This window comes from Nocardioides hankookensis (assembly GCF_042658885.1).
Classification (GTDB): Bacteria; Actinomycetota; Actinomycetes; order Propionibacteriales; family Nocardioidaceae; genus Nocardioides; species Nocardioides hankookensis.
Window position 1 is genome coordinate 227,769 of sequence record NZ_JBHSRJ010000004.1, and the last position, 56,155, is coordinate 283,923.

54 protein-coding genes and 1 other annotated feature (2 of these 55 only partly in view) are annotated in these 56,155 nt (G+C 72.2%); of the genes, 25 read left to right on the plus strand and 29 right to left on the minus strand.

The annotated features are described in order from the left end of the window. Together ACFPYL_RS07465 and ACFPYL_RS07470 are read left to right on the plus strand one after the other, a co-directional pair. Positions 1-93 carry the 3' portion of a cytochrome P450 gene (locus ACFPYL_RS07465; RefSeq protein ID WP_379152468.1) on the plus strand. Its footprint begins 1,071 nt before the window's first position, so 93 of the gene's 1,164 nt are visible here — the last part of the coding sequence; the start codon falls outside the window, past its left edge; its stop codon occupies positions 91-93. Then, a complete protein-coding gene (locus tag ACFPYL_RS07470; RefSeq protein ID WP_379152471.1) occupies positions 86-1,384 on the plus strand; it encodes a thymidine phosphorylase in 1,299 nt (432 codons plus the stop codon). Before ACFPYL_RS07465 ends, ACFPYL_RS07470 begins: the two co-directional genes overlap by 8 nt. Here ACFPYL_RS07470 and ACFPYL_RS07475 read toward each other — a convergent pair. Then, entirely contained in the window at positions 1,381-1,833 is a 453-nt protein-coding gene (locus tag ACFPYL_RS07475) for a MaoC family dehydratase (protein ID WP_379152473.1), read from the minus strand. The two genes, ACFPYL_RS07470 and ACFPYL_RS07475, sit on opposite strands and share 4 nt — an antisense overlap. Before the next feature lie 34 nt (positions 1,834-1,867). On the opposite strand from ACFPYL_RS07475, the gene ACFPYL_RS07480 reads away from it, so the two are divergent. Genes ACFPYL_RS07480 through ACFPYL_RS07495 form a run of 4 tightly spaced genes read left to right on the plus strand, consistent with a single transcriptional unit; the run spans position 1,868 to position 5,087 of the window. Beyond that, complete coding sequence (locus ACFPYL_RS07480; protein ID WP_379152476.1) at positions 1,868-2,962, plus strand: adenosine deaminase; 1,095 nt, start codon at positions 1,868-1,870, stop codon at positions 2,960-2,962. After that, on the plus strand, positions 2,959-3,435 hold the full coding sequence (locus ACFPYL_RS07485; RefSeq protein WP_379152479.1) for a DUF3592 domain-containing protein: 477 nt from the start codon (positions 2,959-2,961) through the stop codon (positions 3,433-3,435). Before ACFPYL_RS07480 ends, ACFPYL_RS07485 begins: the two co-directional genes overlap by 4 nt. Then, positions 3,435-4,652 carry a cation:proton antiporter gene (locus ACFPYL_RS07490; RefSeq protein WP_379152482.1) on the plus strand — a complete coding sequence of 406 codons (1,218 nt, stop codon included), beginning with the start codon at positions 3,435-3,437 and terminating at the stop codon, positions 4,650-4,652. Before ACFPYL_RS07485 ends, ACFPYL_RS07490 begins: the two co-directional genes overlap by 1 nt. Before the next feature lie 54 nt (positions 4,653-4,706). Further along, positions 4,707-5,087, plus strand: coding sequence for an SHOCT domain-containing protein (locus ACFPYL_RS07495; protein ID WP_379152484.1), 381 nt, complete (start codon positions 4,707-4,709; stop codon positions 5,085-5,087). A gap of 18 nt (positions 5,088-5,105) precedes the next feature. On the opposite strand, the gene ACFPYL_RS07500 is transcribed toward ACFPYL_RS07495, so the two are convergent. Genes ACFPYL_RS07500 through ACFPYL_RS07520 form a run of 5 tightly spaced genes read right to left on the minus strand, consistent with a single transcriptional unit; the run spans position 5,106 to position 9,008 of the window. Next, the gene (locus ACFPYL_RS07500; RefSeq protein ID WP_379152487.1) at positions 5,106-5,537 is read right to left on the minus strand and encodes a hypothetical protein; all 432 of its coding nucleotides are present in this window, start codon (positions 5,535-5,537) and stop codon (positions 5,106-5,108) included. After that, positions 5,537-6,133 (minus strand): ATP-binding protein, encoded by a 597-nt coding sequence (locus ACFPYL_RS07505; protein WP_379152490.1) that lies wholly within the window; start codon positions 6,131-6,133, stop codon positions 5,537-5,539. The genes ACFPYL_RS07500 and ACFPYL_RS07505 overlap by 1 nt, the downstream gene beginning before the upstream one ends. A gap of 4 nt (positions 6,134-6,137) precedes the next feature. Further along, on the minus strand, positions 6,138-7,223 hold the full coding sequence (locus tag ACFPYL_RS07510; protein WP_379152493.1) for a hypothetical protein: 1,086 nt from the start codon (positions 7,221-7,223) through the stop codon (positions 6,138-6,140). Further along, positions 7,220-8,740: a WXG100 family type VII secretion target gene (locus ACFPYL_RS07515; protein ID WP_379152496.1), complete on the minus strand. Its 1,521-nt coding sequence runs from the start codon at positions 8,738-8,740 to the stop codon at positions 7,220-7,222. The genes ACFPYL_RS07510 and ACFPYL_RS07515 overlap by 4 nt, the downstream gene beginning before the upstream one ends. After that, a complete protein-coding gene (locus ACFPYL_RS07520) occupies positions 8,727-9,008 on the minus strand; it encodes a hypothetical protein (protein WP_379152499.1) in 282 nt (93 codons plus the stop codon). The genes ACFPYL_RS07515 and ACFPYL_RS07520 overlap by 14 nt, the downstream gene beginning before the upstream one ends. Before the next feature lie 138 nt (positions 9,009-9,146). Between ACFPYL_RS07520 and ACFPYL_RS07525 the strand changes: the two genes are divergently transcribed. Beyond that, positions 9,147-10,721 (plus strand): substrate-binding domain-containing protein, encoded by a 1,575-nt coding sequence (locus ACFPYL_RS07525; RefSeq protein ID WP_379152502.1) that lies wholly within the window; start codon positions 9,147-9,149, stop codon positions 10,719-10,721. 6 nt (positions 10,722-10,727) lie between these two features. Here ACFPYL_RS07525 and ACFPYL_RS07530 read toward each other — a convergent pair whose 3' ends face one another. From ACFPYL_RS07530 to deoC, 3 genes are read right to left on the minus strand one after another with little or no spacing between them, the layout of a single operon-like run. Further along, positions 10,728-11,600 carry an aldehyde dehydrogenase family protein gene (locus ACFPYL_RS07530; RefSeq protein ID WP_379152504.1) on the minus strand — a complete coding sequence of 291 codons (873 nt, stop codon included), beginning with the start codon at positions 11,598-11,600 and terminating at the stop codon, positions 10,728-10,730. Next, entirely contained in the window at positions 11,597-13,039 is a 1,443-nt protein-coding gene (locus ACFPYL_RS07535; protein ID WP_379152507.1) for an aldehyde dehydrogenase family protein, read from the minus strand. Before ACFPYL_RS07535 ends, ACFPYL_RS07530 begins: the two co-directional genes overlap by 4 nt. Positions 13,040-13,043: 4 nt before the next feature. Then, positions 13,044-14,018: a deoxyribose-phosphate aldolase gene (deoC, locus tag ACFPYL_RS07540; protein ID WP_379152510.1), complete on the minus strand. Its 975-nt coding sequence runs from the start codon at positions 14,016-14,018 to the stop codon at positions 13,044-13,046. A 23-nt stretch (positions 14,019-14,041) separates the two neighbouring features. Between deoC and ACFPYL_RS07545 the strand changes: the two genes are divergently transcribed. Next, positions 14,042-14,665 (plus strand): hypothetical protein, encoded by a 624-nt coding sequence (locus ACFPYL_RS07545; protein ID WP_379152513.1) that lies wholly within the window; start codon positions 14,042-14,044, stop codon positions 14,663-14,665. Here ACFPYL_RS07545 and ACFPYL_RS07550 read toward each other — a convergent pair. The 3 genes from ACFPYL_RS07550 to ACFPYL_RS07560 form a co-directional block, all read right to left on the minus strand. Next, on the minus strand, positions 14,662-15,246 hold the full coding sequence (locus ACFPYL_RS07550; RefSeq protein ID WP_379152516.1) for a hypothetical protein: 585 nt from the start codon (positions 15,244-15,246) through the stop codon (positions 14,662-14,664). The two genes, ACFPYL_RS07545 and ACFPYL_RS07550, sit on opposite strands and share 4 nt — an antisense overlap. Beyond that, positions 15,243-15,809 (minus strand): RNA polymerase sigma factor, encoded by a 567-nt coding sequence (locus ACFPYL_RS07555; RefSeq protein WP_379152519.1) that lies wholly within the window; start codon positions 15,807-15,809, stop codon positions 15,243-15,245. The genes ACFPYL_RS07550 and ACFPYL_RS07555 overlap by 4 nt, the downstream gene beginning before the upstream one ends. 62 nt (positions 15,810-15,871) lie before the next feature. Continuing rightward, complete coding sequence (locus tag ACFPYL_RS07560) at positions 15,872-17,521, minus strand: phospho-sugar mutase (RefSeq protein ID WP_379152522.1); 1,650 nt, start codon at positions 17,519-17,521, stop codon at positions 15,872-15,874. An 18-nt stretch (positions 17,522-17,539) separates the two neighbouring features. Here ACFPYL_RS07560 and ACFPYL_RS07565 point away from each other — a divergent pair, with 18 nt between their 5' ends. Beyond that, positions 17,540-17,971 (plus strand): SRPBCC family protein, encoded by a 432-nt coding sequence (locus ACFPYL_RS07565; RefSeq protein ID WP_379152525.1) that lies wholly within the window; start codon positions 17,540-17,542, stop codon positions 17,969-17,971. On the opposite strand, the gene ACFPYL_RS07570 is transcribed toward ACFPYL_RS07565, so the two are convergent. The 6 genes from ACFPYL_RS07570 to ACFPYL_RS07595 form a co-directional block, all read right to left on the minus strand. Beyond that, positions 17,961-18,458 carry a GNAT family N-acetyltransferase gene (locus tag ACFPYL_RS07570; RefSeq protein ID WP_379152528.1) on the minus strand — a complete coding sequence of 166 codons (498 nt, stop codon included), beginning with the start codon at positions 18,456-18,458 and terminating at the stop codon, positions 17,961-17,963. The two genes, ACFPYL_RS07565 and ACFPYL_RS07570, sit on opposite strands and share 11 nt — an antisense overlap. 173 nt (positions 18,459-18,631) lie before the next feature. Next, positions 18,632-19,876, minus strand: a complete 1,245-nt coding sequence (locus tag ACFPYL_RS07575; RefSeq protein WP_379152531.1) for an HNH endonuclease signature motif containing protein — start codon at positions 19,874-19,876, stop codon at positions 18,632-18,634. A gap of 273 nt (positions 19,877-20,149) precedes the next feature. Next, positions 20,150-21,393, minus strand: a protein-coding gene (locus ACFPYL_RS07580) for an IS3 family transposase (RefSeq protein WP_379152534.1) whose coding sequence is annotated in 2 segments (ribosomal slippage) — positions 20,150-21,105 and positions 21,105-21,393 — 1,245 coding nt in all. Because the reading frame shifts where the segments join, the coding sequence is not laid out codon by codon here. Next, positions 20,978-21,106 (minus strand) — a sequence feature (AL1L pseudoknot). It overlaps the preceding gene by 129 nt. Positions 21,394-21,568: 175 nt before the next feature. After that, a complete protein-coding gene (locus tag ACFPYL_RS07585; RefSeq protein ID WP_379152537.1) occupies positions 21,569-22,573 on the minus strand; it encodes an aldo/keto reductase in 1,005 nt (334 codons plus the stop codon). A 9-nt stretch (positions 22,574-22,582) separates the two neighbouring features. Continuing rightward, positions 22,583-22,975: a MerR family transcriptional regulator gene (locus tag ACFPYL_RS07590; RefSeq protein WP_379152540.1), complete on the minus strand. Its 393-nt coding sequence runs from the start codon at positions 22,973-22,975 to the stop codon at positions 22,583-22,585. Positions 22,976-23,017: 42 nt separating this feature from the next. Then, positions 23,018-23,686, minus strand: a complete 669-nt coding sequence (locus ACFPYL_RS07595; protein WP_379152543.1) for a biliverdin-producing heme oxygenase — start codon at positions 23,684-23,686, stop codon at positions 23,018-23,020. Between the two features lie 119 nt (positions 23,687-23,805). Between ACFPYL_RS07595 and ACFPYL_RS07600 the strand changes: the two genes are divergently transcribed. From ACFPYL_RS07600 to ACFPYL_RS07625, 6 genes are read left to right on the plus strand one after another with little or no spacing between them, the layout of a single operon-like run. Further along, entirely contained in the window at positions 23,806-24,927 is a 1,122-nt protein-coding gene (locus tag ACFPYL_RS07600; RefSeq protein ID WP_379152546.1) for a heme/hemin ABC transporter substrate-binding protein, read from the plus strand. Beyond that, on the plus strand, positions 24,924-26,000 hold the full coding sequence (locus tag ACFPYL_RS07605) for a FecCD family ABC transporter permease (RefSeq protein WP_379152549.1): 1,077 nt from the start codon (positions 24,924-24,926) through the stop codon (positions 25,998-26,000). Before ACFPYL_RS07600 ends, ACFPYL_RS07605 begins: the two co-directional genes overlap by 4 nt. After that, positions 25,997-26,788 carry a heme ABC transporter ATP-binding protein gene (locus ACFPYL_RS07610; protein ID WP_449289704.1) on the plus strand — a complete coding sequence of 264 codons (792 nt, stop codon included), beginning with the start codon at positions 25,997-25,999 and terminating at the stop codon, positions 26,786-26,788. Before ACFPYL_RS07605 ends, ACFPYL_RS07610 begins: the two co-directional genes overlap by 4 nt. Continuing rightward, positions 26,773-27,840: a hypothetical protein gene (locus ACFPYL_RS07615; RefSeq protein WP_379152552.1), complete on the plus strand. Its 1,068-nt coding sequence runs from the start codon at positions 26,773-26,775 to the stop codon at positions 27,838-27,840. Before ACFPYL_RS07610 ends, ACFPYL_RS07615 begins: the two co-directional genes overlap by 16 nt. After that, complete coding sequence (locus ACFPYL_RS07620) at positions 27,830-29,074, plus strand: hypothetical protein (protein ID WP_379152555.1); 1,245 nt, start codon at positions 27,830-27,832, stop codon at positions 29,072-29,074. Before ACFPYL_RS07615 ends, ACFPYL_RS07620 begins: the two co-directional genes overlap by 11 nt. Positions 29,075-29,106: 32 nt before the next feature. Beyond that, the gene (locus tag ACFPYL_RS07625) at positions 29,107-30,792 is read left to right on the plus strand and encodes a hypothetical protein (RefSeq protein ID WP_379152558.1); all 1,686 of its coding nucleotides are present in this window, start codon (positions 29,107-29,109) and stop codon (positions 30,790-30,792) included. 1 nt (position 30,793) lies between these two features. On the opposite strand, the gene ACFPYL_RS07630 is transcribed toward ACFPYL_RS07625, so the two are convergent. Genes ACFPYL_RS07630 through ACFPYL_RS07650 form a run of 5 tightly spaced genes read right to left on the minus strand, consistent with a single transcriptional unit; the run spans position 30,794 to position 35,096 of the window. After that, positions 30,794-31,366 (minus strand): TetR/AcrR family transcriptional regulator, encoded by a 573-nt coding sequence (locus ACFPYL_RS07630; protein WP_379152561.1) that lies wholly within the window; start codon positions 31,364-31,366, stop codon positions 30,794-30,796. Between the two features lie 10 nt (positions 31,367-31,376). After that, positions 31,377-32,540 carry a sulfotransferase family protein gene (locus ACFPYL_RS07635; protein ID WP_379152564.1) on the minus strand — a complete coding sequence of 388 codons (1,164 nt, stop codon included), beginning with the start codon at positions 32,538-32,540 and terminating at the stop codon, positions 31,377-31,379. Further along, the gene (locus tag ACFPYL_RS07640) at positions 32,537-33,586 is read right to left on the minus strand and encodes a zinc-binding dehydrogenase (protein ID WP_379152567.1); all 1,050 of its coding nucleotides are present in this window, start codon (positions 33,584-33,586) and stop codon (positions 32,537-32,539) included. The genes ACFPYL_RS07635 and ACFPYL_RS07640 overlap by 4 nt, the downstream gene beginning before the upstream one ends. A 47-nt stretch (positions 33,587-33,633) precedes the next feature. Continuing rightward, entirely contained in the window at positions 33,634-34,260 is a 627-nt protein-coding gene (locus ACFPYL_RS07645) for a TetR family transcriptional regulator (protein ID WP_379152570.1), read from the minus strand. 23 nt (positions 34,261-34,283) lie between these two features. Beyond that, positions 34,284-35,096, minus strand: coding sequence for a purine-nucleoside phosphorylase (locus tag ACFPYL_RS07650; RefSeq protein WP_379152574.1), 813 nt, complete (start codon positions 35,094-35,096; stop codon positions 34,284-34,286). A 196-nt stretch (positions 35,097-35,292) separates the two neighbouring features. Here ACFPYL_RS07650 and ACFPYL_RS07655 point away from each other — a divergent pair, with 196 nt between their 5' ends. Then, a complete protein-coding gene (locus tag ACFPYL_RS07655; RefSeq protein ID WP_379152577.1) occupies positions 35,293-36,246 on the plus strand; it encodes a type IV toxin-antitoxin system AbiEi family antitoxin domain-containing protein in 954 nt (317 codons plus the stop codon). Between the two features lie 104 nt (positions 36,247-36,350). Here the strand turns inward: ACFPYL_RS07655 and ACFPYL_RS07660 are convergent, their stop codons facing one another. Beyond that, the gene (locus tag ACFPYL_RS07660) at positions 36,351-36,803 is read right to left on the minus strand and encodes a gamma-glutamylcyclotransferase family protein (RefSeq protein ID WP_379152579.1); all 453 of its coding nucleotides are present in this window, start codon (positions 36,801-36,803) and stop codon (positions 36,351-36,353) included. A 59-nt stretch (positions 36,804-36,862) separates the two neighbouring features. On the opposite strand from ACFPYL_RS07660, the gene lpdA reads away from it, so the two are divergent. From lpdA to ACFPYL_RS07680, 4 genes are all read left to right on the plus strand, one after another. Beyond that, positions 36,863-38,254, plus strand: a complete 1,392-nt coding sequence (gene lpdA, locus ACFPYL_RS07665) for a dihydrolipoyl dehydrogenase (protein ID WP_379152582.1) — start codon at positions 36,863-36,865, stop codon at positions 38,252-38,254. 2 nt (positions 38,255-38,256) lie between these two features. Continuing rightward, positions 38,257-39,654 (plus strand): NAD(P)H-quinone dehydrogenase, encoded by a 1,398-nt coding sequence (locus ACFPYL_RS07670; protein WP_379152585.1) that lies wholly within the window; start codon positions 38,257-38,259, stop codon positions 39,652-39,654. Positions 39,655-39,688: 34 nt separating this feature from the next. Next, the gene (locus ACFPYL_RS07675) at positions 39,689-40,888 is read left to right on the plus strand and encodes a SpoIID/LytB domain-containing protein (RefSeq protein ID WP_379152588.1); all 1,200 of its coding nucleotides are present in this window, start codon (positions 39,689-39,691) and stop codon (positions 40,886-40,888) included. Between the two features lie 81 nt (positions 40,889-40,969). Beyond that, a complete protein-coding gene (locus ACFPYL_RS07680; RefSeq protein ID WP_379152590.1) occupies positions 40,970-42,157 on the plus strand; it encodes a SpoIID/LytB domain-containing protein in 1,188 nt (395 codons plus the stop codon). Here ACFPYL_RS07680 and ACFPYL_RS07685 read toward each other — a convergent pair. Then, positions 42,144-43,370 (minus strand): benzoate/H(+) symporter BenE family transporter, encoded by a 1,227-nt coding sequence (locus ACFPYL_RS07685; RefSeq protein ID WP_379152593.1) that lies wholly within the window; start codon positions 43,368-43,370, stop codon positions 42,144-42,146. The two genes, ACFPYL_RS07680 and ACFPYL_RS07685, sit on opposite strands and share 14 nt — an antisense overlap. Between ACFPYL_RS07685 and ACFPYL_RS07690 the strand changes: the two genes are divergently transcribed. From ACFPYL_RS07690 to ACFPYL_RS07705, 4 genes are all read left to right on the plus strand, one after another. Continuing rightward, positions 43,362-43,883: a helix-turn-helix domain-containing protein gene (locus ACFPYL_RS07690; protein WP_379152596.1), complete on the plus strand. Its 522-nt coding sequence runs from the start codon at positions 43,362-43,364 to the stop codon at positions 43,881-43,883. The two genes, ACFPYL_RS07685 and ACFPYL_RS07690, sit on opposite strands and share 9 nt — an antisense overlap. Before the next feature lie 31 nt (positions 43,884-43,914). After that, a complete protein-coding gene (locus ACFPYL_RS07695; protein WP_379152599.1) occupies positions 43,915-45,081 on the plus strand; it encodes a hypothetical protein in 1,167 nt (388 codons plus the stop codon). A 25-nt stretch (positions 45,082-45,106) separates the two neighbouring features. Further along, a complete protein-coding gene (locus ACFPYL_RS07700; RefSeq protein ID WP_379152602.1) occupies positions 45,107-46,237 on the plus strand; it encodes a hypothetical protein in 1,131 nt (376 codons plus the stop codon). A 93-nt stretch (positions 46,238-46,330) separates the two neighbouring features. Beyond that, positions 46,331-47,431 (plus strand): hypothetical protein, encoded by a 1,101-nt coding sequence (locus ACFPYL_RS07705; RefSeq protein ID WP_379152604.1) that lies wholly within the window; start codon positions 46,331-46,333, stop codon positions 47,429-47,431. Here the strand turns inward: ACFPYL_RS07705 and ACFPYL_RS07710 are convergent. From ACFPYL_RS07710 to ACFPYL_RS07725, 4 genes are read right to left on the minus strand one after another with little or no spacing between them, the layout of a single operon-like run. Next, the gene (locus ACFPYL_RS07710; RefSeq protein WP_379152607.1) at positions 47,428-50,814 is read right to left on the minus strand and encodes a pyruvate carboxylase; all 3,387 of its coding nucleotides are present in this window, start codon (positions 50,812-50,814) and stop codon (positions 47,428-47,430) included. The two genes, ACFPYL_RS07705 and ACFPYL_RS07710, sit on opposite strands and share 4 nt — an antisense overlap. A 9-nt stretch (positions 50,815-50,823) precedes the next feature. After that, the gene (locus ACFPYL_RS07715; RefSeq protein WP_379152610.1) at positions 50,824-52,329 is read right to left on the minus strand and encodes a PH domain-containing protein; all 1,506 of its coding nucleotides are present in this window, start codon (positions 52,327-52,329) and stop codon (positions 50,824-50,826) included. Next, positions 52,326-52,805: a PH domain-containing protein gene (locus tag ACFPYL_RS07720; protein WP_379152613.1), complete on the minus strand. Its 480-nt coding sequence runs from the start codon at positions 52,803-52,805 to the stop codon at positions 52,326-52,328. The genes ACFPYL_RS07715 and ACFPYL_RS07720 overlap by 4 nt, the downstream gene beginning before the upstream one ends. 24 nt (positions 52,806-52,829) lie before the next feature. Continuing rightward, positions 52,830-54,614 (minus strand): acetyl/propionyl/methylcrotonyl-CoA carboxylase subunit alpha, encoded by a 1,785-nt coding sequence (locus ACFPYL_RS07725; protein WP_379152616.1) that lies wholly within the window; start codon positions 54,612-54,614, stop codon positions 52,830-52,832. A gap of 239 nt (positions 54,615-54,853) precedes the next feature. On the opposite strand from ACFPYL_RS07725, the gene ACFPYL_RS07730 reads away from it, so the two are divergent. Next, positions 54,854-56,155, plus strand: partial view of a methyl-accepting chemotaxis protein gene (locus ACFPYL_RS07730; protein ID WP_379152619.1) — the 5' portion only. 417 nt of this gene lie beyond the right edge of the window; 1,302 of the gene's 1,719 nt are visible here — the first part of the coding sequence; the start codon lies at positions 54,854-54,856; its stop codon lies off the right edge, out of view.

Here is a 56,155-nt window from a genome sequence, read left to right on the forward strand (position 1 = left end):
CCCGACCTGACCCTGGCCGACGAGCCGGTCAGTCGCGGGACCTTCGTGCTGCGGGGCTACCGCAGCGTCCCTGTGAGAGGAACCCATGCCTGAGCCGACCCCGGTCCACGATGCCGTCGAGGTCATCTCCGCCAAGCGCGACCGGCACGAGCTGAGCGACAGCCAGATCGACTGGGTCGTCGACGCCTACACCCGTGGGGTCGTCGCCGACGAGCAGATGTCCGCGCTCGCGATGGCGATCCTGCTCAACGGGATGGACCGGCGCGAGATCGCCCGCTGGACCGCCGCGATGATCGCGTCGGGGGAGCGGATGGACTTCTCGGGGCTCTCGCGCCCGACCGCCGACAAGCACTCGACCGGTGGCGTCGGCGACAAGATCACGTTGCCGCTGGCCCCGCTGGTGGCGGCGTGCGGCGTCGCCGTACCCCAGCTGTCCGGGCGCGGCCTCGGCCACACGGGCGGCACGCTCGACAAGCTCGAGTCGATCCCCGGCTGGCGCGCGGCGCTGTCGAACGACGAGATGTTCGCGCAGCTCGAGTCGCTCGGTGCCGTGATCTGCGCGGCCGGCGACGGCCTGGCGCCCGCCGACAAGAAGCTCTACGCCCTGCGTGACGTCACCGGCACCGTCGAGGCGATCCCGCTGATCGCGTCGTCGATCATGTCGAAGAAGATCGCCGAGGGCACCGGCGCGCTGGTGCTCGACGTGAAGGTCGGCACCGGCGCGTTCATGAAGGACGTCGACGCGGCCCGCGAGCTCGCGGAGACGATGGTCACGCTCGGCCAGGACGCCGGCGTCCACACCGTCGCGCTGCTCACCGACATGTCCACGCCGCTCGGGCTGACCGCCGGCAACGCGATCGAGGTCCAGGAGTCGGTCGACGTGCTGGCCGGCGGCGGTCCCGCCGACGTCGTCGAGCTGACCCTCGCCCTGGCCCGCGAGATGCTCGCCGGCGCCGGGCGCGGCGACGTCGACCCCGCCGACAAGCTGGCCGACGGCTCCGCGATGGACGCCTGGCACCGGATGATCCAGGCCCAGGGCGGCGACTCGAACGCTGCGCTCCCGACCGCGCGCGAGCAGCACGTCGTGGCCGCGCCGACGTCCGGCGTGCTGACCCGGCTGGACGCGATGGCCGTCGGCCTCGCCGCGTGGCGTCTCGGCGCCGGCAGGGCCCGCAAGGAGGACCCGGTGCAGGCCGGAGCCGGCGTCGTGTGGCACGCCCGGCCGGGCGACGCCGTCACCGCCGGGCAGCCGTTGTTCACGCTGCTCACCGACGACGAGCACCGCTTCGAGCGCGCGCTCGCCTCGCTCGAGGGCGGCTACGACATCGGCACCGAGGGCTCGTCGTACGACGCGACGCCGCTCGTGATCGACCGGATCGGCTAGGGGAGCAGCAGGACGACGGTCTCGGCGACGCAGGCCGGCTTGGCCTCGTCCTCGATCTCGATCGTGTAGCGGATCGTCGCCTGCTTGCCCTTCGGCAGGTCGGCGACGTCGGCGATCGCGACGTGGGCGCGGATCCGCTTGCCGACCAGGACGGGGTTCGGGAAGCGGACCTTGTTGGTGCCGTAGTTGAGCTTCGCGCCGGGCGTCTCGAAGCTGAGCACCTGGCTTCCGAGGAACGGCACCAGCGACAGCGTGAGGTAGCCGTGCGCGATGGTCCCGCCGAAGGGGCCGTCCTTCGCACGGTCGACGTCGACGTGGATCCACTGGTGATCGCCGGTCGCCTCGGCGAACCGGTCCACCCGCTCCTGGTCGATCGTCAGCCACTCGGAGGTGCCGAGCTCCTCGCCGACCGCCGCGGACACTTCATCGAGAGTCGTGAACGTGCGCATGCATGGAACCTATCCGGTCTGCTTGGATCGACACATGACGCCCACCCCTGACCAGGTCCGGAGGGCACCGAAGGTGCTGCTGCACGATCACCTCGACGGCGGGCTCCGTCCGCAGACGATCATCGAGCTGGCCGCGGACTGCGGGCACCAGCTCCCCGACGTAGGTGGCGAGATGTCGGCGGAGTCGCTGGGGCGCTGGTTCGCCGAGGCCTCGGACTCCGGCTCGCTGGAGCGCTACCTCGAGACCTTCGACCACACCGTCGGCGTGATGCAGACGGGCCCGGCGATCACCCGGGTCGCGCGGGAGTGCGTCGAGGACCTGGCCGCCGACGGCGTCGTCTACGCCGAGATCCGCTACGCCCCCGAGCAGCACGTCGAGACCGGCCTGACGCTCGACGAGGTCGTCGCGGCCGTCCAGGAGGGCTTCGACGAGGGGGTCGCTGCGGCGGGTGGGCGGATCGTCGTACGCCAGCTGCTGACGGCGATGCGGCACCAGGCCCGGTCGATGGAGATCGCCGAGCTCGCCGTCGCGTGGCGCGACCGCGGGGTTGCCGGGTTCGACATCGCGGGCGCCGAGGCGGGCTACCCGCCCACCCGCCACCTGGACGCGTTCGAGTACCTCCAGCGCGAGAACTTCCACTTCACGATCCACGCCGGCGAGGCGTTCGGGCTCCCGTCGATCTGGCAGGCGATCCAGTGGTGCGGCGCCGACCGGCTCGGCCACGGCGTCCGGATCATCGACGACATCACCGTGCGCGACGACGGCTCGGTCGAGCTCGGCCTGCTGGCGGCGTACGTCCGCGACAAGCGCATCCCGCTCGAGATGTGCCCGTGGTCCAACGTGCAGACGGGCGCGGCCGCGTCGATCGCCGAGCACCCGATCGGGCTGCTGAAGAAGCTGCGCTTCCGGGTCACGGTCAACACCGACAACCGGCTGATGAGCAAGACCTCGATGACGCACGAGATGACCTCGCTCGTCGAGTCGTTCGGCTACGGCCTGAGCGACCTCGAGTGGTTCACGATCAACGCGATGAAGTCGGCGTTCCTGCCCTTCGACGAGAGGTTCGCGCTGATCTCGGACGTGATCAAGCCGGCGTACGCCGCCCTGCGCGAGGAGGTCGCCTCATGAAGATCCACTACGTCCCGACCGTGCTGCTGCTCGGGTCGGCGGTGCTGATCCTGCTGGTCGGCGCGGGCTTCCTGCTCAAGGGCCGCGCCGTACGCCGCTCCGCCCTCACCTTCCGCAGCCGCGCCGTCGCGGCGACCGGCACCGTGGTGGCCCTGGAGGCCAAGGACCTCAGCTTCGGCGCGGAGCCGGACACCCGCTACTTCCCGCGCGTCAGCTACCTCCCCACCGGGTCCGACGAGCCGATCGAGGCGCAGACGCTCACCGACGTGCCCTCCCCGCCGCCACGGGTGGGCGACCAGATCGAGGTCGCCTACGACCCCGAGCACCCCGACCGCGTGGACGTCGCGGCGACCGAGGGTGACGCGGAGGGCGCGGGCCGCACCTGGTTCGTGCTCGCCGCGCTGACCAGCCTGGTCGCGGTCGGCGTCGCGGCCGCGTGGCTGCTCCTCGTGTTCGTCGTCTGGACGTCCTGATGCCCTCTGCGGGCGAGTCGCTCTTCTGGATCGCCCTCTGCGCCGTCCTGGCGCCCCTGCTCACCGGCCTGCTGCTGCGCGGCAAGGTGCCCGAGGTCGTGCTGCTCCTGGTGCTCGGCGTCGTGATCGGCCCGAACGTCCTCGACCTCGCCGAGACGGGCGAGGGCGTCGCGATGCTGCGCGAGCTCGGGCTCGGCATGCTCTTCCTGCTCGCCGGCTACGAGATCGAGGTCGACGAGCTGGTCGGCCGCGGCGGACGCCGGGCGCTCGCGACCTGGGTGGCCTGCCTGGCCGTCGCGCTCGGCCTGATGGCCCTGATCGGGCTCTCCGAGCAGGTCCACGCGGAGATCGCCGTCGCGATCGCGCTGACCTCGACCGCGCTCGGCACGCTGCTCCCGATCCTCAAGGACAGCGGCCTGCTCGCCACTCGCTTCGGTCGGACGCTGATGAACCACGGTGCGTACGGCGAGCTGGGACCGATCGTCGCGATGGCCGTGCTGCTCGGCGTGCGCGGCCCGGTGGCGTCGCTGCTGGTGCTGGCGGCGTTCGCGGTGCTCGCCGTGCTCGTGCACCGCCTGTCGGTGCGGCACAGCCGGGAGGGCTCGCGCGTGCTGGACGTCGTACGCCGCGGCGCGGAGACGTCCGGGCAGACCCAGGTCCGGCTCGTGGTGCTGCTGCTCGTGACGCTCGGCGTCGCCGCGGCCACCTTCGAGCTGGACGCCGTGCTCGGGGCGTTCGCCGCCGGATTCATCCTGCGCCGCCTCGTCCCCGAGGGGCACGAGAGCCTGGAGCACAAGCTCGAGGGGCTCGCCTTCGGGCTGCTGATCCCGGTCTTCTTCATCACCTCGGGCATGGCGATCGACCCGATGGCCGTCGTCGACGAGCCGGTGGCGCTGGTGGCGTTCCTCGGGCTGATCCTGCTCGTCCGCGGCGGGCTCGTGCTGGCCGCGACCCGGACGACCCGGGAGGAGGGCCACCGTGTCTTCGACGGCCGGGAGAGCCTCGCGATGGGGCTCTTCGCCTCGACCGGCCTGCCGATCATCGTGGCGGTGACCGCGGTGGCGGTCGATGCCGGCGAGATGACGCCGATCAACGCGAGCGTGCTGGTGGCCGGCGGCGCCATCACGGTGCTGGTCTGCCCGCTGCTCGCCCAGCGCCTGCTGACGCGCCGTACTCACCCGGAAACGGTGAGGGCAGGCACCGGCGCGGGAGACTAGCCTTCCCGCGATAGTGGGGCCGAGTCCGGCCCTGACGCATCTGAGAGGAACGCTGTGGACAGCTTCTGGGACTTTTTCTGGTTCATCATCTCCTTCTTCCTGCTCATGGCCTACCTGGTCGTGCTGTTCCAGATCCTCACGGACCTGTTCCGCGACCGGGACACCAGCGGCTGGGCGAAGGCGTTCTGGGTGTTCTTCCTGATCATCTTCCCGCTGATCACCTCGCTGGTGTACCTGATCGCCCGCGGGCAGGGCATGGCCGAGCGCAACATCGCGGCCGTCAAGCAGGCGCAGGCCAGCCAGGAGGAGTACATCCGCTCCGTGTCGGGCGGCGGCTCGCCGGCCGACGAGATCGCTCGCGCGAAGGCGCTGCTCGACTCGGGCGCCATCTCGCAGGCGGAGTTCGACTCGCTCAAGGCCAAGGCCCTGGCCTGATCTTTCTGGCCTGATCGTCTAGCGGGGGAGCACCGCCCACCAGCGGTGCTGCCACCGCGACGACGACATCAGCACGACGGCGCCCAGCGCCGGGTTGTAGACCAGGGGCTCCCCGTCACGTTCGTCCAGCACCAGGACGACGTGGCGGGGCAGCCACCGGGTCCCCAGGAACACCGGGACCGGGGTGGGGAGCGCGGCCAGCACGTCGGACCTGCGGTAGCGGCGCACCCGCCCACCCAGCTCCCGCGCCACCGCCCACGGCGGGGTGCCGAGCATCCGCGGCCAGGGCAGCTGCCACCGGCCGTGCCGGTCGCGCAGCCCCGTCAGCCGGCGGTGCATCGCCTGCACGTCGGCCTCGAAGTCGGGCCACGGCCCCGGCAGGCCCTCGGCCACGACGACCGACGACGGGCCGCAGGTCCGGTTGTCGGGCTGCCGCGGCCAGTCGGTCATCACACGGCCAGTCGCCCGACCGCGGCGTACGCCTGGTCCGAGGTCATCGGCTCGCAGCCGAGCTCGACGGCGTGCGAGACGACCCGCTGCTGGTCGCGCATCAGCGCGAGGCCGCGGCGGACGAGCACGAGCGGCGGCTTGCGGTGCTCGCGCAGGTCGCGGGTCAGCCGCCGCCAGAAGGTCACCATCGGGTGCTGGCGCACGCAGTACGCCGCCGCGAGCAGGCCGGCCGTCTCGCACCGGCCGACGACCTCCTGCGCGAAGATCCCCTCCGCGACGAAGAGGCGGTGCTCGCCGAGGTCGAGGGTCTGCCAGCCGGTGCGCGCGCTCAGCGAGATGTCGTAGACGGGCACCTCGGTCCGGCCGGTGCGGCAGAGCTCGTCGAGCGCGGCCATGGCGTCGGCGAGCAGCCACGACTCCGGGACGTCCCAGTCGACGATGCCGGCGTTGGCGCCCTCGGTGATCAGCGGCAGCGACGGGTCGCCGGCGCTCTTGTAGAAGTCGTCCAGCCGCAGGACCGGCAGGCCGACCCGTTCGGCGAGGCGGGACTTCCCGGCCCCGGACGGGCCAGCAAGGACGATCACCTGCGCGTGCACCGGCCTATTCTTGCAGTGGCTGGAGCGCGCCGATCAGCCCCACCGGGACGCCTTCGACGACCGGCTGCCGCGGGGCGGTGGCAGTGGTCAGGCAGGTGGCGTCCGCGAGCGGGGCGACCTGGTCGACCCAGGCCTGGTCGGGACCGCCCACGACCGGCAGCGTGACCGTCCAGGACACCGCGCCGGCGTCGCCGGGGACCGCCTCGAGCCGGGCGACGACGGGGCCGTCGCCGTCCAGGCGCAGCGTCACCACGCCGCCCGCGCTCCGTGAGCAGGCGGCGTACGTCGGGCGCCAGCCGGTCATCGAGTCGACGACCGCGGCGAGGGCAGCCAGCGGCTGACGCGGGCCGGGGGAGAGCGTGCCGCGCGCCTCCGGGGCGTGCCGCTGGCGGTCACCGTCCGGGGTGTCGGCGTCCGGGACGGGGGTGTCGAGGGAGGCGAACCACGCGTCGTCGCCGAGCGCCGAGAGCCGTGCCTCGTCGTCGGTGGAGGGGCCGTCGTCGGACCAGGACGGCGCGTCGACGTCGCCGTCCGCGTCGCCCCGCGGACCGTCGCCGGGGAGGTCCGGGGCCGGGTGGTCCGTCCCCCCACCCAGGCAGGTGTCCGCGGCGGTGACGGCGGGCCCGAGGTCCGGCCAGTCCTCGTCGACGTGGTGGGGGACCTCGGCGGTCACGACGACGTCGACGAGGTCGTCGTCGGCCTCGGCCGTGACCTCGGCGACGGCGGCGGAGTCGAGGTCCGTGCCGCCGCGCGTGAGGACCGCCGTGACCTCGTCGGCGTCGCAGGTCGCCCCGACGAGCGACCAGTCGTGCTGCTCCGCGACGCCGACCTCCTGCGCGGTCGCGGCGACCGCGTCGACCCCGACGTACGTCGTCTCCCGCACGCCGGCGGTGCGGTCGACCTGGCCGTCGCTGCCGTAGGCCGCCTCGGGGACGGACAGGTCGCCCGGGGCCACCCACGGGTCGCTCCACACGGCCTGGGCGCGGGTGAGGTCGACCTGGTCGGCGTAGAGGTCGCCGGGCAGGTCCGAGCAGCCGGTGAGGAGCAGGCTGCCGACGAGTGCGGCCGCCGCTGCGGTCCGTGCCCTCACGACTCCGGCACCACGACGAACCACGGCTCGCTCCAGCCGGCGACGTCGAGGTTGCCGTTGACCCAGTCGTCGCGCGAGACGGTGATGGTCGAGCCTTCCGAGGGGTCGTAGACCGACAGGGTGTCGCCGCCCTCGCTGGCGGTCACGAGCGTGACGTGGCCGGGCCGGGTGTCGTCGCCGACGTAGATCGGCACCGTGCTGCCGTCCTCGCTCGCCCGCACGACGGCGTCGAAGCTGCGGCCCCGGTCGTCGGGGTCGACCACGGTCACGTCGTACGACGTGCCGGGGACGCCGGAGCCGCCGTCGGCGGACATCTCGGCGGCGAGCGCCCAGGGCTGGGTGCCGGCCTGCGGCGGCCACGGGAACTGGAGCTCGTGGTCACGGCCGACGGGCAGGTTGGTGCGCACGTGCATCGCCTGGGACTCGTCGGCGAACCGCTCCTCCGGCGTGCGCGGGTCGGTCTCGCCGGTGAGCGGGTCGTAGCCGGTCTGCATCCACATCGCGTACGCCGGGTCGTTCTCCATCCGCGACATCACCAGCGAGGAGGAGCCGCAGGTCGTCTGGTCGGGTTGGGTGGCCTGGTCGCCGCGGAAGCTGCCCGGGTCGAGGTCGCGCAGCTCGCTGGGGCTCATCCGACCCAGCTGGTCGGCGTAGTTGTCCAGCGCGTCGCCGCTGAGCCCGGATGCCACGGCAGCCATGATCCACGCCCGGGCGGCCGGGTCGCTCCCCTCGAGGAGCCGGCGTACCTCCGCCCGCTCGTCGGGGCTCATGCCGGCGAGTGTGTCGTCGTAGCGGGAGAGCGTCGAGCCGTCGAGCGGCCCCTCGTCGTCGGACCACTGGTTGACCAGGTCGATCGTGCTGGGCACCGCACCGGGCGCGGACGGGAGGTGGTCGGGCAGCTCGATGCCGTCCATCGCGGTCACCACCGCGCGACGGGCGGCCGAGGCCGCCTCGGCGGCGTCCTCGTAGGCGCCGATCAGGTCCTGCACGGCGTCGACGACCTCGCCCACGATGCCGCTGAGCTTGCTGACGAGCTCCCAGGGAAGGGCGTCGTCCCAGGAGATCGACAGGTGGTCGCGGAGACCGTCGAACGCGTCGGCGTGCCGCTTGCGGGCGGCGTCCATCGCGCCGGCCATGGTGTCGAGGGCCGCGGCGACCCCGCGCGCCGCCTCGGGGATCGTGTCGACCCGCCCGGCGAATGCCGTGACCGAGCTGCGGAAGCCGTTGCCGGCGTCGCCCTCCCAGATCGCCGTCGTCGTATCGTCGTGCAGCGTCTCGAGCGAGGTGTGCGCCCGGTCCATGGTCGTCGCGATGAGACGCCACTCGTCGGCTGCGTCGCGGAGGTTCGCCGGATCGGGCTCCGGTGGCTGGGAGGCGATCTCGCAGGCGCGGGAGACGAGGCGCACGATCGTCTCGGCGGCGTCCCACGGCGGCCAGAGGTCGATGCCCTGGAGGTCGGCGAGGATCGAGCGGAGCTCGGTGACCGCGTCGTCGACGAGGTCGTCACCGAAGCCCATCAAAGGCTCCCGCGCTGGTGTGGTCGGTCGTCTCGTACGTCGTGAGGCAGGCCTCGAGGTTGGTGGCGTGCTCGGAGACGAGCGCCTCGCACACGTCGAGGACCCCGGCCAGGTCCGTGGCGGCGTCGGCGACCACCGCGGCCACGGTCGCGAGGTCGGTGCCGGCCGCGGCCGACGTACGCCGTCGGGCGGCCGTGACCTCGGCGCCCGCGTCGGCGCCGTGCAGCCACGCGCGGCGTACGGCGTCCGGGTCGACGTGCAGGGTCATGCTGGCCTCATCCCCGCTGCCGGCATCGGACAAACGGCCGACCCCGATGACCCGGGTGGGCCATCGCGGCTCGACCGTTGGGCTCGACTTCCTCGCGGGGCGCAGACGGCGGCCGGAGCCCGCCCCTACGGTGCGGCCATGCGCACTGCTGTGAAGGTCGTCACCGGAGGGCTGGCACTCGCCGCCGTCGCGGCGGCCGGCGTGCTGGTCGTGCGGGGGACGCCGGACGCCAGTGCCGACGCGGACACGGGCTGCACGCACAACGTGCACCGCACCGTGCAGGTCGCACCGGCGATGGCGGAGGTGACCCAGCAGGCGGCCACGGCGCTGCGTGCGGAGTGCACCCAGCTCAAGGTGGTGCCGGCGTCGTCGGCACAGGTCGCCCGGAGCTTCCAGTTCGGCAAGAACGTGCCGGACCTCTGGATCGCGGAGTCCAACACCTGGCAGTCCCAGCTCTTCTACCAGGACGTGAAGCTGCGCATCGTCGGTCCGGCTCTGGCCTCGTCGCCCGTGGTCCTCGCGGGCGACGCGGGCTCGCCGACGCCGGAGTCGTGGCGCGCGGCGTTCGACGCCGACTCCGTCGACCTGCGCGACCCGCTCAGCGACGGCGTCGGCGCCCTGGCGATGCTCGCGCTGCGCTCGGAGATGGCCGCGACCGGGGCGAGCGACGCGCAGGTCCGGGAGACGCTGGTGCCGCTCGCGCAGCGGTACGGCGAGCAGCAGGACGGCCGCGCCGACGCGGCCTCGCTGCGTGGCCTGATCGACGGGCTCGGCGCCGGCCGGTTGATGCCGGTGACCGAGCAGGAGCTCGTCCACGAGGGCTTCGCGGCCGGGCTGCACGCGCGGGTGCCGGCCAAGGGCGCCCCGCTGCTCCAGTTCCCGCTCTACGCCCCGACGACCGCGGACGCCGACACCCTGGCCGCCGCCCGGGCACTGACCCAGTGGTTCGGCTCCGACGCCGGCGCGAAGGCCCTCGCGGCCGCCGGCTTCCGTCCGCCGGAGGGCACACCCGTCGACGACGGGGTCGGCCAGGTGCCGTCCCTGCCGCTGCCGGTGCCGTTCGCGGCCGCCGCCGACCTGCACCTGTGGCAGGTGATGAGCCAGCCCTCCAGCGTGCTCGCCGTCTTCGACGCCTCCGGGTCGATGGACTTCATGGCCGGCGACCAGTCCCGGATGCAGCTCGCCGTCGGCGTCGCCAAGACGGCGCTCGACGTCTTCCCCGACCGCGCCCGGATCGGGCTCTGGGTCTTCTCGATCGACCAGGGCGGACCGGGTCAGGACTGGCGCGAGCTGGAGCCGATGCGCCGTCTCGACGCCGTCGTCGACGGGGTGACCCAGCGCGACCAGCTCGACGGGCGCGCCGAGGAGATGCTGACCCTGACCAACGGCGGCACGGGCCTCTACGACACCACCCTCGCGGCGTACCAGCAGGCGCTGCGCGACTACGACCCGACGTACTCCAACTCGGTCATCCTGATGACCGACGGCGCCAACGACGACCCCGGCTCGATCTCGCTGGACCGCCTCGTGCACGAGCTCGAGAAGGCGCACAGCCCCAAGCGCCCGGTGCGGATCATCGGCATCGGGATCAGCGACGACGCCGACTACGCCGCGCTCAAGCGGATCGCGAAGGCCACCGGCGGCGAGGCCTACTCCGCCGACACCCCCGAGGACATCCTCGGCGTCTTCGCCCAGGCGATCGCCTCGCGCTGAGTCGGGTTACACCCCGATCGGGTGCCAGACGGTCTTGATCTCCAGGAACGACGTCATCGGCTCGACGCCGGGGTCGAGCGTCCAGTCCGGCTCGGTGGACGGGGCGCGGCGGACCCGCTTGAGGTTGTCGGCGGCCGCGACCTCGAGGGAGGTCGCGAGGGTCGCGTCACCGGCGATGCCGGTGAGGTCGATGGCGTTGACGTCCATGTGCGACGCGAGCCAGGGAGCGACGGTGGCGGCCGAGCCGGTGAGGATGTTGACCACGCCGCCGGGCACGTCGGAGGTGGCGAGCACCTCGGCGAAGGTCACCGCGGGCAGCGGGCGCTCGTACGACGACACGACCACGACGGTGTTGCCGGTGACGATCGCCGGGGCGACGACGCTGACCAGGCCGAGCAGCGACGACTCCTGCGGCGCGAGGACGGCGACGACGCCGGTCGGCTCGGGCGTGGAGAGGTTGAAGAACGGCCCGGCGACCGGGTTGGCGTTGCCGATCACCTGGGTGACCTTGTCGGCCCACCCGGCGTACCAGACGAGCCGGTCGATCGCGGCGTCGAGCACCTTCTCCGCCTTGCTGGGGGAGAGGCCCTCGGACTGGACGACGGCCTGCACGAACTGCGGGCGGCGGTCCTCCATGACCTCGGCGATCCGGTAGAGGATCTGCGCGCGGTTGTACGCCGTGCGCGACGACCACCCGCCGAACGCCTTGCGCGCTGCGATGACCGCGTCGCGGGCGTCCTTGCGGGACGCGAGGGCCGCGTTGGCCACGAACCTCCCCTTGGTGTCGGTGACCTCGTAGGAGTACGCCGACTCCGAGCGCGGGAACGCGCCGCCGATGTAGAGCTTGTACGTCTTGCGGACGTCGATGCGGTCGCTCATCGCAGGTAAGCCTCCAGACCGTGGCGGCCGCCCTCGCGGCCGTAGCCCGACTCCTTGAACCCGCCGAACGGGCTGGTCGGGTCGAACTTGTTGAACGTGTTGGCCCAGACGACGCCCGCGCGCAGCTGGTTGGCCATGTGCAGGATCAGCGAGCCCTTCTCCGTCCAGACTCCGGCGGAGAGGCCGTACGGCGTGTTGTTGGCCTTCTCGACGGCCTCGGACGGCGTGCGGAAGGTCAGCACGGACAGCACCGGCCCGAAGATCTCCTCGCGGGCGATCCGGTGGGCCTGGGTGACGTCGGTGAAGAGCGTCGGCGGGAACCAGAAGCCGTGCGCCGGCAGGTCGCAGGGCGGCGACCAGCGACCGGCCCCCTCGGCCTCGCCGACGTCGGAGAGCTCGCGGATCCGGGCCAGCTGCTCGGCGGAGTTGATCGCGCCGATGTCGGTGTTCTTGTCGAGCGGGTCGCCGATGCGCAGCGTCGACATCCGGCGCTTGAGCTTGGCGAGCAGCTCGTCGGCGATCGACTCCTGGACGAGCAGCCGCGATCCGGCGCAGCAGACGTGGCCCTGGTTGAAGAAGATGCCGGTGACGATGCCCTCGACGGCCTGGTCGAGCGGCGCGTCGTCGAAGACGATGTTGGCCGCCTTGCCGCCCAGCTCGAGGGTCACCTTCTTGTCGGTGCCGGCGACCGTGCGGGCGATCGCCTTGCCGACGTCGGTCGAGCCGGTGAACGCGACCTTGTCGATGCCCGGGTGGCCGACCAGCGCCTGGCCGGTGCCGCCGGCGCCGGTGATGATGTTGACGACGCCCGGCGGGAGGTCGGCCTGCTGGCAGATCTCCGCGAAGAGCAGCGCGGTCAGCGGCGTGGTCTCGGCCGGCTTCAGCACGACGGTGTTGCCGCAAGCGAGTGCCGGGGCGATCTTCCAGGCGAGCATCAGCAGCGGGAAGTTCCACGGGATGATCTGGCCGGCGACGCCGAGCGGCTGCGGGTCGGACCCACGGCCGGCGTACTCGAGCTTGTCGGCCCAGCCGGCGTAGTAGAAGAAGTGGGCCGCGACGATCGGGACGTCGACGTCGCGCGACTCCTTGATCGGCTTGCCGTTGTCGATCGACTCCAGGACGGCGAGCTCGCGGCTGCGCTCCTGGATGATCCGGGCGATCCGGTAGAGGTACTTGGCGCGCTCGCGCCCGGGCATCTTCGACCAGACCTTGTCGTAGGCCTTGCGCGCGGCCTTCACGGCGGCGTCGACGTCGGCCTCGTCGGCCTCGGCGACCTCGGCGAGGACCTCCTCGGTCGAGGGGCTGATCGTCTTGAACGACTTGCCGTGGCCGTCGACGAACTCGCCGTTGATGAAGAGGCCGTACGACGGCTTGATGTCGACGATGCTGCGCGACTCGGGAGCCGGCGCGTACTCGAAGGCGGTGCTCTTGGGAGGCATTGAATCAGTCCAACGTGAAGTAGTCGGGGCCGGAGTAGCGGCCGGTCTTCATCTTGGTGCGCTGCATGAGCAGGTCGTTGAGCAGCGTCGAGGCCCCGAAGCGGAACCAGTCGGGGTCGAGCCAGTCGGGACCGGCGACCTCGTTGACCATCACGAGGTACTTGATGGCGTCCTTGCTGGTGCGGATGCCGCCGGCCGGCTTCACGCCGATCATCTGGCCGGTCAGCTCCCGGAAGTCGCGGACGGCCTCCATCATGATCATCGTGACCGGCAGCGTGGCCGCGGGCTGCACCTTGCCGGTGGAGGTCTTGATGAAGTCGGCGCCGGCCAGCATGGCCAGCCAGCTCGCGCGGCGTACGTTGTCGTAGGTCTGCAGCTCGCCGGTCTCGAAGATGACCTTGAGGTGCGCGTCCGTGCCGCCGGGGCGGGCACAGGCAGCCTTGGTGGCGACGATCTCGTCGAAGACCTGCTGGTAGCGACCGGAGAGGAACGCGCCGCGGTCGATCACCATGTCGATCTCGTCGGCGCCGGCCTCGACCGCGTCGGCGGTGTCGGCCAGCTTGATGTCGAGCGCGGCCCGGCCGCTCGGGAACGCCGTGGCGACCGCGGCGACGTGGACGCCGGAGCTGCCCAGGGTCTCCTTCACGGTGGCGACCATGTCGGGGTAGACGCACACGGCGGCGACCTGCGGACAGGTCGGGTCGGCGGGGTCGGGGCGCATCGCCTTCGACGCGAGCGCGCGGACCTTGCCCGGGGTGTCCTGACCCTCCAGCGTGGTCAGGTCGACCATCCGGATCGCGAGGTCGAGCGCGAACTCCTTCGCGGTGGTCTTGATCGAGCGGGTGCCCAGACCGGCGGCGCGGGCCTCCGCGCCGACCTGGTCGACACCCGGTAGCCCGTGGAGGAACCGCCGCAGCGACGCCTCTGACTTGGTCACGTCGTCGAGCCCGGGGCCGAGGACGGTGGAAGTGGCGGTCACCGACCCAGCATAGGGTTGTCTCCGTGACCCACCCAGTCCCCACCTCCGACTCCGCCGTCGTCGAGCGGTTCGCGCCGACGAGCGGTCGGATCAGCGGGATCGTCGGCCTCGCGACCGCCGGGGTGATCCTGGTCCTGGCGCTGATCGCGGGCGAGACGGGCACGCCGCTCGGCGTCGCGATCGTGGCGGTCCTCGGCGGGCTGCTGATCTGGGCGGCGCTGCTGCGGCCCGCCCTCTGGGTGACCTCGCGCGACCTCGTGATGCGCGGCATGTTCAGCACCCAGCGGGTCCCGCTCGCCGCGATCGACGGTGTCGTCGTCACCCAGGTGCTCGCCGCGAAGGTCGGCGACCACCGCTACGTCTCGCCGGTCATCGGCTACACGGTCCGGCAGACGATCAAGGCCAAGGCCCGCGACGGCCGCAACCCCTCCGGCTCGGCCCCGGCACCGACCAACGAGCACCAGGCGTTCGTCGAGGCCCGGATCGACTTCCTCGCCCAGGACGCCCGCGACCGGCTCGGCATCCGCAAGGGCTCGCCGGAGCAGGCCGCGCTCGCCGCCGACGTACGCCGCACCTGGGCGTGGCCCGAGCTCGCCGGCTGCGCCGTCCTGGTGCTGGCGTTCCTGGTCTGGCTCGTCGCCGACTAGCCCGGGACCACCACGCACCGTCCCACCGGTCCGGCGGTGACGTCGAAGTCGGTCCACCCGGCGAAACCCCCCTCGTTGGTGATGCCGTCCTGGGAGGGCTCCGAGGACGGCGGGGAGGTCGGCCCTCCCGACATCGCCATCACGAACGTCTCTCCCGTGCGCACCGCGCCGGGCGGCAGGGTCACCCGCAGCAGGTGCGAGCCCATCGACACCTCCATCCCCGACAGGCGTCGGTCGACCGGCGTGTAGCGGCCGGGCGCACACTGCTGCCGATCGGGCAGGTAGGTGACCTCCGCGTCGATGCCGTGCTTCGCGAGATCGGCCTCGAGGCCCTGAGCGTCCTCGAGCCGCCGGACCTCGACCGTGATGGTGCCGGAGTTGCCCTCCTGCACGGAGTACGCCGTGGTGGTGCCGAGTCCGGGGACGACCACGACGATGGCGGCAGCGGCGGCGACGACGGCGGCCGCCCCGAGGAGGAGCCGCGGCCGCGACCGGCCGGGCCGCGTCGCGGGCTGCTCGTCCACGTGCTCGCACAGCCGCTCCAGGAGGGCGGACTCGAAGGAGTCGAGCGGAGCGTTCATGAGGTCACCTCGAGGTCGGGAAGGGTCGCGGGAAGAGTGAGGGCCAGTCGCCGTCGCGCGCGGTGGTAGAGCACCCGGGCGTTGCCCGGGGAGATGCCGAGCGCCGCTGCTGCCTCGGTCAGCGACAGGCCGTCGACGGCCACCAGCTCCACCACCGCACGTTGCCGGTCGGGCAGCGCTGCCAGGGAGCGGTAGACCTCACGGGCGGCGCGCTGGCCGTCGATGCGGGCGACGATCCGGTCGGTGGCGTCGTCGTCGAGCAGCTCCCGCGCGTGGATGCGCCCGGCCGCCCGGATCGCCTTGGCGGTCGACCGGTGGTGGCCGGCGACGACCCGGCGGGCGATGCCGTAGAGCCAGGCCCTGGGGGCCGCTGCATCGCCCCGGTAGCCGCTGCTCGCGTGGATCGACGCCAAGAACACCTCGGCGGTCAGGTCGGCAGCGTCCTCGGGCGACTCCACGCGTCGCGCGACGAAGCGCTGGACCGCCTCGACGTGCTCGCGGTAGAACGCCTCGAAGGCGTCCCGGTCGCGGCCGATCGCGGCGACACCCTCAACGGAATCCATGACTCATTGTGGTCGCGGGGACCTTTCGCGTTACACCCACGCGGCTCCGCTGAGCGCGTCGACTAGATCCCGGCGGCGGCCTTGATCCCGTTGCGCAGGGCGTCCAGGCGACCGACGGCGGCGATCCGCGCCGCGTCCACGCTGTCCTCCGGGTCGACGGGCACGACGACCTCGAGGTAGCACTTGAGCTTCGGCTCCGTGCCGCTCGGGCGCACGATCACCCGGGCGCCGTCGGCGAGGCGGTAGCGCAGGCCGTCGGTGGGCGGCAGGTCCGCGCTCCCGAGGTTCAGGTCGTCGACGCCCTCGACGGCCAGGCCGCCGAGCTCGGTCGGGGGAGTGGCGCGCAGGCGCGCCATCGCGGCGCCGATCTCGGAGAGGTCGGTGACCCGGGCCGAGAGCTGGTCGGTGGCGTGCAGGCCGTGGGCGAGCGCGATGTTGTCGAGGAGGTCGACCAGGCCGCGACCGGCCGCCTTGGCCTCGGCCGCGAGCTCGCAGAGCAGCAGCAGCGCGGAGACGCCGTCCTTGTCCTTCACGTTGTCCGGGTCGACGCAGTAGCCGAGCGCCTCCTCGTAGCCGAACGCCAGGTCGTCGACCTTGCTGATCCACTTGAAGCCCGTCAGCGTCTCGGCGTACGGCTGACCCGCGGCCGCCGCGAGCTTCCCCAGCAGGCTGGAGGAGACGATGCTGCACGCGTAGGTGCCCTGCTTGCCCTTCCGGATCAGCGCGTGCGCCAGCAGCGCACCGACCTCGTCGCCGCGCAGCATCCGCCAGCCGTGCGGGCCGGGGACGGCCGCCGCGCACCGGTCGGCGTCGGGGTCGTTGGCGACCACCAGGTCCGCGCCGTTGCGCTCGGCCAGCGCCATCGCGAGGTCCATCGCGCCCGGCTCCTCCGGGTTGGGGAAGGCGACGGTCGGGAAGTCCGGGTCGGGCTGCTCCTGCTGCTCGACGACCGACGGGGCGTCGAAGCCGGCCGCCTCCAGGACCCGCTCGACGGGTACGCCGCCGACGCCGTGCAGCGGGGTGTAGACGATCTCCAGGTCGCGCGGCCCGTCCTCGACGAGCCCGGCGACCGTGTCGAGGTAGCTGTCGACGATCTCCTCCTCGAGCACCGTGCCCGCGTGCCCGCGCGGCACGTCGGCCATCGCGCCGACGGCGGCGATCCGGTCCGCGATCTCGGTGTCCGCGGGCGGGACGATCTGGCTGCCGTCGCCGAGGTAGACCTTGTAGCCGTTGTCGCGCGGCGGGTTGTGGCTGGCGGTGACCATCACCCCGGCCGCGCAGCCGAGCTCGCGGATCGCGAAGGCGAGGATCGGCGTCGGCAGCGGTCGCGGCAGCACGTACGCCGTGAACCCGGCGCCCGTCATCACCTCCGCGGTGTCACGGGCGAAGACGTCGGAGTTGTGGCGGGCGTCGTACCCGATCACGACCGAGCCGCCCCCGTGCTGGGTGAGGTGGCCGGTGTCGACCAGGTAGGCGGCGAGGCCTGCCGCGGCGCGGGTGACGACGACGCGGTTCATCCGGTTGGGCCCGGCCCCGAGCTCGCCGCGCAGGCCCGCCGTACCGAACTCCAGGGTGCCGTCGAAGCGGTCGGCCAGATCGGCGGAGTCGCCGCCGGCCTCGACGGCGGCGATCACCGACTCCAGCTCGGCGCGGGTCTGGGGGTCGGGGTCGTCGGCTGCCCAGGCACGGGCGGCGGCGAGGAGGTCGGTCATGGAGGGCACGATACGAGGGTGAGCCCCTCCTTCGCCTTCCGGGACGGCTGGGACGTCGACGCGCCCCTGGACGCGGTGCACGACGCCCTCGTCGACCTCGAGCACTACCCCGACTGGTGGCCGCAGGTCGTGGCCGTGGCGTCCCTCGGCCCGGACGACGCGCGGGTGCTCTGCCGCTCGACGCTGCCGTACACGCTCGACCTGGTGCTGCACGCCGTGAACCGCTCGCCCGGCGTGCTCGAGGTGGGCGTCTCGGGCGACCTGCTGGGGACGGTGCGCTTCGACCTGACGCCCCTCGACGGTGGGACGCGGCTGGACTTCGCGCAGGACGTCAGGGTGCCGGGGTGGCTGGGGGCGCTGTCGTACGTCGCGGGTCCGGTGCTGCGCTGGAACCACGACCGGATGATGCGGGGCTGCCGCCAGGGTCTGTGCGCGCGCCTCAGCGGCTGACGCCAGTGGTGGGCCGCAGTCGGTACGTCACGAAGTCGATGCCCTGTGGTCCAGGGCGCGTCGTGACGGTCGCTTCCCAGCCGCGCCGCTCGTAGAAGCTGATGGCCCGGCGGTTGCCGGCCCACACCTCCAGCAGACCCACTCGGTCGTCACCGCGCTCGGTGTCGAAGACGTCGTGGAGTCGCGAGCCGATGCCCTGGTCGTACAGGTTGGGCAGCACGTACAACGCCGTCAGCTCCAGCTCACCCGCGCCACCGGGGTGGCGCCGCGCGGACATGAAGCCGACGACCGATTCCGGGCTCTCGGCCACGGACGTCGACCGCTCCGGCTGCGTCAGGAGGTGCGCCCACATCGCCTCCCGGTCGTCGCCCTCCACGGGCGGCTCGCCGTAGTAGTCGGCGCGCGACTGGCGATGCACGTGCGCGATCTGCCGGGCGTCTGCCGGAGTCGCCGGTCGAAGGGAGAGGTCGGCCACGGCGACGAGCACATCACATCCGCGTGGCCCGGATGTTGCCTGGCCGCCTGACCGCAGCGCCGCGGTCGGTGGTGGTCGTCGTCGGTGACCCGACAGACGGGAATGGTGGTCGCCGCCCCAAGAAGAGCCGCAGGATCGTGCCCGGACATGAGTGTGCCCCGCCGGCGGTGCCGGCGGGGTGCGGGTCAGCGGATATGTCGGGTGTGGGCGGTGTCCCAGTCGTAGGCGTACCCGTAGCGGTTGGTCCAGGTGAAAGACGTCACGCCGGTGCGTACAACGGTCCAGCCGGCGTGGGTCTTGTACCGGTGATGCCCCCGACAGAGCGGCGCGAGGTTGGTCGACGTCGTGTTGGTGCCGTCGTAGTTCTCGACGTGGTCGAGGTCCGCTGACCTCGATGGTCGGGTGCAGTGCGGGAACACGCACGATGCGTTGGTCAGGATCGCTTGTTCGCGCATGGTGTCGGTGGGCCGGTAGCCGTCGGTGTGCAGGTCGGCGTTGAGGTCGATGACCGGTCGGACGGTCACGTGGGTGTTGGTGCCGTGGCACCAGGCCTTGACCTGGTCCACGCTGATGCTGGAACGGGTGTTCTCTACGCCGGCCACCGCACCGTCGGCGAGGTGGACGTAGATGACCAGCTCCCGCTTCCGCTCGGGAACCTGCAGGTCGAGGGTCAGCTCGCGCCGCGCGAGGGCGCCGGCGGCCAGCGAGCGGCGGACGTTGAGGGACTCCTCGCACCCGAGGTCCTTGAGGTGGGCGGCACCGGCGGTGATGGCGTCGTTGAGGTCGATCGCGTCCGCGATGTCGAGCTCGCCGTCGACGTGCACGGTGCCGTCGAAGGAGACCTGGTCGAGGTCCACGTCGAAGCAGCGCCGGTCGGCGGCCTCACGGCGACGCTTCTCCGCCTCGGCGGGCTCGAACTGACGAAGGGCGTCGGCCACCGAGCGGTCGATCTGCGCGAACGAGCACCGGGCCGCCTGATCCGCCAGGTGCTTGTCGACGTACGCCGCACCCTCGACGCACAGCGGCTTGGTGGCCTGCGCGATCCGCCGCGCCTTCCACACCGCCACCCGCCCCGCAACCACCACCGCCCAGATCTTCGGGAGCCGGTAGCGGATCTCCAGGGCGTCACCCAGGTACGTCCGGCCGGCGTCGGTCGACATCCCGAGAGCCAGGGCCAGGTCGGCGACGCAGAACTCGGCGACCAACGGCGCACCCGGTCCGGCGATCGCGAGCTCACCTTCCGTGCCGTCGACCGTGGCTGCGGTGTCGATCGACTCGACGGGGTGCATGATCGCCCACTGGACCGCGAGCTGGAGCTTGTCGACCTCTGCTTGGTTGACCACGAGGTGGCGGTCGTGGAGCGCGGCCAGCACCAGGTCCGGGAAGTCGTGCGACTCCCCGGATCCGGTGGTGTTCTGGCCCTCGGTCATGCATCGAGCCAAGCACTGGCCACTGACAGTCAGATGCTCAGAACCCTTGTTTTGACCGGCATGTGGACATTCTTCGGAAATTCTTCTGAACCAATTCTGCCCGGCCCAACGGGTGGTGGTTTCGAGGCTCGCTTCGCTCGCACCTCAACCACCGAACCCGGTGGTCGAGCTTGTCGAGACCCCCGCAACCAACGCAGGCGGGTGGGCCGCGGGGGTCTCGACGACGCTCGCTTTGAACCGCCCCGGGGTTTCCGGACACTTCGTTCGGTGTCTCTACCCGGCCGGGATGAGACGGTTTCGTGCAGCGTAGTGAACTTCTTCGGCCTGGATCGGTGTCAGGTCGTCGATCGACTCGTGGGGCCGCTCGGTGTTGAACCAGTCGACCCACCCCAGGGTCTCCAGCTCGACGTGCTCGACGCCGCGCCAGGGACCCTCGGGACGGATGAGCTCGGTCTTGTAGATCCCGATCTGGGACTCGGCCAACGCGTTGTCGTAGGCATCGCCCACCGAACCCACCGACGGGTCCACGCCGACGTCGATGAGCCGGCTGGTGAACGCGAACGAGGTGTACTGGCTGCCGGCGTCGGTGTGATGGACCAGCCCGGCCAGGTCACTGACCCCATCGCGCTGCCGGGTCCAGATCGCGTGCTCGAGGCAGTCCAGCACCAGTTCGGTGGTCATCCGTGTGGCTGCCCTCCATCCGACGATCCGACGTGAGTAGACGTCGAAGACGAACGCCACGTAGACCGTGCCGGACCAGGTCGCGACGTAGGTGAAGTCCGCGACCCAGAGCCGGTTCGGTGCCGGCGCGGTGAAGTCGCGGTCGACCAGATCACCCGGTCGGGCATCACGCGGATCCGCGACCGTGGTGCGGACCCGTTTCCCGCGCAGTGCCCCGGCCCAGCCCTGGGTGGCCATCAACCGCTCGACGGTGCACCTGGCCACGTCATGACCCTGCGCGCGTAGGTGGAGCCACATCTTGCGGGCACCGAACCGGGCACGGAACCGGTGCTCACGCGCGGACCGGATCAGCTCGACGATCTCGGCGTCACGCAGCGCACGCTTCGACGGCGCCCGGTTGCGGGCCTCGTAGTAGGTCGACGGAGCGATCTTGGCGCCGTGCTCGGCGAGCACCCGACAGATCGGCTCGACTCCGTACAGGTCGCGATGCTGATCGATGAACTCGATCAGAACTTGGGTTGGCGGTCGAGCTCCGCCGCGAAGAAAGCCGACGCGGACTTCAGGATCTGGTTCGCCCGCTCTAACTCGGCGACCCGCTTCTTCAGCTCCCTGATCTCAGCGATCTCCTCGGTCGTCTTCCCCGGACGCCTGCCGCCATCGACCTCGGCCTGACGCACCCACTTACGCAGCGTCTCTGGTGACCCGAGCCCGAGCTGTCCCGCGATGTTGCGGATCGCCACGAACTCCGAGGGGTACTCGCCCTGCGCGACCGACTCGGCCACCGCCCGCACCGCGCGCTCACGCAGCTCCTGGGGGTACTTGCTGGGACGTGCCATGACTTCATCCTCCAACTAATGAAGTCTCCGGACATCCCGGGGCGGTTCGCTTCGCTCGCACCTCAACCTCCGGTCCCCGCGACCCGCAGGCCGGGCGGCGACCGCAACCACCCTCCCGCCGTACCCGCGTAACTAGCCTGTCGGCGGCCAACCCGAGACCTCTCGCAGGCCGCGGTCAGCTGTCGATGGAGCTCAGGTCGCCGTACCGGTCGCCCACGACGGCGTCGCGCGGGACCGCCTGGTCCAGCGCGGCGAGGTCGTCGTAGGTGAGCTCGACGTCGGCGGCACCGACGTTCTCCTCGAGGTACTTCACCCGCTTGGTGCCGGGGATGGGGGCGACGCCGAGCTCGTCGTCACCCTGCGCCAGCACCCACGCGAGCGCGAGCTGGCCGGGCGTGCAGCCCTTCGTGTCGGCGATGGCCCGCACCCGGTCGACCAGCTCGAGGTTGGCCTTGAGGCCCTCGCCGTTCAGGCGGGGGAAGTACGCCGTGCGCCGCGAGTCGCCCTCCTCCAGCGCGGACTCCGAGGTGATGGCGCCGGTGAGGATCCCGCGGCCCAGCGGGGAGTAGGGGACCAGGCCGATCCCGAGCTCGCGCAGCACGGGCAGGATCTCGTCCTCGAGGTCGCGGGTGAAGAGCGAGTACTCGGTCTGGAGCGCGGTGATCGGGTGGGTGGCGTGCGCCTTCCGGATGGTCGTCGCGGAGGCCTCCGAGAGGCCGAGGCGGCGGACCTTGCCCGCCGCGACGAGCTCGGCCATCGCGCCGACGGTCTCCTCGATCGGGACCGTCTTGTCGACGCGGTGCTGGTAGTAGAGGTCGATGTGGTCGACGCCGAGCCGCTCGAGGGACGCGTCGCACGCGGCGCGGACGTACTCCGGGCGGCCGTTGATGCCGACGCGGGTGCCGTCGGCGCGGCGCTCGTTGCCGAACTTGGTCGCCAGCTGCACCTCGTCGCGGCGCCCGGCGATGGCCTTGCCGACCAGCTGCTCGTTGATGAACGGCCCGTACATGTCGGCCGTGTCGAGGAAGGTGACGCCGAGGTCGAGCGCGCGGTGGATCGTGTCGAGGCCGGACGCCTCGTCGGGGCTGCCGTAGAACTCCGACATGCCCATGCAGCCGAGGCCGAGGGCGGAGACGTCGAGCGAGGAGGTGGAGCCGAGGGTGCGCTTGTGGATCGTCATGCCCTCCACTCAAGCGGTTGGAGTGCGCTCCAGGTCAAGGGCGTCGACCTTCGAGCTGTAGATCCCGATCTTGCGGTCGATCGCGCCCAGGTGCTCCTGCACCTCCGCGAGCTGCGCCAGCACCTGCACGCGGTGTGCGCGCAGCAGGTCGAGGCGGCTCTGCTCGGTGCCGTCGCCCAGGCGGACCAGCTCGGCGTAGCGGCGTACGTCGCGGATCGGCATGCCCGTGCCGCGCAGGCAGTTGAGCAGGTTGATCCAGCCGAGGTCCGAGTCGGTGTAGCGCCGGTGGCCGGTCGCTGAGCGTCCCACCGGGCGCAGCATCAGCCCGTCCCGCTCGTAGTAGCGCAGGGTGTCGGGCGTCAGCCCGGTCGCGTCAGCGGCCTCGGCGATGGAGTAGGGCACACCCCAGTGTCACTCCTGGAGTGCACTCCAGGTCAAGCGCGGTCAGCGCGCGTACGCCGGCAGCCGCTCGCCGAGCTCGGCGAAGAGCGCCTGGTTGAGGCGGAACGCGGTCTGCACCTCGTCGACGACCCGCTCCTGCTCCTCGGCGGTCAGGTCGAGTGCGTCGAGGCGGGCGCGGTAGCCGTCCTTGTAGATCTTCGGCTTCGCGATCTCCGGGAAGTCGTAGAACGCGATGCCGGCGCCGTCCAGCCCGAAGGTGCGGTCGAGGATGCGGCCGATCGCCTGGCCGCCCGACAGGTCACCGAGGTAGCGGGTGTAGTGGTGCGCGACCAGCAGCGTCGGCCACTGCGCGGCGGCATCGACCAGCCGCTGGCGGTAGGCGTCGGCGGCGGGGGAGTCGACCGTCCGGACGCCCCCCTCGTGGCCGAGCCAGTGGTCCAGGTCGGCGTCGATCGCGGCCAGGCGCTCCAGCGCCTCGTCGTGGACGGCGGCCACGCCGGCGTCGTCACCGTGGGCGCGGACCAGCTCCTCCATCGCGGCGTACGCGACGCGCAGGCGCAGCAGGTAGTCGGCGTAGCCACGCTCGTTGACCCGGCCGCCGAGCAGCTCGGACATGAACGACGAGTCCTCCGCCGCCTGGTGCTCGGCGAGGGAGCCTTCGCGCATGGCCGCCGACAGCGCGAGGTCGGTGGTCTGTCCGAGGACGGTCATGGGTGCTCCCGATCGGTGGGTGAACTGAGGTGACAGATTGTCAGCACGATAGTGACAGGTTGTCGAATCCGTCCAGACATTTAGGTTAGGCATGCCTTATTTAGTGTTACCTTACCGCCATGGGTGGGGTGACGAGAACGGCTGCCGTCCCGACGGTGGTCCTCCTGGTGGCGGGCGCGCTCGCGTCGTGCGGGCTGTCGTCCCAGGCGGGCCCGCAGGACGGTCCGACGACGTCGGCCGTCGCGGCGGCGAAGGACACGCCGCCGCTCGCCGACGTCACGCCGCTGACGGACGTCCGGGACTGGGACGGCGAGGTGAACGCGGTCGCGGACGCCCCGATCGACCCGGTCGCCGAGGACCCCGAGCCGGAGCTCCCCACGACCGTCACCGACGCCCAGGGCACGGAGGTGACCGTCGAGAACGCCAGCCGGATCCTCGCGCTCGACGTCTACGGCACCCTCTCGCGCACCGTCTTCGAGCTCGGCCTCGGGGACAGCCTCGTCGGTCGCGATGTGTCGACCGAGTTCGACGAGGCCACGGGGCTGCCGCTCGTCACCCAGAACGGCCACGACCTCAATGCCGAGGCGATCCTCGGGCTCGACCCCACCGTGATCATCACCGACACCTCGCTCGGCCCGTGGGACGTCGTCCTCCAGATGCGGGACGCCGGCATCCCGGTCGTCGTGGTCGACTCCGACCGCAGCCTCGACAACGTCGGCGAGCTGATCCACCAGGTCGCCGACCCGCTGGGCGTCCCCGCCGCCGGCGACGCGCTCACGCAGCGCACCCAGCAGGAGATCGACCGGGTCACCGCGCAGATCGCGAAGGTCGCGCCGGCTGACTCCGGCGACAAGCTGCGCATGGTCTTCCTCTACGTGCGCGGCCAGTCGGGCATCTACTACATGTTCGGCGAGGGCTCGGGCGCGGACTCGCTCATCGACGCCATCGGCGGGTACGACGTCGCCGACGAGATCGGCTGGAACGGCATGAAGCCGCTCACCGACGAGGGCCTCGTCGCGGCGCAGCCCGACCTGGTGCTGATGATGAGCGCCGGCCTCGAGTCGGCCGGCGGCGTCGACGGGCTGCTCGAGAGGTTGCCGGCGCTGGCCAACACCCCCGCCGGCCAGCACCGCCGCTTCGTGACCATGGAGGACTCGCAGATCCTCGGCTTCGGACCGATCACGGCCAGCGTGCTCAACGCGCTCGCCGTGGCGGCGTACGCCCCGGAGGACGTCTCGTGACGGCGGCCGTCGTCGAGCACCAGCGCGCGGGCATCCGGGCGCTCGCCGGGCGGATCGGCCTGCTCGGCGGGCTCACGATCGCGCTGCTCGTCTCGCTGGTCCTCGCCGCCGGTCACGGCCAGCTCGACATCCCTCCCGCCGAGGTGCTCGGCTCCCTGATGCACAAGATCGGCCTGGACGTCGGGCCGCTGCCGCACCACCCGCAGGGCGAGAACACCCTGTGGCAGGTGCGCTTCCCGCGGGTCGTGATGGCCGCGCTGGCCGGCGCCAGCCTGGCCACGGCCGGCGCCCTCATGCAGGGCGTCTTCGGCAACCCGCTCGCCGAGCCCGGCGTCGTCGGGGTCTCCGCAGGCGCCGCCGTCGCCGCAGCCGCCGCGATCGTCTTCGAGCTGACCTTCGCCGGGACCTGGACCGTCGCGATCTGCGCCTTCGTCGGCGGCCTGCTCACCACCACGCTCGTCTACGTGATGTCCCGCGACGGCGGGCGCACCGAGGTCGTCACGCTGGTGCTGACCGGCATCGCCATCAACGCGATGACCAGCGCGGGCCTCGCCTTCCTGATGTTCCTCGGCGACACCCAGGCCCGCGAGGAGATCGTCTTCTGGACGCTGGGCAGCCTCAACGGCTCGCGCTGGCAGTACGTCGGGGTGGTGCTCCCCATGGCCGTCGTCGGGATCGCGGCCGCGATGTTCCTGGCGCCGAAGCTCGACCTGCTCGCGCTCGGCGACCGCGCCGCCCGCCACGTGGGCGTCGACGTCGAGCGGCTCCGGATGTCGACGATCGTGGTGGTCGCCGTGCTCACCGCCGCGGCCGTCGCGTTCTGCGGGATCATCTCGTTCGTCGGCCTGATCGTGCCGCACCTGGTCCGGATGGTCGCCGGCCCGGGTCACCGGCTGCTGGTGCCCGCGAGCGCGCTGGGCGGCGCGGTCCTCCTGGTGCTCGCAGACCTCTGGGCCCGCACCCTCGTCGCGTACGCCGACCTGCCGATCGGCATGCTTACCGCGCTCGTCGGCGGACCCTTCTTCTTCTGGCTGATCCGCCGCGCCCGTCGTACGGCGGGAGGCTGGGCATGAGCCTGATGAGCTGCCGGGGCCTCGGGGTCACCATCGAGGGCCACCCGATCCTCGCGGACATCGACCTCGACGTCCGCGGCGGCGAGCTCGTCGTTCTCGTCGGGCCCAACGGGGCCGGCAAGAGCACCCTGCTCGGGGTCCTCTCGGGCGACGTCGCCCCGACCAGCGGCCGAGTCACGCTCGACGACAAGCCGCTCGCGTCGTACGCCGCCCGCGAGCTGGCGCGGCAGCGCGCCGTCCAGCTCCAGAAGCAGGGCCTGGCGTTCGGCTTCCGCGTGCACGAGGTGGTCCGGATGGGCCGCTCGCCGTGGCACCGCACCGAGCGCGAGGACGACGACGACCGCGTGGTCGCGGAGTCGATGGAGCGCGCCGACGTGACCGACCTGGCCGACCGGCTCTACCCGACGCTGTCGGGTGGCGAGCAGGCGCGCACGTCCTTCGCCCGGCTGCTCGCGCAGGAGACGCCCGTGCTGATGCTCGACGAGCCGACCGCGGCCCTCGACATCCGCCACCAGGAGTCCCTGCTCGCGGTCGCCCGCGCCGCCGCGGAGGCGGGTGCCGCCGTGGTCGTCGTGCTGCACGACCTGTCCCTCGCCGCGGCGTACGCCGACCGGGTCTGCGTCCTCGCCCACGGGCGGGTGCGCGCCAACGGCACGCCCGCCGACGTCCTCACCTCCGCGCTGCTCACCGAGGTCTACGAGCACCCGGTCGAGGTGATCACCCACGGCGACGACCTGCTCGTCGTCCCGGTCCGGCTGAAGGGAGTGGTCCCGTGGCCCGCCGGCTGATCCTCGCCGCGCTCGCCGCGGCCGCCCTCCTCGTCCCCACCCCGGCGTACGCCGGCTCGCGGGTCTCGGTCACCCCGGGGACGATCGACCCGACGTACGCGACCACGCTGAAGGTCTCCGGCACCGGCTTCCAGTCGATCCAGGGCGGCCACGGCGGCATCTACGTCTTCTTCGGCACCGTCACCCCCGGCTGGCAGCCCAGCGAGGGCGGGGTCACCGGGCAGGACTACTACTACGTGCCCGACAGCGAGTCGAAGGCCAACCAGGGCTTCCAGCGGTTCGTCGCGTTCCCCGGCTCGGACACGGCGTCCTCGGCCAACGGCGGCACCATGTCGGCCTCGGGCGGCTGGTCGACGCAGATCGTGGTGCCGGGTGCGACGTTCCAGACCTACGACCGCGCAGGCAAGGTGCACACCGTCGACTGTCGCACGGTCACCTGCGGCGTGATCACGGTCGGCGCGCACGGGATCACCAACGCCCACAACGAGACGTTCACGCCCGTGCAGGTCGGCACGTCCGGCACCACCTCGAGCCCGAGCGCGACCGCGACCCCGACCGACGGCTCGACGGCAGCAGCAGACCCGACCGCCCCGGCGACCGCTCGGCCCAGCACCGGTGCCGCCCCGAAGCCCGCCGGACCCGCCACCCTCGAGGTCGACCGCGGCTCCGCCGTCGCCGGCAACGTGCTCGCCTTCCGGGCCACGGGCCTGCCCGTGGGCACCCAGGTGTCTGCGGTGTTCGACGACGGGGCGGCGGGAGCGGGGCCGTTCGCGGCCGGCTCCGACGGCTCGCTGGCCGGCGTCATCACCCTGCCGGCCACGACCGGGCCGGGCACCCACGAGCTGCGGCTGTACGGCGTCGACGACCCGCCCTCGGTGAGCTTCGCCGTGCAGGCGGCCGAGACGACCACCGAGACCGTCGGGACGCAGGCGGTCGACGAGGACGACGCACGCGCGGCCTGGCTGTTCGCCGGCACCGCCGCGCTGGTGCTGCTGGTCGCCGTCGCGCGGCTCGGCGTCCGGGCCTGGCGGGGGCGTCGTCGTGCGGCCTGACCGGCTCGCCGCCGCTGCGCTCGCCGCTGTCGTGGCGGTGCTGCTCGCCGTACCCGCCCTGGCCGACGACGCCAGCCCGGCGGCGAGCACCTCGGTCGAGGTGGACGACGCGACGCTGCGCTGGGGCATCAACAACGAGAGCAACAACCGCGCGCACGACCCGACGTCGGTCAACTTCATGTCCGCCGGCAAGGTCGCCGACTCCGGCGGGCAGAAGGTCACGGCCGCCGACTGGAGCGCCGTGTCGGGCAGTGTCCGCATCGAGAAGTGGGACGGCACGGCCTGGCAGCCCGCGACCTGGGCAGGGCTGTCCACCGACAGCGCCGGGCGCGCGCTGGGCTCGGCGACCGCCGGGACCTTCAGCAACCACAACGTCGTCTTCGGCGGCGGCGTCGGCGCCGTCGACGCCGCCGCGGGCACCGCGCACATCGCGTGGACCGGCGACCTCTCCGTCCTCTACTACTCCGGGCAGTCGATGTTCTACCTGTCGGACCCGGTGCTCGACGTGGCCGACGGCGCCGGGACGGTGACCGCGACGATCAGCGGCTTCGCGGCGTCCCGCAACGGAGGCACGTGGTCGCCGGTCGCCCCGCGCACCGCGACGGTGGCGGAGCTCTCGTCGGTCGACCTCGCCGACGCGACCGGCTTCGTCGCGCAGCCGGCGTACGCCGGGGTGCGGGCCAGCCTGCCCGCCGACGCGGTCCCGCAGGTCACGAGCGACGCCACCAGCGGGTCCTTCCCGCAGTCCTGGATCGACGCGATGGACGACCTCGGCATGGCGGCGTTCTGGTACTCCAGCGGCAGCTCCACCGACCGGTTCAAGGTGCCGCTCGCGCTCACCGTCGGGTACGACGCGTCGGCGCCGGTCGTCCCACCGACGCCGACGGCGGCACCGACGAAGAAGCCGATCGACAACGTGGTGAAGGAGTCGCCGACGCCGACCCCGACGGTCGCGGCGACGGTCACCGCACCCGCTGCCCCGGTCGCCGCGCCCCCGGTGGTGGTCGCCCCGCCGGTCGTCGCACCGACCCCGGTCGCCGAGGCCCTCGGGGCGGTGCCCCGGCCCGCGACCGAGGTCGCCCTGGCCGCGGCCCCGACCGCCCCCACCGCCGACGCCGGGACACCGTCGTCGCTCCCCTGGTGGATCGGCTCCGGCTGCCTGCTCGCAGCCGCCCTCGTCCTGCTCCTCCCCGTCGGCGGCTCGGGCCCCGGCACCCGCTCCACCCAGAAGTGACGCAGGCAGCGTCACCCGAGAAAGGAACACCCATGACCAGATCCACAGGGCAACTCCGTGTCGTCGCCGCCGCCAGCGCCGCAGCCCTGGCTGCCGCCGCTCTGACGTTCGTCGGGGCCGGCAGCGCCCAGGCCGCCACGACGCACTACGTGGACGACGTGACGCTGAGCTGGCCGGTGAGCGTGACGGCCAACAGCTGGGGCATCGCCACGGCGGGGAACGTCTCGGCTCTGAGCCCCACGACGGGCACGACCATCGACGGCGCCTCGACGAGCTACGACAAGGCGTCCGGGATCGCGGCCGCCGACGGTGTCGGGCACCTCGCGGCGGACGGCACCGGCACGGTCGACTTCACCGGCTCGGTGACCTACAGCCCGTTCGCCCAGTACGGGACGATGGTCGCCGACAAGGCGACGCTCACGCTCAGCGACCTCGAGCTCGAGGTCCTGCAGCCGGGCGAGGGCCGGCTCAGCGCGCTGCTCTCCTACCACAAGATCGGCGGCGACCTCAGCCCGCGCCGCGTCACCGTCGCGACCTTCGACATCACGACGCAGACGACGACGGGCGGAGCGCTCGACCTCCAGACGGCCGCCCCGGACTGGACGAACACCGTCCCTGCAGGCAAGTACGCCCCGACCTACACCGACGCGTGGCCGACCTCGCTCGTGGACGCCCTGCTCACCAACGTGGACGACGGCAGCGACATCTCGGTCTACTTCTACCGGACCAGCGCGAGCGCGGGGAACAACAACAAGGCGCCGCTGGCGATGTCGGCGACCGGCACCGTCTCGGACCGCGAGGTGAGCGCCACGCCGACCTCCTCCCCGAACCAGCTCTCCGTGGCCGTGTCGGCCGGCGGCTTCTCGGCCGTGACCAACCCCGGTGACGCGGGCGTGTACGTCGGCCTCGCGCCGTCCGGTGGGCTGCCGGACGTGAGCTCCCAGGCAGGCATGGCAGCGTTCGCCGCGGCCGACTACGTCACGCCCGGCCGGATGGCCACGGGCTCGTTCACGTCGACGCTGAAGGCTGCCTCCGACACGCTGGACCCGACCAAGACCTACTCGGTCTACACCTGGCAGGCCCACAGCCACTCCAACGTCAGCCAGGACACCGAGACCCCGGTGACGATCGACTGGGCCGCCCTGGCCCCGCTCGCCTCCACCGTGACCGCCGGCGGCGCCGCAGGCACGACGTACGGGAAGAGCGCGACCGTGAGCGCGACCGTCCCCGACGCGGGCACCGTGACGCTGACCGGTCTGGGCGCCGCCCAGGAGGTGACGCTGACCGAGGCCGGCGTTGCTGACTTCACGGTTCCGGCGACGCTCGCCGTGGGCTCCTACACCGCCACCTTCGCGTACGGCGGCGGCGGTCAGCACGCGGGGGCGTCGACCACGAAGGCGTTCACCGTGGCGAAGGCCGCGACCACGACGTCCGTCAAGGTCGCGAAGCCGTCCGCCAAGAAGGCCGGCCGGGCCTCGGTGGCGCTCAAGGGCGCCGCCGCGGGCAGCAAGGTCGTCGTCACCGTCAAGGGCGGTGGCAAGACGGTGAAGCGGGTCGTCGCCGTCAACGCCAAGGGCCTCGCCGTCGTCGCGCTGGCGAAGGCTCCCCAGGGCGGCTCGTTCGCCGTGACCGCGGCGTACGCCGGCGACGCCAACCACAAGGCGTCCACGGACAGGGCGACCTACAAGGTCGCCAAGCCTGCGAAGAAGAAGCGCTGACTCACCCTGGGCCCGCGGCACCCACCGCGCGCAGCACGAACGACTCGATCGTCTGCGCCGGGAGGTGTCGCGGGCTCAGGCACGCGTGGATGAGGGACATCGTGGGCTCGAGGTCCTCGATGGTGAACGACCCGTCTGTGGTGCCGGCCTCGAGGATGCCGCGCAGCACGTCCTCGACGGCGACGACGTGCTGGCGGATCGCCATCCGCGAGTCGGGCCCGAGGACGCCGTACAGCTGCGGGCCGAGGCCCATGTGGAAGCGCTCGCCCTCGGCGAGGTGGTGGCGGACGTAGAGGCGCAGCCGGGTCGCTGGGTCGTCGGCCTCGGCGAGGTCGTCGCGGAGCCGGTGGAGGTACTCCTCGGTCTCGTGCGACGCGAAGGCCACCACGACCGACTCCTTGTCGGGGAAGTGGTGGTAGATCGCGGTCCGGCCCACGTCGGCCCGCTCGGCGATCGCGGCCATGGTGATCGCGTCGAAGCTGCGCTCGGCCATCAGGTCGGCGAACGCCTCGAAGACGCGTCGCTGCAGCTGCTCACGATGCTGCTGCAGGGTCTCGCCGGAGATGCGGGGCACGAGGGCGAGATTAGCCCGCGGGGGAGGTGAGCCGCTCGCTCTCGACGTCGTAGCGCTCGACGTACTCGGAGAACCGGTCGCGCACGGCCGCCTCGGTGAGGCCGAACTCGGCGACGTCGTACCGGTGGCCGCCGAACTCGCCGCGCGGGTGCGCCGCGAGGAAGCCGGCCATGGCGTCGAACGCGCCGTCACCCGCCTCGAGGCCGAGCGAGTCGTAGACGCCGCGGACGGTCGTGACCGGGTCGCGGGCGAGGTCTGCGTACCGGACGTCGAGGATCGGGTGCTCGGGCCGCCGGGACCGGAAGTCCTCGATCCGGTCGATCGACTCCTCGAGGGTGTCGCTCCAGTGGTCGGCGATGTAGGAGCGGTGGTCGGCGTCGGAGAACGTGCTCGACATGACGTTGATCAGGCTGCAGACCGAGCCCGTCAGCGCGACCGGGTCGCGGTGCAGCAGCACCAGCCGGGCGTCGGGGTAGGTGTCGACGAGGGCGTCCAGGGCCAGGGCGTGGTGCGGGCTCTTCAACGTCCAGCGGCCGCGGACGCCCGCGCTCTGGAGGGTCTGGAGGACCAGGCGGTGGTAGTCGTAGGCGCCGCGGTTGTCGCCGCCCCGCCACCATGCGCCGTACGACGGGACGTTGGCGATCGCCTCCCACGAGATGCTCTGGAAGGCCTGCCCCATCACGGCGATGCACTCCGTCGGGTCGGCGGCGGCCTCGTGGTGGATCGCGCTGATCGCCGGGTTGAGCATCTCGAGCATGTCGACACCGCCCTGGGCGGCGTCGACGCGGGCGCCGGTCTTGCGCTCGCCGGGCAGCGGCGGCGGCACCGAGTCCTGCGACTCCCAGCCGAGCAGCGCCCGGTTGGCGGGGTCCATGTCGAGCAGGTGGGAGAAGAACGTCGTGCCGGCGCGGAACATCCCGATGACGACGACGGGTGCCTCGATCCGCTCGGCCGTGACCTCCGGGTGCTGCTTGGCGTGGTCGACGACCTTGAGGCGGTTGACGAGCGCGGCCACCAGCGACGGGGGCAGGGCGACGTTGCCGAGGTCGTTGAGCTGCGCCTCCTCGACCAGTGCCGCGCAGTAGCGCTCGAGCCCCTCGCGGTAGCTCGGGTCGCCGAAGTCGTCGAGGCCGGTCTGCTCGGTGGCCTGGGCCTGGAGGTCGTCGGGGTTCACGCGCTTTCTCCATCGTTGGTAGGGGAGATCGTCACGACGGTGCGGCCCGACGTACGGCGGGCAGCGTGGTCCTCGAGGGCGGCCGCGACGTCGTCGAGGACGATCCGGCGCCCGACCACCGGCCGGATGCTGTCGGCGGCGACGAGCTCGAGCAGGGCCGCGTGGACGCGCTGCCCGTCCGTCGGCGAGAAGGCGTTGATGCCGAAGCGGCGGAAGTCGCGCGGGGTGTCGAGGTAGGCGAGCAGCACGCCGAGCACCGACATGTTGGCCATCGACAGCTTGCGCAGCGGGCGGCCGGTCAGCCCGGACTCCGGGTCGTCGTTGAAGCCGACCGCGAGGTAGCGGCCGCCGAGCGCCCCGCAGGTCCACATCGTCTCGGTCTGCTCGCCGCCGATCGGGTCGAAGATCACCTCGGCGCCCCGGTCGCCGGTGGCGTCCATGACGGCGTCGAAGACGTCCTCGGACGTGTGGTCGATCGCGACCTCGGCGCCCAGGTCGCGGCACAGCTGGGCCTTCTCCGCGCCGCCGGCGATCGCGACCACGCGGGCCCCGGCGGCGACGGCGAGCTGGATCGCCGCCGTACCGACCGCGCTGGCGCCGCCGCGGACGACGACGGTCTCGCCGGCCTGGAGCCGGGCGCGCTCGTGCAGGGCGAGGTGGCCGACGTGGAAGGGGAGCGTGAACGCCGCGGCCTCGGCGTCGTCGAGCTCGGGCGGCGCCTCGAAGACGCTGCCGGCGAGTGCCTGCTCGGCCAGGCCGCCGAGCGACTGCGGCGCGATGCCGACGACGCGGCGACCGAGCCACTCCTCGGCGCCGTCGCCGGCGGCCTCGACGACGCCGGCCAGGTCCATGCCGAGCGTGAACGGCGGCTGGGCCATCACGGCGGCGACGCCGCCGCGGCAGCGGGCGATGTCGCCGAAGTTGAGGGAGGCCGCCGAGACGGCCACCCGGACCTGGCCCGGGCCCGGCTCGGGGACCTCGACGTCGTCGCGGACCTCGATGGCCTCGGTCGGCTCGCCGTGGCGGACCACGCGGACTGCCCTCATGTGACCCCCATCACTCGGTGATGTCGGGACCGTACTAAGAGGGCGTTTTAGACGTCAATAGGCGGGGCCGTCGCCATGCCCACCGCCATCGCGACCAGGTTGCGCACGAAGCGCTCGGTGGGCAGCTGTGCCCGGCCGGGCGTCTCGGTCTGCTGGGCCCGGGCCCGGTCGGCCACGGTGCGCAGGATGAAGCCCGTGATCAGCGCCAGCCGCTCGTTGTGGAGGGTCTCGTCGAGCGGCGGCATCCGCTCGGCGAGCAGCGCGTAGACGTCGTACCCGCCGGTGGCGGTGAGGGCTGCGCGGACGGTGGGGTCGAGGCGGTCGTACTCCTCGACGAGCTGGCCGACGATGACGAGGTAGTCGCGCCCGGACGGGCCGGTCTCGGCCAGCTCGACCGCGGGTCGCACGATCGCCTCGAGCACCGGCGCGAGGTCGTCGGCGGGCGTGCTGCGCGCGATCTCGAGGAGCTCGCCCTCGCGGGTCGCGAGGAAGGCGGTGTGCTGCTCGAGCACCGCGACGAGGAGCGCGTCCCGCGAGCCGAAGTGATAGTGCACGGCACCCCGGTTGCGCTGCCCGGCCCGGCGGGTGACCTCGACCAGGGAGGCGTTCTGGACACCGTCCTCGGCGAAGGTGCGGGCGGCGGCCTCGACGAGCGCGGTGCGGGTGTCGCCCATGTCGTCTCCTGGTCGTTTCCTGGCTAGATCCGGGGGACGATCCGCCCCAGCAGGTCGCCCATCCTGGAGGCCGCGGCGCGACCGGCCTCGAGCACCTCGGAGTGGTCGAGCGGCTGGTCGCTGATGCCGGCCGCGAGGTTGGTGACCAGGCTGATGCCGAGGACCTCCATGCCGGCCTCGCGGGCGGCGATCGCCTCGAGCGTGGTGCTCATGCCGACCAGGTGGCCGCCGAGGATGCCGGCCATCCGCACCTCGGCCGGGGTCTCGTAGTGCGGCCCGGGGAACTGGACGTAGACCCCCTCGTCGAGGCTCGGGTCGACCGTCCTGCACATGTCCCGCAGGCGCGAGCTGTAGAGGTCGGTGAGGTCGACGAAGTTCGCGCCCTCGATCGGGCTCCGGCCGGTGAGGTTGATGTGGTCGCTGATCAGCACCGGCGTACCGGGCGTCCAGCTCGGCTTGAGGCCGCCGCAGCCGTTGGTGAGCACGATCGCGCGACAACCCGCCTGGGCCGCCGTACGGACTCCGTGGACGACGGCCGCGACGCCCTTGCCCTCGTAGTAGTGGGTGCGGCTGAGGTAGACCAGCAGCTGCTTGTCGCCGGCCCTGACCGAGCGGATCTTGCCGGAGTGGCCGGCGACCGCGGCGGCCGAGAAGCCCGGCAGGTCGGTGGTGCTGATCTCGGCGGTCGCCTCGCCGAGGGCGTCGACCGCGGGCAGCCAGCCCGACCCGAGCACCAGCGCGACGTCGTGGCGCTCGACGCCGGTCAGCTCGGCCAGCCGTTCCGCGGCGTGGGCGGCGAGCTCGTACGGGGAATCAGGGGTCGCTGCGTGACTCACCCGCGCGACTCTAGTCGGCGGGGTGGGGGAGTGGCCGTCCCAGGGATACCCGGTCTACCGGGTATCCCCGAACTTCTCGGGTATTGCAGGGCAGGAGAAGGTGACGAAGTGCCCTAGGAGTCCGACCGAAGATCGGTTGTCCACAGGTCGGGAGCTCGACGCCTTGATGCAGGACGCCGGTGGGCATGAGTTCAGCATGATGAAACCTCCGCCGCGTCGCGCGGACGACCCCCGGAACACCCCGGTCTTCCTGAGGTGCGAGCTCCTGGCCCAGGGATACGACGACTACGCCATCAGCCGACTGGTTGCCGACGGTGTCTGGACTCGGGTCCGGAGGGGTGCCTACGTCCTGAAGGCTGCCTACGACAAGCTAGATGCCCGCGGACGACACGGGCTGCGAGCCCGCGCCGTCGCGAAGCAGGCGAAGACCGCAGTCGTCCTCTCGCACGTGTCCGGTCTGCCGGAGTACGACGCTCCTGCCTGGCAGATCGACCTCTCCGACGTCCATGTGACGCGCGTCGATGGCAAGCTCGGCCGCCACGAGGCTGGGGTTCACCAGCACTGCGGCCGGATCCTCCCCGATGACGTCGTGACGCGGAACGGTGTGCGCGTGATGAGTGGGACGCGGATCGCTCTCGAGGTCACGACCGTCGCTGCCGTGGAACCTGCCCTGTGCGTGGTCAACCACCTGCTGCACCACGGACACGCGACCCTCGAGCAGCTTGCCGAGCGCTACCGCAGCATGGATCACTGGCCGAACACCTTGAACACCGACATCGTGCTGCGGCTGGCGGATCCGCGGATCGAGACCGTGGGCGAGTCTCGGACGTACTACCTCTTCTCCCGCCACGGCATCCCGGCGCCGGTGCCGCAGTACGAGGTGCACGACGAGGACGGCGAGCTGATCGGTCGCCTCGACTTCGCCTGGCCGGAGCTGGGTGTGTGGGTCGAGTTCGACGGCAAGGTGAAGTATCAGAAGCCGTTCAAGTCAGGTCAGTCGGCGCCGGATGTGGTGATTGCGGAGAAGCGCCGCGAGGACCGGATCCGCCGGCGTACCGGCTGGCGCTGCATCCGCCTGACCTGGGACGACCTCGAGCACCCCGAGCAGACTGCGGCGATGCTCCGCCGGGAGCTCCGCCGCGTCGCTTGAGCGATCACTCCTCGGGCACTTCTTCGACTCCTCGGGCTTTGCAAAGCCCTAGAAGTCTGGGAACACCCGGTGAACCGGGTATCCCTGGAAAGCCTGCAGGATCCCTACTGCCCGATCGAGCGGCAGGGGCGCATGCGGAGCGCGGCGACGTAGTCGGCGGGGGCGTCGGCGGCCTCGGCGGCGTCGGCGAGGACGCCGAGGTACGACGCGGAGGGCAGGCCGCCCTCGTAGGCGTCGAGCACGTACGTCCAGGCGACGAGGGAGCCGGTCATCGTCGCGACCCGCACCTTGGTCTTGCGGTAGAGCCCGGAGTCGGCGGCCTCCCAGCCGTCGAGCTGCGACTCGTCCTCGCGGGAGACGTCGTACACGGCGACGAAGACCTGGTCGATCGGGTCCTCGACGAGCGTCGAGAGGGCGCCGTCCCAGCCGTGCTCCTCGCCGCCGAAGGTCAGCCGCCAGCCCTGGAGCCACCCGACGGTGGACAGCGGGGAGTGCGGGCACCGCTCGCTCATCCGCGCGGGATCGAGGTTGGTCCCGTAGGCGGCGTAGAGCGTCACGGCCGAAGAGTAACCAACCGGAGGCGAGTGGGCTGCCTCACGTCAGTAGGCTGACCTGCGTGAGCACGCACTTCAACGTCCTTGTCCTCGGTGCCGGCCCCGGTGGGTACGTCGCCGCGATCCGCGCCGCCCAGCTCGGCCAGTCCGTGGCCGTGGTCGAGGAGAAGTACTGGGGAGGTGTCTGCCTCAACGTCGGCTGCATCCCGTCGAAGGCGCTGCTGCGCAACGCGGAGATCGCGCACATCATCACCAAGGAGAAGGACGTCTTCGGCATCACCGGCGACGCCTCCATGGACTTCGGTACGACGCACAAGCGCAGCCGCGGCGTCGCCGAGGCCAGCGCCAAGGGCGTGCACTACCTGATGAAGAAGAACAAGATCACCGAGCTCGACGGCTGGGGCACCATCAAGGGCGCCAACGAGGTCGAGGTCGACAAGGACGGCCAGAAGACGTCGTACACCTTCGACAACCTCATCATCGGCACCGGCGCCAAGGTGCGGATGCTGCCGGGCATGAGCAAGAGCGACAACGTCGTGACCTACGAGGAGCAGATCCTCGACAGCAACCTCCCGGGCTCGATCATCATCGGCGGCTCGGGTGCGATCGGCGTCGAGTTCGCCTACGTGCTCACCAACTTCGGCGTCGACGTGACGATCGTCGAGTTCCTCGACCGGATGGTCCCGACCGAGGACGCCGACGTCTCGAAGGAGCTGCTCAAGCAGTACAAGAAGCTCGGCGTGAAGGTGCTGCTCTCCACCAAGGTCGAGAACGTCGAGGACACCGGCTCCGGCGTCAAGGTGACCGTCAGCAAGGACGGCAGCTCCGAGGTGCTCGAGGCCGACAAGATGCTCGCGGCCTTCGGCTTCGCGCCGCGCGTCGAGGGCTACGGCCTGGAGAACGCCGGCATCGAGCTCACCGACCGCGGGGCGATCGCGGTCGACGCGCGCGGCCGCACCAACGTGCCGCACATCTACGCGATCGGCGACGTGACCGGCAAGCTGATGCTCGCCCACACCGCCGAGGCGATGGGCGTCGTCGCCGCCGAGACGATCGCCGGCGCGGAGACCATGGAGATCGACTTCGACATGATCCCGCGGGCGACCTTCTGCCAGCCCCAGATCGCGTCGTTCGGCTACACCGAGGCCCAGGCCACCGAGAAGGGGTACGACGTGAAGACGTCGTCGTTCCCGTTCTCGGCCAACGGCAAGGCCCGCGGCATGGCCGAGGGTGTCGGCTTCGTGAAGATCGTCGCGGACGCCGAGCACAACGAGATCATCGGCGCCCACATGATCGGCCCCGAGGTGACCGAGCTGCTGCCGGCGCTCACCCTCGCGCAGCAGTGGGACCTGACCGCCGACGAGGTCGCGCGCAACGTGTTCGCGCACCCGACGCTGTCCGAGGCGATGAAGGAAGCGATCGAGGGCATCGCCGGCCACATGATCAACCTCTGAGCATGAGCACCGAACGCGTCGTCATCATCGGCGGTGGCCCCGGCGGCTACGAGGCCGCCCACGTCGCCGCCCAGCTCGGCGCCGAGGTGACCATCGTCGACACCGACGGCGTCGGCGGCTCGGCCGTGCTCACCGACTGCGTGCCCAGCAAGACCCTGATCGCCACCGCCGAGGTGATGAGCGAGCTGTCCGGCGCCGCCGAGCTCGGGGTCGAGTTCCAGGACGCCGAGGGCGACGCCGCGACGTCGATCCGCGTCGACCTGGCCCGGGTCAACACCCGGGTGAAGGCCCTCGCCGCCAGCCAGTCCCAGGACATCGAGCGGCGGCTCACCCGCGACGGGGTCACCCTCGTCCACGGCCGCGGCCGGCTCGACGGCCCCGGACGCGTGGTCGCGACGGCGCAGGACGGCACGGAGCAGACCCTCGAGGCCGACGCGATCCTGCTGGCCACCGGCGCGGCGCCGCGCACGCTCCCGACCGCCCAGCCCGACGGCGAGCGGATCCTGACCTGGGAGCAGGTCTACGACCTCACCGAGGTGCCGACCGAGCTCATCGTCGTCGGCTCGGGCGTCACCGGCGCCGAGTTCGCGAGCGCCTACCTCAACCTCGGCATCCCGGTCACGCTGGTCTCCAGCCGCGACCGGGTGCTGCCCGGCGAGGACGCCGACGCCGCCAAGGTCCTCGAGGACGTGCTCACCCGCCGCGGCATGAACGTCCTGTCCAAGTCACGGATGGAGTCCGTGACCCGCGACGGCGACGTCGTCACGGTCGCGCTGACCGACGGCCGCACCGTCCAGGGCTCGCACTGCATCCTGGCGCTCGGCTCGGTGCCCAACACCGGTGGCATGGGCCTGGAGGAGGCCGGCGTCATCCTCAAGGACGGCGGCTTCGTCAACGTCGACCGCGTCTCGCGTACGTCGGCGCGCGGCGTCTACGCCGCCGGCGACTGCACCGGCGTCCTGATGCTCGCCAGCGTCGCCGCCATGCAGGGCCGGATCGCGATGTGGCACTTCCTCGGCGACACGGTGCACCCGCTCGACCTCAAGAAGGTCTCCTCCAACGTCTTCACCGCCCCCGAGATCGCCACCGTGGGCTGGTCACAGCAGGCCGTCGACGCGGGCGAGATGCAGGCCGAGATCGTGACCCTGCCGCTCTCCGGAAATCCCCGCGCCAAGATGCAGGGCGTCCGCGACGGCTTCGTGAAGCTGCTCTGCCGCCCCGGCACCGGGATCGTCGTCGGGGGAGTGGTGGTCGGGCCCCGCGCCAGCGAGCTCATCCACCCGGTCTCGATCGCGGTCGCCGAGTCGCTCACGGCCGACCAGCTCGCGCAGGCGTTCACGGTCTACCCGTCGATGAGCGGCTCGCTCGCCGAGGCCGCGCGGCGCCTGCACCACGTGTAACCTCGCTTGCTCGACCGCTTCTCGGGGGGTACCGATGCTGATCCGACGTGCCATCGCGTCCATCGCCACTGTCGCGCTGCTGCCGGCCTTCGCCGCTGTCGCACCCGCGCAGGCCTCTGCGGAGCACCCGGCCAACGAACGACGTGCGCTGACGACCGTCACGTTCGAGACGACCGGCTGGGGGCACGGCAAGGGCCTCTCGCAGTACGGCGCCCGCAACCGCGCCGCGGCCGGGCAGAGCTGGCGGTCGATCGTCCGGAACTACTACCCCGGCACCCGGTGGGGCAAGGGTGGCGGCATGGTCCGCATCCAGCTCACCGCGGACAGCACCCGCGACGTCGTCGTCCGCGCCCGCCCGGGTCTGAAGGCCCACTCGCTCGGTGCGCGCAAGACGTGGCGGCTGCCGGCCAAGGTCCGCGGGAAGGCGGTCCGCACCTGGCGGATCACGCCGGCCCGCGACCGCTCGACGATCTCCTACCGGACGAACCGCTGGCACGTGCTGCGCGTCGCCAAGGGCGACGCCGAGTTCACCGCCGGCGGCCAGCCGATCGTGCTGCTCACCCCGGACGGCCCGATGCGCTACCGCGGCACCCTCCGCTCGACGTCGGTCAACGCCTCCGGCTCGCAGCGCGACACCGTCAACGTGCTGCCGCTCGACGCCTACCTGCGCGGTGTCGTCCCGCAGGAGGTGCCCGCCTCCTGGCCGACCCACGCGGTCCGCGCCCAGGCAGTGGCCGCCCGGACCTACGCCGCCTTCGAGCGCCGCGCCCACGAGCACTCGGCGTACGACCTCTGCGACACGTCGTCGTGCCAGGTCTACGGCGGGTACGACGCCGAGAACCCGCTCTCCGACACGGCCATCCGGGCGACGTCCCGCGTCATCGTCGTCTACGGCGGCAAGCCCGCGTTCACCCAGTTCACGTCCAGCAACGGTGGCTGGAGCAACGCCGGCGACTTCCCCTACCTGCGCTCGCGCGAGGACAGCTTCGACCACGGCACCGCCGACGACCCGACCATGACGACGTTCAACGCGGAGCAGATCACCCGCAACTGGCCGGGCATGGGCGACCTGGTCTCGATCGAGGTCACCGAGCGTGACGGCAAGGGGCCGTACGGCGGCCGGGCGACCGAGGTGACCGTGGTCGGCACGAACTCGACGCAGACCGTGTCCGGGGCGACCCTCAAGACGTGGCTCGGCCTGCGCGAGACGCTGTTCCGAATTACGACCTCGTAGTTCTCAGGTTCCCGTTGCGGGGCCGATGAGACGCATGGTGCGATTGCTCGTCACACCTGCACCACCGACCCCGAGGACACCATGCGTCGCGCCCTGCTGCTCGCCTGCACGGCGCTCGCGCTCGTCGTCACGACGGCCGTACCGGCCGGTGCGGCGGCGCGCGGCGTCCGGGCTTGGGCCGTCGACGGCGCCGCCACGGTCACGATCAGCGGCCACGGCTACGGCCACGGTCACGGCATGTCGCAGTACGGCGCCGAGGGAGCAGCCCGCCAGGGTCTGACCTACCGGCAGATCGCCGAGTTCTACTACCCCGGCACCGAGTGGGGGACCGGCCGCGGCCGGGTCACCGTGCAGCTCACCGGCGACACCACGCCTCAGGACCTGGTGGTGCTGGCCCGCCCCGGCCTGACGCTGCGCGACACCGGCGTGCCCGGCCGCACCGCGCTCCCCGACAACGGCGCCACCCAGTGGCGGGTCGCGACCGGCCCGCGCGGCGTCACCCGGGTCTCCTACCTGGTGAAGCGCTGGCGCACCTTCGCGACACTGAAGGGGTCGGGCGAGTTCTACGCCGGCGGCGCACCGATCACGCTCGTGACACCGTCGGGCCAGCACGCCTACCGCGGTCGGCTGCGCACCGCGGTCACGTCGTCCGGCACCCGCGTCACCGTCAACGACCTCAACCTCGAGAGCTACCTGCGGGGCGTGGTGCCGCTCGAGATGCCGGCGCTCTGGAGCCCGGCGGCGGTGCAGGCGCAGTCCGTCGCCGCCCGCACCTACGCGTCGTACGAGCGGGCGCACCCGCGCTCCTCGGCGTACCAGATCTGCGACACCTCGTCCTGCCAGGTCTACGGCGGGTACGACGCCGAGCACCCAGCCTCCAACGCGGCGGTCGACGCCACCCGCGGGCGGATCCTGACGAGCGGCGGGGACCCGGCGTTCACGCAGTTCGGATCGAGCAGCGGCGGCTGGACCTCGGCCGGCTCGGTGGCCTACCTGCCCGCGCGGCAGGACCCGTACGACGGCTGGTCGGGCAACCCCGTCCACGACTGGAAGGTGCGGCTGAGCGACACGGACCTCGAGAGGGCCTGGCCCGCCATCGGCGACCTGACCCGGATCGCCGTCACCGGGCGCGACGGCAACGGGGCCTGGGGTGGCCGGGTCCGGTCGATCACGCTGACCGGCAGCAAGGGCAAGGTCACCGTCTCCGGCGACACCTTCCGCTCCGTCCTGGCCCTGCGCTCGACCTGGATCACCTTCAGCGTCGGCTGACCGCCAGCAGCGGCCGCAGCAGCAGGCCGGCGACCAGTGCCCAGAACGCTGCGCCGACGCCCAGGATCGAGACGCCCGAGGCCGCGACCACGAAGCACACGACGGCGGCCTCGCGACCGTCCTCCTCCGCGAGCGCGCCGGCGAGGGACGCGGCGAGCGTCCCCAGCAGGGCGAGGCCGGCGGCCGCCTGCATGACGTCACCCGGGGCCGCGGCGACCAGCGCGGTCAGGGCGCCGCAGGCGAGGGCCAGCACCAGGTAGGTGACCGAGGCCGAGACGGCCGCGATCCAGCGACGCGCCCGGTCGGGTCCGGCCATCGGGCCGGCCGTCATCGCCGCGGTGATCGCGGCGAGGTTGATCGCGTGCCCGCCGAACGGGGCGCCGAGCACGGTGCCGATCCCGGTCACCGTCATCGTCTCGCGCCACGGCACCTGGTAGCCGTAGCTCGACGTCACCGCCACGCCGGGCACGTTCTGCGACGCCATGGTCACGATGTAGAGCGGGACCGCGATGCTCACGACGGCAGCGACCGTCCAGTGCGGCGTCGTCCAGGTGAGCGTCGGCACCAGGTCGCCGGCCGACACGTCGGACCCGGCCGTCACGACGACCACCAGCAGGGCGACGGCGAGCGAGACCGGCACCGCCCAGCGCCGGGAGATCCGGTGCATGACCACCCAGGCGAGCACGACCGGGCCGACGTACGCCGGGGAGTCGGCGAGCCCGGTCACCGGCTCGAGGCAGATGGGCAGCAGCACCCCGGCGAGCATCGCGCGGGCCAGCGAGGTCGGGATCCGGGCGATCAGGTCGCCGAGCGCCGGCACCAGCCCGGTGAGCACGATGAGCACGCCGGTCGTCACGAACGCTCCGACGGCGGCCGACCAGCCGCCGGCGACCGCGCCGGTCGAGAGCAGCAGTGCCGCCCCCGGCGTCGACCAGGCCAGCGTGATCGGGGTGCGGTGCCGGACCGCCAGCCAGAGCATGCCGAGCGCCTGGGTGACCAGGAGGGTCAGCAGGCCGGAGGCGGCCTGCTCGTGCGTGGCGCCGACCGCGGTGAGGCCGGCGAGCACCACCACGAACGAGCTGCTCGACCCGACGACCGCGGTGACGATCCCCGCGACGACGGGTGTCCCCTCGTGCTCGCTCATGGCAGACTCCGTGGTGATGGTTCTGTAAACAGAACGCGAGGCTAGCGGGAGGACGGGGTGGTGGGTCAACCGGGTATCGCCGTCGGTGCCCGGGTCCGGGCACTGCGCACCGAGCGCGGGATCTCGCTCTCCGCACTCGCAGCGGCCGCCGGGATCGGCAAGGGCTCGCTCTCCGAGCTCGAGACCGGCCGCCGCAACCCGACGCTCGACACCCTCTACGCCCTCGCCGGACCGCTCGGGGTGCCGCTGGCGTCGCTCGTCGACTTCCAGGACGGGTCGGTCGTCGCCGACGAGGGGTTCGAGACGGTGCTGCTGCACACCGAGCGGACGGCGGAGGCGACCTCCGAGGTCTGGCTGCTGCGGGTGGGCGCCGGTGTCACTCGATCGTCACCTGCCCATGCGGCCGGTGTCGTGGAGCAGCTGGTCGTGCTGGCCGGCGCCTGCCGCGTCGAGTACGCCGCCGAGTCGGTCGAGGTCGACGCTGGCGGCCATGCCGCCTGGCCCGCCGACGTCCCCCACCGCTACACGGCGCTCGGCGACGCCGAGCTGCGCGCGGTCAACGTCATCCGTACGCCGGTGTAACGCTCACACCCCGCTGAGCGCTGTGGGGGGCGTGACCCTCAGACTCGGCACCAGGACCGTCATCGCCGCCGTCGCGGCGGCCCTCACCGTGGGCCTCGTGTCCGCGCCGTCGTCCGCGGGCTCCCCGCCCGGGGCGCGCATCCGGCCGGCCGACCTCCCGATGGGCGCCGCCCCGCGCAGCGCCTGGTACGTCGGTCAGGACAAGCTCATCCACCTCCCGGGCGGCGACACGGTCGCGCTGCCGGACAAGGTCGGCGACGCGACGACCCTGGACGACGTCTGGCGGGTGCACGAGGGTTGGTTGGCCGCCTACTCCGAGGACGTCTCCGGTGACGAGTCGCAGCCGCCCGACACGATCGCGATCGTGGGCGACGACGGACGTGTCCAGGACCTGGGAACGGGCATCGGGTACCCGGCCATGGTGGCCGAGGGTGGTCGTTGGTTCGTCACGAGCGGCACCCGCTACGACCAAGGTCGGAAGGCGCTGTCCACCGACCTGAAGCAGGTCCGCGTGACGGACGGTCGCATGCTCGCCAAGCGCACGTTCGTCGATGCATACAGCGGGGCCTTCTACGACTACAGCGTTCTGCAGGCCGCCGGCGGACGAGTGTTGCTCGAGAAGGTCGTCTACCCCACGGGCGGCAAGGCTCCTCAGTACCGGACGATGTGGTGGACGCCGAGCGCGAACAAGGTCTCCGTGCTGTGGAGCCGGGCGCAGCAGCACCGCGACCAGTCCACGGCCTACTACGCGACGGCCGCTGACGTCGGGAGCACGGCTGGGGGCTGGGCGACCGTGCGGGAAGGGCGAGCCCGCCAGGCGGTGCGTGACCTGCGCACCCACCGGCTGCGATGGACGCTCCCGAAGGGCGACTACGCGCTGGCCGCTTCACCGAACGGCGCCGTGCTGCTCACCACCGACACTGCCCGTCCGGGCGGGAACGGGATCCAGACGCTGCGGGCCCGCGACGCGCGGACGGGCCGACTGCTGTCGTCGTACCGCGTCACCATCGGCTGGATGCACATCTACGCGTGGGAGTCACCTCGGGTCTTCCTGTTCGCGCCCGGCAACCGGATCGACGACCAGGAGGTCGTTCACGGCACGGCCCTCGTCCGCTGCACCCTGGGAACGGTGCGCTGCCAGCGCGTGACGGCCGCTCCGGCGGTACGGTTCCCCGCTCGCCAGAACCAGCCGTTCTAAGCCAGCACGAGGGAGGCGCTCGATCATGAGGCTCAGCACCAAAGTCGCGATTGCCGCGCTGGCGACCTTCGTCGCCGCGGGCGTCGGGGCCGCCCGGGCGAGCGCCGGCTCCGCACCGGGGACCCTGGTCCGGCCCTCCGACCTCCCGGTCGGGCCCGACTCGCCTGCGGCCTGGCTCGACTACCCCGCAGCCCACCTGGTCCGCAGTGGTCATGACCCGATCCCGCTCGACCGACCCGGCGCGGTGCCGTCGGCGTTGCTCGAGGCCAGCGGAGGATGGCTGATCCCCTACACGGTGCTCACGGGGCGGACCCCGCCGAGCGTGATGGTGCTCGTCGACGACGCCGGCCACACGAGGGACGTCGCGCGGAGCCCGGGGCTGCTGCAGCTGGTGACGCGGGACGGAGGCTCCTTCGTCACGGCCCAGCGGGTCCACGGCCACGGCGAACGCCTGACGGTGTTGCGACAGTTCCGGATCTCCGACGGCACGCTGCTGGGCTCGCGCCGGATCGTGCACCAGCGGCGGGGCCACCTGGGTGACCTCGCCGTCCTCCAGGCGACCTCGCGGCGGGTTCTGCTCGAGCGGACGATGCAGGTGGGGGAGCGCAACCGAGCCGTGCGCTACACGACGATGTGGTGGACGCCCGCGACCGGGAAGGTCGACGTCGTGTGGCAGACCACGCAGGATCGGTCGGACACAGTCGTCGTCCGGTCCGCGGCGAGCCTGGTGTCGCACACGATCGCCGCGCGCGACGAGCACAGCGGTCAGACGGTTCGCGACCTGCGAACAGGACGGAAGCTCTGGCACCTGCCCGGGCGCGAGCGCGCCGCCGAGTTCTCCCCTGCTGGTGACGTGCTGCTCACGACGACCGCGCCGTCCGGGCCGAACGCCGTGCGGGTGCTCCGTACCCGCGATGCGCGCACCGGCGACCTGCTGGCGACCTACCGCGGCACGTTGTCCGGCAGGTCCAGCGGCTGGGAGTCGGCCAGCACCTACCTCGTGGCGGGCGGCGACGGCATCAGGCGGGTCGAGGGGGACCCGGTCTGGAGCAACCCCGCCACGATCCGGTGCTCCGTCACGACGGGGTCGTGCGAACGGGTCGCGAACCTCCCCGCCGGTACGTCGCTCGCGCGACCGACCGGCACGGGTTACTGACCTACGCCAGCACGAGCACCAGGTCGCCGCCGTAACGCTCACACCACGCCTGGCGCTGTAGTGGACGTGACTTCCAGACTCGGTACCAGGACCTTGATCGCTGCCGTCGCGGTGGCCCTCACCGTGGGCCTCGTGTCCGCGCCGTCGACCGCCGGCTCCCCGCCGGACGTCCGCATCCGGCCCGCCGACCTCGCTCGAGGGGCCGCCCCGCACGCCGGCTGGGTCGAGGCGCGCGCGCGGGTCCTGCACACGTCCGACGGTCACCGGGTCTCGCTGCCGGACCGGATCGGCGAGGCGAGCGACGTCTTCGACGTGTGGCGCGTCGAGGGAGGGTGGCTGGTCGACTACGACGCGGACGAGCCGGGTCCCGACGACACGATGGCGATCGTGGGTGACGACGGGACCGTCCGGGACCTGGGGCTCGGCAACCCGGCGATCGTGGCCCGAGGCGGCCACTGGTTCGTCACGAAGGTCACCCGCCTCGACGCCGACCGCGAGAAGCCGTACACCGAGCTGCGCCAGGTCCGCGTCGCCGACGGACGCGTCCTCTCCGAGCGCCGGATCTACCACGCGCCCGGGAGGTCCTACTACGTGCAGCAGGCCGCCGACGACCGGGTGCTGCTGCAGGCGGAAGACGCGCCCAGCGGTGGCGTCGGCAGGTACCACTACACGTCGCTGGTGTGGATCCCGAGCACGGACCGGCTCGACGTCCTCTGGAAGCGCACCCAGCCGAGCCCGGACTCGGCCCACCCGTCGCCGTTGCCCGCGGGCGTCGCGAGCACGGCGGGGCGCTGGATCTCGATCCGGGAGGGACGGGTTCGTCAGGCGATCCGCGACCTCCGCACCTACCGGGTGCGCTGGTCGCTGCCCCGCACGGAGTACACGCTCGCCGCCTCGCCGGACGGCGCGATCGTCCTCACCGCCACCGACGGACGCCGCACCGACGTGCAGGCGCTCAGGGCCAGGGACGCCCGCACCGGCAGGCTCCTGTCGACGTACCGCGTCACCACGGGGTGGCTGCACGTCGAAGCCTGGGAGTCACCGCGGACGTTCGTCCTCAAGACGGCCAACCGGCTCGACGGCAACGGGTCCTCGCGGGGGCTGGCCGTCGTGCGGTGCACGGCGGGCACCGCACGCTGCCAGCGGGTGAAGGCGCCGGTGGGTGCGCTCTTCGTGCACCGACCGAACAGCTAGGCCAGCACCAGCACCAGGTCGCCGCCGTCGACGGCCTGGGTGCCGGGGAGCGCGATCCGCTCCACGGTGCCCGCGACGGGGGCGGTGATCGAGGCCTCCATCTTCATGGCCTCGATGGTGGCGACGGTGTCGCCGGCCTGGACCGACGCGCCCTTCTCGACGACGACGGTGACGACGCCCTGGAAGGGCGCAGCGACGTGACCGGGCTGGCCGGTGTCCGCCTTCTCCGCGGCGGCGACGTCGGAGGCGACGTTGCGGTCGCGCACGTTGACCGGGCGCAGCTGGCCGTTGATGGTCGCGAGGACCGTGCGGAAGCCGCGCTCGTCGGGCTCGCTGATCGCCTGCAGGCCGAGGATGAGGGTCTTGCCCTCCTCGAGCTCGACCTCGTGCTCGACGCCGGTGCGCAGCCCGTAGAGGTAGTCGATGGTGTTGAGCACCGACACGTCGCCGTACCGTGCCCGCGACTCGGTGAACTCCCGCGTCGGGCCGGGGAAGAGCAGCTCGTTGAGCGTACGGCGGCGGGTGGGGCTCTCGCCTGCGAGGCCTTCGGCCTGCTCCGCGGTGAGCGTCTCCATCGGCGGCTTGTGGGTGCGGCCCTCGAGCGCCTTGGTGCGGAACGGCTCGGGCCACCCACCGGGCGGGTCGCCGAGCTCGCCGTTGAGGAATCCGACGACCGAGTCGGGGATGTCGAACCTGCCCGGGTCCTCGGCGAACTCGGCCGGGTCGGCTCCGGCGCCGACGAGCGCGAGCGCGAGGTCGCCGATCACCTTCGACGACGGCGTGACCTTGGGGATCCGGCCGAGGATGTCGTTGGCCGCGGCATACATGTCCTCGATCTGCTCGAACTTCTCGCCGAGGCCGAGCGCGATCGCCTGCTGGCGCAGGTTGGAGAGCTGGCCGCCGGGGATCTCGTGGCGGTAGACGCGTCCGGTCGGCGCCGGCAGGCCCGACTCGAACGGCGCGTAGACGCGGCGGGTCGCCTCCCAGTAGGGCTCGAGCGCGTTGATCGCGGCCAGCGACAGGCCCGTCTCGCGCGGTCCGTGGTCGGTGGCCGAGACCAGCGAGGAGATCGGCGGCTGCGACGTGGTGCCGGCCATCGAGGCGGTGGCCGCGTCGACCGCGTCGACGCCCGCGTCGATCGCCGCCAGGAGGGTCGCGAGCTGGCCGCCCGGGGTGTCGTGGGTGTGCAGGTGCACCGGCAGGTCGAAGCGCTCGCGCAGCGCGGTGACCAGCGTGTGCGCGGCCGGCACGCGCAGCAGCCCTGCCATGTCCTTGATCGCGAGCACGTGCGCGCCGGCCTCGACGATCTTGTCGGCCAGGCGCAGGTAGTAGTCGAGCGTGTAGAGGTCCTCGTCGGGGTTCGACAGGTCGCCGGTGTAGCAGAGCGCGACCTCGGCGACCGCTGTGCCGGTCGCGCGGACCGCCTCGATGGCCGGGCGCATCTGCTCGACGTCGTTGAGGGCGTCGAAGACCCGGAAGACGTCGATGCCGGTGGCCGCGGCCTCCTCGACGAAGGCGTTCGTCACGTCGGTCGGGTACGGCGTGTAGCCGACCGTGTTGCGCCCGCGCAGCAGCATCTGCAGGCAGATGTTGGGCACCGCCTGGCGCAGCGACGCGAGCCGCTCCCACGGGTCCTCGGAGAGGAACCGCAGCGCCACGTCGTACGTCGCGCCTCCCCAGGCCTCGAGCGACCACAGCTCGGGAGTCGTGCGGGCGACGTGGCCGGCGACGTTGAGCAGGTCGCGGGTGCGTACCCGGGTGGCGAGCAGCGACTGGTGGGCGTCGCGGAAGGTCGTGTCGGTGACGGCGACCCGGTCCTGCGCGCGCAGCCGTCGGGCGAACTCCTCCGGGCCGACCTCGAGCAGCAGCTGGCGGGTGCCGTCGGGCGCCGGGACCTCGAGGTTGACGTCGGGCAGCTTGGTGACCGGGTCGAGCGTGACCGGCGCCGGCCCGTGCGGCTGGTTGACCGTGACGTCGGCGAGGTAGCCGAGCAGCTTGCTGCCGCGGTCGCCCGAGCCGCGCGCCTGCATCAGCTGCGGGTGCGTCTCGATGAACGACGTGGTGACGTGGCCCGCGGCGAAGTCGGGGTCGGCGAGCACCGCCTGCAGGAACGGGATGTTCGTGGAGACGCCGCGGATGCGGAACTCCGCGACCGCGCGGCGGGCCTTCTCGACGGCCTTCTCGAACGTCCGGCCCCGACACGTGAGCTTCGCGAGCATGGAGTCGAAGTGGGCCGAGACCTCGGCGCCGGTGTAGACCGTGCCGCCGTCGACGCGGACGCCGCCGCCGCCGGGGGAGCGGTACGTCGTGATCACGCCGGTGTCGGGGCGGAAGTTGTTGGCCGGGTCCTCGGTCGTGATCCGGCACTGCAGCGCAGCGCCGCGCAGCCGCACGGTGTCCTGGGAGAGGCCGAGGTCGGCGAGCGTCTCGCCGGACGCGATCCGCATCTGCGACTGCACCAGGTCGACGTCGGTGACCTCCTCGGTCACCGTGTGCTCGACCTGGATGCGCGGGTTCATCTCGATGAAGACGTAGTTGCCGTCCGGGTCGAGCAGGAACTCGACGGTGCCCGCGTTGCGGTAGCCGATCTCCTTCGCGAAGCGCACCGCGTCGGCGCACATCCGGTCCCGCAGCTCCGGGTCGAGGTTCGGCGCCGGCGCGATCTCGACGACCTTCTGGTGGCGTCGCTGCACCGAGCAGTCGCGCTCGAAGAGGTGGATGACGTTGCCCTCGCCGTCCGCGAGGATCTGCACCTCGATGTGCCGCGGCTCGACCACGGCCTGCTCGATGAAGACGGTCGGGTCGCCGAAGGCCGCCTCGCCCTCGCGCATGCAGGTCTCGACCGCCTCGCGGAGGTCCTGGGGGTCGTCGACGCGCCGCATGCCGCGTCCGCCACCGCCGGCGACGGCCTTCACGAAGAGCGGGTAGGGCAGCTCCGAGGCGGCCTCGACCAGGTCCTCGACGTCGGTCGACGGCTCGACGCTGGCGAGCGTCGGGACGCCCGCGGCCTTGGCCGCGGCGATCGCCCGCGCCTTGTTGCCCGTCAGCTCCAGGACGTCGGAGGTGGGGCCGATGAAGGTGATGCCGGCGTTGGCGCACGCCTCGGCCAGGGCGGGGTTCTCCGACAGGAAGCCGTAGCCCGGGTAGACGGCGTCCGCGCCGGCGCGGACGGCGACGGCGACGATCGCCTCGGGGTCCAGGTAGGCCCGCACGGGGTGCCCGCGCTCGCCGATCTCGTAGGCCTCGTCCGCCTTGAGGCGGTGCTCGGACCACCGGTCCTCGTACGGGAAGACGGCCACGGTGCGCGCGTCGAGCTCGTACGCCGCACGGAACGCACGGATCGCGATCTCGCCGCGGTTGGCTACGAGGATCTTGGAGAACATGCGGTCACCCTATGAGTCCGGCCGCTCGCGCGCAGTGGCGTCCGTCTCCGGCGAGACGACGAACTGGCCGACGAGCTCCGGCAACGCGGCGTGCGCGAGGTCCAGAGCCGCGTCCTCCGGTACGTCGAGCACGGTCACCGCCTGCCGTCCGCCGGCGGTCGTCGCGACCAGCGTCGTGAGCCCGGCCCGCCGCTGGAACCAGCTCGAGCGCAGGTTCCAGCCGATCACGCCGCGCACCGCGAGGGCGTCGCGGCGCCGGTCCAGGCTGCCGGAGCGGGACACCACGTGCCCGGAGACCAGCGCGTGGCCGAGCGCCGCGGCCCGGTCCCGGGCGAGCAGGGCCGCGACCGGGAGCGCGAGGACCACCGCCAGCCACCACGTCGACCAGCCCTCGAACCCGACGAGGAGCGCGGCGGCGAGCACCACGACCGTCGTCGGCCAGAGCGCGCGGGTGTAGCGACGTCGACGGGCCCGCGGCCCGTGGTCGGTCAGGGCGGCGAGCAGCGGCGCGGGGGTGCCGAGCACCTCGCCCGCCACGCCCTCGACCACGCCGCGGGGCGCCGGGGGTGCGAGCAGCGAGCTGCCGGCGGAGTCGCCGCCCAGGCCGGTGACGATCGCCGAGACCCGGGCGCCGCCGGCCAGGCGCAGGCCGAGCGGCGCGGCGGTGGTGACGCCGCTGACCCGCTCGTCGTCGAGGGTGGTCTCCCGCGTCGTGAGCAGGCCGCGCCGCAGGTGCCACGCGCCCCGGCCCTCGGGTCCGGTGTGCGTGAGGGTGAAGCCCCAGTTGGTGACGACGTACCCGCCGATGGCCAGCGCGGAGACCGCGACCAGCAGCACCGCCAGCCCGATCGGCACCGCCAGTGCCACCGACCAGCCGGCCGTGCTGTCCACCAGCTCGTCCGGGTCGACCCGGTCGAAGCCGCCGAAGAGGTTGACCGTCTGGGCCGTCACGCCGAGCGCGGCGCCGGCCAGCACCAGCCCGGTGGTCGTGAGAGGCGCGAACCGCACCCACGTCGGGTCGAGCCGGAGCACCACCCGGTCGTCGCTCACGACCTGCTCGGGGCCGACGGCACCGAGGTGCAGCAGCTCTCCGCGCAGGGCCCGCGCGCGAGCGGCGGGCAGGCCGTCGAGGTCGAGGTGGTCCTCGTCGTCCTTCGACGCGGTGCCGGTGCCGATCCGGACGGTGGTCAGCCCGAGCGCCCGGTGGGTCAGGGAGGCGGTCACGTCGACGGTGCGCACCCGGTCGAGCGGCGTCGACAGGTGGTGCCGGTTGACCAGGCCGCGGCGCAGCTCGACCCGGGTGTCGGTGATCCGGAAGTACGTCGTGAAGTAGCGCAGCACGCCGAGGGCCATCGGGATCGCCACCCCGAGCCCGTGCCACCAGTCCGTGCGGCCGGACGCGGTGCCGGCGAGGAAGATGCCGACCAGGACGGGCAGGAAACGGACCAGCTCCCGCACCGGGTAGACGAGCAGCATCCGCGGGTCCAGCCGCTGCCAGTCCGCCTCGGCGGTCACGTCGCGTCGCCCGGCACCGTGTCGGCCTGCACGGCGAGCTCGTCGACCAGGGCGAGCGCCCGGTCGCGCTCGAGGCCGACGATCTCGAGGGCGCCGGCGGCCGACGCGGTGGTGACCGTGACGGTGGCCAGGCCGAAGAGCCGGGCGATCGCGCCCTCGGCGTGGTCGACGGTCTGGATCCGCGACATCGGCGCGATCCGCCGCTCGCGGACCCACCAGCCGGTCTGGGTGTAGACGGCCGTGCCGGTGACCTCCCACCGGTGCACCCGGTAGCGCCACGCCGGCATGCCGACGGCGTACGCCACCGAGACCAGGGCGACCAGGCCGACGACCCAGACCGGGATCGGCAGCCAGTCGGTGACCGGGCCGACCACGAGGAGGGCCGCGACCAGGGCCGCGCCCTCGAGCCCGGCCGAAGTCGCCCACATGAAGCGGGCCCGCGGGCTCACCCGCTGGCTCGGCTCCCGCAGCTGCATGCGCCCGAGGCTATCCGGGGCAGCTCACTTGATCTCGCAGACCACGGCGCCGTTGCCGATGGTGGCGCCGACCTCGGCCTGCAGGCCGGTGACGGTGCCGGCCTTGTGGGCCTTGAGCGGCTGCTCCATCTTCATCGCCTCGATGACCACGATGGTGTCGCCCTCGGCGACCTCCTGGCCCTCCTCGACGACGACCTTGACGATCGTGCCCTGCATCGGGCTGGTGACGGAGTCGCCCGAGGCCGCGGCACCGGCCTTCTTGCCGCCCGCGCGCTTCGGCTTCTTGGCACCCGCAGCGGGGCCGGCGGAGATGCCACCGAGGCCGCCCGGCAGCGAGACCTCGAGCCGCTTGCCACCGACCTCGACGACGACGGTCTGCCGCTCGGTGGGCTCGTCGGCCTCGGCGTTCTCCCCGCCGTACGGCGTGATCTGGTTGTCGAAGTCGGTCTCGATCCACTGCGTGTAGACGTCGAACGAGCCCTCGCCGGTCGGGTTCGACGGCCCGACGTACGCCGGGTCGCGCACGACCGCCTGGTGGAAGGGGATGACCGTCGGCATGCCGTCGACGACGAACTCGTCGAGCGCGCGCCGCGAGCGCTCCAGCGCCTGGGTGCGGTCGCGGCCGGTGACGACGAGCTTGGCGATGAGGGAGTCGAACGAGCCCGGGATGGTCTCGCCGTTCTCGTAGCCGCCGTCGAGGCGGACGCCGGGGCCGCTCGGCGGGCTCCACGCCGAGAGGGTGCCGGGGGCCGGCATGAAGTTGCGGCCGCCGTCCTCGGCGTTGATGCGGTACTCGATCGAGTGGCCGCGGATCTCCGGGTCGTCGTACCCCAGCTCCTCGCCGGCCGCGATCCGGAACATCTCGCGCACGAGGTCGATCCCGGTGACCTCCTCGGAGACGCAGTGCTCGACCTGGAGGCGGGTGTTGACCTCGAGGAACGAGATCGAACCGTCCTGGGCGACCAGGAACTCGCAGGTCCCGGCGCCGTAGTAGCCGGCCTCCTTGAGGATCCGCTTCGAGGACTCGTAGAGCTCGCTCAGCTGCTCGTCGGAGAGGAACGGCGCGGGCGCCTCCTCGACCAGCTTCTGGTTGCGGCGCTGGAGCGAGCAGTCGCGGGTGGAGACCACGACGACGTTGCCGTGCTGGTCGGCGAGGCACTGGGTCTCGACGTGGCGCGGCTTGTCGAGGAACTTCTCGACCAGGCACTCGCCGCGGCCGAAGGCGCTGACCGCCTCGCGGACGGCGGACTCGAACGCGTCGGGGATCTCCTCGAGCGTGCGGGCGACCTTGAGGCCGCGGCCACCGCCGCCGAAGACGGCCTTGATCGCGATGGGGAGACCGTTCTCCTCCGCGAACTTCACGGCCTCGTCGGCGTCCTTCAGCGGGTCCTTGGTGCCGGGCGCGAGCGGGGCGTTCGCCTTGACGGCGATGTGCTTGGCCTTCGCCTTGTCGCCGAGCGCCTCGATGGCGGCGGGCGGGGGACCGATCCAGGTCAGCCCGGCGTCGAGGACGGCCTGGGCGAACTCGGCGTTCTCGGCGAGGAAGCCGTAGCCGGGGTGCACCGAGTCGGCGCCGGACTTCTCGGCGACCGCGATGATCTTCGCGATGTCGAGGTAGGAGTCGGCGGGCGTCGCGCCGCCGAGCGAGTGGGCCTCGTCGGCGATCCGCACGAAGAGCGCGTCGCGGTCGGGCTCGGCGTACACCGCCACACTGCCGATGCCGGCGTCCTTGCACGCGCGGATCACCCGGACCGCGATCTCGCCACGGTTGGCGATGAGGACCTTCTCCAGCGGCTTGCTGTCCGGCACTGTCACTCCTGATCTCCGGCGAACTTCCAGCGAACGATCTCCGCGGGGCAGGCTACCGCCACCTGGCCGCGTGAGGACCCCGGAGTCCGTGTGGCCCATCTCGCACCCAAGCAGATGTTTGGTCGCGACCGTGCGCGGGTTCGTCCCCACGATCTCCTCAGCGATCCGGAGTTCGGGCCGATCACCGCAAGGACGCCGGGGAGGAGCCTCGGCGCCGAGCCCACGAGGAGACCGCCTCCATGCCCGACCTCTCCGCAGGTGCCACCACCCCCGCTGACGAGCGCGACGTCTCCGGGCTGGTCGCCGCCGTCGACCGCTCGCTCGCCGTCATCGAGCTCGAGCTCGACGGCACGGTCATCACGGCCAACCACAACTTCCTCGAGCTGATGGGCTACTCGCTGCCCGCGATCCGGGGCAAGCACCACCGGATGTTCTGCACGCCGGAGTACGCCGAGTCGCCGGCGTACGCCGACCTGTGGGGCCGGCTGCGGTCCGGCGCGTTCGTGCAGGACGAGTTCCTGCGGATCACCCGCGACGGTCGTGAGGTCTGGCTCCAGGCGACGTACAACCCGGTGCTCGACGACGAGGGCCAGCCGGTCCGGGTCGTGAAGATCGCCCAGGACATCACGGACGCCAAGCAGCTGGCCGCCGACCACCTCGGCAAGGTGGTCGCGATCGAGCGCGCGCAGGCCGTCATCGAGTTCGACCTCGAGGGCAACATCCTCACCGCGAACCGCAACTTCCTCGACGTGGTCGGCTACGCGCTGCCCGACATCCAGGGCAAGCACCACCGCCTCTTCGTCGACCCCGACCTCGCGCAGACCCGCGAGTACGCCGAGTTCTGGGAGCGTCTCGGCTCCGGCCAGTTCGAGTCGGGGGAGTACCGCCGGTTGGCCAAGGGTGGTCGTGAGGTCTGGCTCCAGGCGACGTACAACCCGGTCCTCGACGCCAAGGGCGCGCCGATGAAGGTGGTCAAGTTCGCCACCGACATCACCGCGGCCAAGCAGGTGACGGCGGAGATCGAGGCGCGCGTCGATGCCGTCGACCGGGCCCAGGCCGTCATCGAGTTCGACCTCGACGGCAACGTCCTGGACGCCAACGAGAACTTCCTGCGCACCATCGGCTACTCGCTGCGCGAGATCGTCGGGCAGCACCACAGCCTCTTCTGCTCGGAGGACTACACGCGCTCGATCGAGTACCGCGACTTCTGGCTCCGTCTCGGCAAGGGCGAGATCATCGCCGGCCGCTTCCACCGCAAGGGCAAGTACGACCGCGACGTGTACATCCAGGCGACGTACAACCCGGTCCTGGACCTGCGCGGCAACGTCGCCAAGGTCATCAAGTACGCGTACGACGTGACGCCCGAGGTCGAGCGGGAGCAGCGCATCGACGACGGGACCCGGCAGATGACCGGGTCGGTCCGCGAGCTCGCGGGCTCGATCACGGAGATCGCGACGCAGTCGCGCACGGCGACCGAGCTCGCCGCCGAGACCCACGCGAACGCCGAGCAGGGCGTCGAGGCGCTGCGGGCGTCGATCGAG

Excerpts from the sequence above, each read along its gene's own strand:
- ACFPYL_RS07480 (WP_379152476.1), top strand. The coding sequence starts at position 1,868 with ATGACGCCCACCCCTGACCAGGTCCGGAGGGCACCGAAGGTGCTGCTG.
- ACFPYL_RS07585 (WP_379152537.1), bottom strand. The coding sequence starts at position 22,573 with ATGACGATCCACAAGCGCACCCTCGGCTCCACCTCCTCGCTCGACGTC.
- ACFPYL_RS07700 (WP_379152602.1), top strand. The coding sequence starts at position 45,107 with ATGAGGCTCAGCACCAAAGTCGCGATTGCCGCGCTGGCGACCTTCGTC.
- ACFPYL_RS07470 (WP_379152471.1), top strand. The coding sequence starts at position 86 with ATGCCTGAGCCGACCCCGGTCCACGATGCCGTCGAGGTCATCTCCGCC.
- ACFPYL_RS07640 (WP_379152567.1), bottom strand. The coding sequence starts at position 33,586 with ATGAGGGCAGTCCGCGTGGTCCGCCACGGCGAGCCGACCGAGGCCATC.
- ACFPYL_RS07530 (WP_379152504.1), bottom strand. The coding sequence starts at position 11,600 with ATGAGCGACCGCATCGACGTCCGCAAGACGTACAAGCTCTACATCGGC.
- ACFPYL_RS07575 (WP_379152531.1), bottom strand. The coding sequence starts at position 19,876 with ATGACCGAGGGCCAGAACACCACCGGATCCGGGGAGTCGCACGACTTC.
- ACFPYL_RS07515 (WP_379152496.1), bottom strand. The coding sequence starts at position 8,740 with ATGGGCTTCGGTGACGACCTCGTCGACGACGCGGTCACCGAGCTCCGC.
- ACFPYL_RS07475 (WP_379152473.1), bottom strand. The coding sequence starts at position 1,833 with ATGCGCACGTTCACGACTCTCGATGAAGTGTCCGCGGCGGTCGGCGAG.
- ACFPYL_RS07555 (WP_379152519.1), bottom strand. The coding sequence starts at position 15,809 with ATGGATTCCGTTGAGGGTGTCGCCGCGATCGGCCGCGACCGGGACGCC.
- ACFPYL_RS07595 (WP_379152543.1), bottom strand. The coding sequence starts at position 23,686 with ATGACCGTCCTCGGACAGACCACCGACCTCGCGCTGTCGGCGGCCATG.
- ACFPYL_RS07645 (WP_379152570.1), bottom strand. The coding sequence starts at position 34,260 with ATGGGCGACACCCGCACCGCGCTCGTCGAGGCCGCCGCCCGCACCTTC.
- ACFPYL_RS07490 (WP_379152482.1), top strand. The coding sequence starts at position 3,435 with ATGCCCTCTGCGGGCGAGTCGCTCTTCTGGATCGCCCTCTGCGCCGTC.
- ACFPYL_RS07600 (WP_379152546.1), top strand. The coding sequence starts at position 23,806 with ATGGGTGGGGTGACGAGAACGGCTGCCGTCCCGACGGTGGTCCTCCTG.
- ACFPYL_RS07525 (WP_379152502.1), top strand. The coding sequence starts at position 9,147 with ATGCGCACTGCTGTGAAGGTCGTCACCGGAGGGCTGGCACTCGCCGCC.
- ACFPYL_RS07500 (WP_379152487.1), bottom strand. The coding sequence starts at position 5,537 with ATGACCGACTGGCCGCGGCAGCCCGACAACCGGACCTGCGGCCCGTCG.
- ACFPYL_RS07710 (WP_379152607.1), bottom strand. The coding sequence starts at position 50,814 with ATGTTCTCCAAGATCCTCGTAGCCAACCGCGGCGAGATCGCGATCCGT.
- ACFPYL_RS07535 (WP_379152507.1), bottom strand. The coding sequence starts at position 13,039 with ATGCCTCCCAAGAGCACCGCCTTCGAGTACGCGCCGGCTCCCGAGTCG.
- ACFPYL_RS07485 (WP_379152479.1), top strand. The coding sequence starts at position 2,959 with ATGAAGATCCACTACGTCCCGACCGTGCTGCTGCTCGGGTCGGCGGTG.
- ACFPYL_RS07610 (WP_449289704.1), top strand. The coding sequence starts at position 25,997 with ATGAGCCTGATGAGCTGCCGGGGCCTCGGGGTCACCATCGAGGGCCAC.
- ACFPYL_RS07550 (WP_379152516.1), bottom strand. The coding sequence starts at position 15,246 with ATGAACGCTCCGCTCGACTCCTTCGAGTCCGCCCTCCTGGAGCGGCTG.
- ACFPYL_RS07625 (WP_379152558.1), top strand. The coding sequence starts at position 29,107 with ATGACCAGATCCACAGGGCAACTCCGTGTCGTCGCCGCCGCCAGCGCC.
- ACFPYL_RS07675 (WP_379152588.1), top strand. The coding sequence starts at position 39,689 with ATGCTGATCCGACGTGCCATCGCGTCCATCGCCACTGTCGCGCTGCTG.
- ACFPYL_RS07680 (WP_379152590.1), top strand. The coding sequence starts at position 40,970 with ATGCGTCGCGCCCTGCTGCTCGCCTGCACGGCGCTCGCGCTCGTCGTC.
- ACFPYL_RS07670 (WP_379152585.1), top strand. The coding sequence starts at position 38,257 with ATGAGCACCGAACGCGTCGTCATCATCGGCGGTGGCCCCGGCGGCTAC.
- ACFPYL_RS07560 (WP_379152522.1), bottom strand. The coding sequence starts at position 17,521 with ATGACCGACCTCCTCGCCGCCGCCCGTGCCTGGGCAGCCGACGACCCC.
- ACFPYL_RS07520 (WP_379152499.1), bottom strand. The coding sequence starts at position 9,008 with ATGACCCTGCACGTCGACCCGGACGCCGTACGCCGCGCGTGGCTGCAC.
- ACFPYL_RS07655 (WP_379152577.1), top strand. The coding sequence starts at position 35,293 with ATGATGAAACCTCCGCCGCGTCGCGCGGACGACCCCCGGAACACCCCG.
- ACFPYL_RS07720 (WP_379152613.1), bottom strand. The coding sequence starts at position 52,805 with ATGCAGCTGCGGGAGCCGAGCCAGCGGGTGAGCCCGCGGGCCCGCTTC.